Source organism: Micromonospora reichwaldensis, assembly GCF_031845925.1.
GTDB lineage: Bacteria > Actinomycetota > Actinomycetes > Mycobacteriales > Micromonosporaceae > Micromonospora > Micromonospora reichwaldensis.
The window spans coordinates 1-57671 of record NZ_JAVRFL010000015.1; the positions used below are offsets into that span (position 1 = coordinate 1).

The following is a 57671-nucleotide window of genomic DNA, read 5'->3' on the forward strand; positions in this document are numbered from 1 at the left end:
CGGGGTGGGGCGGGCGGGGTGGGGTGGGGCTTGGCTTGGTTAGCCGAGGACCAGGCCCGGGTCCGGGGTGGGGTCGGGGGCCGGGGCGGGGATCTTGTACTCCTCGGTCAGCGTGGTGACCGGGCCGGGCCAGGTTGCCTGGGCGACCTCGATCGGCTTGCGGTGGCCGTCGTAGGCCACGTGCAGCAGGTGCAGCACGGGGGTGTCGGGGCGGATCTGGAGGATCTCGGCCTCCTCCCGGCTGGGCTGGCGGGCGCTGATGGTGTCGGTGGCGGAGACGTACCGCCGGCCGGTTGCCTCCTCGGCCTCCTGGTAGAGCGGCCGGCCGAACGCCTCGGCGCGCTCCAGCGAGGTGCCGGCGGTGTCGGCGGGCAGGAACCACGAGGCGCCCACCTCGACGGGGGAGTCCTCGGTGCGCACGAGGTGGCGGCGGCAGAGCAGGTCGGTGCCGTCGGCGACGCCGAACGCGTCGGCCACCTCCGGCGGGGCGGGGGCCCTGCCGACGGAGACGAGCTGCTGCCGGTACCGCGCGGCCAGGTCGGTGTGGTAGCCGCGGAACCCGCCGTAGCGGCCCCGGGAGAGCCGGTTGAGCCGCCGCCGGGTGCCTCGGACGTACGTCCCGGAGCCGGGCTTGGTGATCAGGATGCCCTCGACCCGCAGCTGGTCGACGGCGCGCTGCACGGTCTGCTTCGCCACGCCGAACATCTCGGCGATGGCCGGGATGGACGGCAGCCGCTCGCCCGGTGCCCAGTCGCCGCGGCGGATCTGGGCCTTGAGCTGCGCGGCGATCTGCCGGTGCGGGAACTCGGCCGCCCCCGGGTTGATCTGCATGCCCGCCTCCTCAATGACAGCTAGGTTCCTAGGATGCCTTAGGGGTGGTGACCGCGCCACCCCAGACACGCAAAAGACCGGCCCCGGACGACACGCGTCCGGGGCCGGTGTGGCAGGGGAGAGCGCTACCAGGAGCCGGCCGTGGGGCCGGCGGAGCCGCCGCGGCGGCGCAGGTACTTTTCGAACTCCTGGGCGATCTCGTCACCCGTCAGCGGGGTGATGCCCGCGTCGCCGACGCGTTCCTCCAGCTCGCGCACGTACTCGCCGAGCTCGGCGTCCTGCTCGGCGGCGCTGCGCACCCGCTGCTCCCACTCGGCGGCCTCCTCGGCCAGGTCGGCCATGGGCACCGGCAGGTCGAGCACCTCCTCGACCCGGTGCAGCAGGGCGAGGGTGGCCTTCGGGCAGGGCGGGTTGTTGGCGTAGTGCGGCACGTGCACCCAGAACGAGACCGCGTCGACCTCGGCCTTGTTGCAGGCGTCGTGCAGCACGCCGACGATCCCGGTCGGCCCGTCGTAGCGGGTGGGGGTGAGCTGGTAGCGCTGGGCGGCCTCCGCGTCGGAGGCGCTGCCGCTGATCGGCAGCGGCCGGGTGTACGGCACGTCGGCCAGCAGCGCGCCGAGCACGACGACCCGCTCGACCTCCAGGCTGTGGCAGATCTCCAGCACCTGCTCGCAGAAGGTGCGCCACCGCATGCTCGGCTCGATGCCCCGGATCAGTACGACGTCCCGTTCGGTGCCCTCGGGGCTGGCCACCATGAAGCGCGTCGTCGGCCACTCCACCCGGCGGGTCTCGCCCTCGGCCATGGTGATCGTGGGGCGGCTGACCTGGAAGTCGTAGAAGTCCTCCGGGTCCAGCTCCGTGACCTGCCGGGCCTGCCACACCTGCTCCAGGTGCTCGACGGCGGCGGTGGAGGCGTCGGCGGCGTCGTTCCAGCCCTCGAACGCGGCGATCGCCACGGGGGACCGCAGCACCGGCAGTCCGTCGAACTCGGTCACGCCGTCACCTCACCCTGCTCGTCGGGGGCGGCGCCGGGACCGGACCCGGTCGTCCGCCCGCCGGGCGTGGTGCTGTCGCTGTTGTCCTTCACGTCCGTCAGCCTACGTGTCGGGGCGGGATGCGGCCCGTCGGCCGCGCCGGTCGAGCCCAGCGACGGCCGGCCATACCACGATGAACCGGACAGCGTGATCCCGCTGACACAATGTGGGAAGGCACGTGCGGGGGAATCCATCGGCCGGCGACGGCACTAACCTGATCCTGTGCGTACCTCATTGCTCGACGTACTGGCAGACCGGATTCTCATCGCCGACGGCGCGATGGGCACGATGCTGCAGGCGGCCGACCTCACCCTGGACGACTTCGAGGGCTACGAGGGCTGCAACGAGGTCCTCAACGCCACCCGACCCGACGTCGTGCGCGGGGTGCACGAGGCGTACCTGGCCGCTGGCGCGGACTGCGTCGAGACCAACACCTTCGGAGCCAACCTGGCCAACCTGGGTGAGTACGACATCCAGCACCGCATCCGCGAGCTCTCCGAGGCCGGGGCCCGCCTCGCCCGGGAGGCCGCCGACGCGTACGCCACCCCCGAGCGGCCCCGCTTCGTGCTGGGCTCGATCGGCCCGGGCACCAAGCTGCCCACCCTCGGGCACGCCGACTACGCGATCCTGCGCGACGCGTACCAGGAGAATGCCGAGGGTCTGATCGAGGGCGGGTCGGACGCGCTGATCGTGGAGACCTGCCAGGACCTGCTCCAGGTCAAGGCCGCCGTCGTCGGCTCGAAGCGGGCCATGGCCCGGCTCGGCCGGACGGTGCCGATCATCTGCCACGTCGCCGTGGAGACCACCGGCACCATGCTGGTGGGCAGCGAGATCGGGGCGGCGCTGGCGGCCATCGAGCCGTTGGGCGTCGACCTGATCGGGCTGAACTGCTCGACCGGGCCGGCCGAGATGGGCGAGCACCTGCGCTACCTGTCCCGGCACTCCCGGATTCCGCTGTCGGTGATGCCGAACGCGGGCCTGCCGGTGCTGACCGCCGACGGGGCGTACTTCCCGCTGACCCCCGTGGAGCTGGCCGACGCGTTGGAGCGGTTCGTCACCGAGTACGGCGTCTCGCTGGTGGGCGGCTGCTGCGGCACCACACCCGAGCACATCCGGGTCCTCTCGGAGCGCCTGCACGGCACGCGCCCGGCACCCCGCGAGCCGCGGCACGAGGCCGGCGTCTCGTCGGTCTACCACCCGGTGCCGTTCGCCCAGGACGCCTCCCTGCTGATGGTGGGGGAGCGCACCAACGCCAACGGCTCCAAGGCGTTCCGCGAGGCCATGCTCGCCGGCGACTGGCGGGCCTGCGTGGAGATCGCCCGTAGTCAGGCCCGCGACGGCTCGCACCTGCTGGACCTGTGCGTCGACTACGTCGGCCGCGACGGCACCCAGGACATGCGGGAGCTGGCCGGCCGCTTCGCCACCGCCTCCACCCTGCCGATCATGCTCGACTCGACCGAGCCGCAGGTGGTCGAGGCGGGCCTGGAGATGCTCGGCGGCCGGTGCGTGGTCAACTCGGTCAACTTCGAGGACGGCGACGGGCCGGAGTCCCGCTACGCCCGGGTGATGCCCATCGTCAAGGAGCACGGCGCCGCCGTGGTGGCGCTGCTCATCGACGAGGAGGGGCAGGCGCGTACCGCCGACTGGAAGGTGCGGGTCGCGGGGCGGCTCATCGACGACCTCACCGGGCGGTGGGGGATGGACCGCGCGGACATCCTGATCGACGCGCTGACCTTCCCGATCGCCACCGGCCAGGAGGAGACCCGGCGCGACGGCATCGAGACCATCGAGGCGATCCGCGAGATCGCCCGCCGCTGGCCGGGCGTCAACTTCACCCTCGGCATCTCCAACGTCTCGTTCGGGCTCAACCCGGCGGCCCGGCAGGTGCTCAACTCGGTCTTCCTGCACGAGTGCCGCGAGGCCGGCCTGACCAGCGCCATCGTGCACGCCAGCAAGATCCTGCCGTTCAACAAGATCCCCGACGAGCAGCGGGAGGCGGCGCTGGACCTCGTCTACGACCGCCGCCGCGAGGGCTACGACCCGGTGCAGAGGTTCATCGAGATCTTCGAGGGCGTGGACGCGGCGTCGGCGCGGGCCGGGCGGGCGGAGGAGTTGGCCGCCCTGCCGCTGGAGGAGCGGCTCAAGCGGCGGATCATCGACGGCGAGCGCAACGGCCTGGAGGCCGACCTGGACGCGGCGATGGCGCAGGGGCGCAGCCCGCTGTCCATCATCAACGACATCCTGCTCGACGGCATGAAGGTCGTCGGCGAGCTGTTCGGCTCCGGTCAGATGCAGCTGCCGTTCGTGCTCCAGTCCGCCGAGGTGATGAAGACCGCCGTGGCGTACCTGGAGCCGCACATGGAGACCGCTGAGGACGGCGGCAAGGGCCGCATCGTGCTGGCCACGGTGCGCGGCGACGTGCACGACATCGGCAAGAACCTGGTGGACATCATCCTGTCCAACAACGGCTACGAGGTCGTCAACATCGGCATCAAGCAGCCGATCAACGCGATCCTGGAGGCCGCCGAGCAGCACCGGGCCGACGCGATCGGCATGTCCGGGCTGCTGGTCAAGAGCACGGTGATCATGAAGGAGAACCTCGCCGAGATGGCGTCGCGCGGGGTCGCGGAGCGCTGGCCGGTGCTGCTGGGCGGGGCGGCGCTGACCCGGGCGTACGTCGAGGATGACCTGCGGGCGATGTTCCCCGGCCAGGTGCACTACGCCCGGGACGCCTTCGAGGGACTGTCGCTGATGGACCGGGTGATGACGGCCAAGCGCGGCGGGGCGCCCGTGATCGACGCGGAGCGGGAGGCGGCCCTGGCGGCCCGGCGGGCGCGCCGCGAGCGGCAGCGCGCGATCGTCAGCGAGTCGTTGCCGGAGCTGGACGACGCCTCGGTGCGCTCCGACGTGGCCACCGACGTGGAGGTGCCCGCCCCGCCGTTCCTGGGCACCCGGGTGGTCAAGGGCGTGCCGCTGGCCGACTACGCGGCGCTGCTCGACGAGCGGGCCACCTTCCTCGGGCAGTGGGGCCTGCGGGGCGCCCGCAGCGGGCAGGGACCGTCCTACGAGGAACTGGTGGAGACGGAGGGCCGGCCCCGGCTGCGCTACTGGCTGGACCGGCTGATCGCCGACCAGGTGCTGGAGGCGGCCGTGGTGTACGGCTACTTCCCGGCGTACGCCGAGGGCAACGACCTGGTGGTGCTGGACGAGAACGGGCACTCCGAGCGGGCGCGGTTCTCCTTCCCCCGGCAGCGGCAGGAGCGGCGGCTCTGCCTGGCCGACTTCTTCCGCCCGCGCGGCGACGAGCTGGACGTGGTGGCGTTGCAGCTGGTCACCGTGGGGCAGCCGATCAGCGAGTACACGGCGAAGATGTTCGCCCGCAACGAGTACCGCGACTACCTGGAGGTGCACGGGCTGTCCGTGCAGCTCACCGAGGCCCTCGCGGAGTACTGGCACCGGCGGATCCGCGCCGAGCTGACCCTGCCGGGCGGCCGTACGGTGGCCGACGACGACCCGGCGGACCTGGCGGGTCTGCTGCGCACCGACTACCGGGGCTGCCGGTACGCGTTCGGCTACCCGGCCTGCCCGGACCTGGAGGACCGGGCGAAGATCGTGGAGCTGCTGGGCGCGGAGCGGATCGGTGTGCAGTTGTCGGAGGAGTTCCAGCTGATGCCGGAGCAGGCGACGGACGCGATCGTGGTGCACCACCCGGAGGCGAGCTACTTCAACGCCAAGTGACGGGCGTCGGCGCCCTGAGCCGCGGCACCGTAGATCACTTCTCGTCATTGGGCGAGTGCGGGGGCATGAGGCCGGGTGAGTGCCTCGTCGACACCCGCCTCGTCGGTCCTCATCGTCCGGTCCGTGGGGTGGGCCCGGGGTCTACGCGGCCGGCGGCGGCGGTGCGCGGAGACGTATGGTCGGTCGCGTGTCCACCGACGAGGATCGTGAACGTCTCGCCGCGCAACTGGTAGCGCTGCCGGTTCGTGAACTCGTTGATGTCCTGCGGCGTGTGCTGCCGCACTTCACCGAGGACCGGTACGGCCTACGCACCACGCTGACCCTGGCCGCTGTCACCGACTACGAGGACGAGCCGGGTCTCGACATGGAACTGGTCGCCTGGCCCGACCGTGACTACTACGACGGTGGACTCGGGATCGATCAGGGGCTGTGGGAGAACGGCCGTTGTGCACGGTGCGACGTCGAGGTGACGTCGAACGCCAAGCGCGCGTTCTGCCCGTACTGCGGGTCCGGCTGTGCCCTGACCTGAGCGCGTCCGACGACGGCGTGGACCCTCGATCGCCGGTGGTGACGGCGCGGCGACCCTAGAGGGAGGAAACCTTCGGAGTTCGGATCAGTTGGCGTAGACATCTTTCATCGGGGATCGATCTGCCACTATATTGCGGGCACTGTCGATCTCTCCCGATGACGAGGTGCACATGTTCGACAACCGGACGCTGCGGCGGCGTACCCTCCTTGCGGCCGTCGCCGGTGCCGCGGCCGTCCCCATGGTCGCCGGCCCCGCGTGGGCGGCGCTGCCGAAGGTCTACATCGACCCGGGCCACGGCGGCACCGACCCCGGCGCGGTCGGCAACGGGCTGCAGGAGAAGGCCCTGACGCTCGACATCTCCCTGCAACTGCGCAGCATCCTGCTGGCCAACTGGGCCGTGGACGTCCGGATGTCCCGCACGACCGACATCACCCGCAGCCTGGCGTACCGCACCGACGACGCCAACGCGTGGGGCGCGAACCTGCTGGTGAGCGTGCACATCAACTCCGGTGGTGGCACCGGCTTCGAGAGCTACCGGTACCCGACGTCAGACGCCGCCACCGTCAATCTGCACAACGCCCTGCACCCGAGGGTGATCGGCGGCATGCGGACGATCGGTGGGGTCACCGATCGGGGGCTCAAGACCGCGAACTTCCACATGCTGCGCGAGTCGGCCATGCCCGCGGTGCTGACCGAGAACCTCTTCATCGACTCCGTCGCCGACTCGAACCTGCTCAAGCGCGCCGACTTCATCACCGCCACCGCCCGTGGCCACGCCGAGGGCATCGCCGCCTACCTCGGCCTGAGCGCGCCCAACCCGCCCACGTTCAGCACCATCGTGGACAACACCACGGCGGGGCGGTTCACGGCGAGCACCAACTGGGGCACCTCCTCGTACTCCGCCCAGCGCTACGGGGCCGACTACCGCTTCGCCAACCCCACGCTGGCCAGCGACTCCGCCTGGTTCAAGGTGAACATCCCGGCGGCCGGCAACTACCGCGTCGAGGTGCGGCACCCGGCCGACCCCGGCTACAACAGCTCGGCCCCGCACGTCGTCGTCACCGCCTCGGGCAACCGCACGGTCAACGTGGACCAGCGCTCCAGCGGCGGCGTCTGGCGCTCGCTGGGCACCTTCGGGCTGGCCGCCGGCGACCGGAACCTGGTCGCGGTCAGCCGCTGGACCAGCACCACCGGCTACGTGGTGGCCGACGCCGTCCGGGTCACCCGGGTCTAGGAACACTGCCAGAGCTGCGGTCGGGCTGAGGCCGGGCGTTCGGCAGGCGTCGCCGCGCCACGCCTCGCGGCCCTCCTCCACCGCCACCAGCGCGCCGACAGACCCACCCGGAACGTGATCAGGACGCCATGGACGTGACCCGGCGGCTTTAGGGTCCATGGCGTCCTGATCACCGTTTGTGGGGCGCCGTGGCAAAGCGGCACTGCGGCACCGTGTCGCAGCGCTAGCCCATGGTCGGTGCATCGATGCGGGCTTCTGGCCGGCGATCGACGGGCGTGCCCCGCGCCGCCGACGACACGCCCGAGACCGACATGTGGGGTGTGACAACGGCGCCAACCCTATATATGGTGTCGGCGCAGCTGGTTCGGCCGCTCATCCGGAGTGGTCGAGGCAAGAGGGAACCCGGTGGGAATCCGGGACTGCCCCGCAGCGGTGAGTGGGAACGACCGCCGTCATCAGCACTGGGCCGCCAGCGGCCTGGGAAGCGACGGCCAGTAGGAGACCGGCGAGTCCGGTCGCGCCCGCGAGTCCGAAGACCTGCCAGTGCGCCGTACGCCCGCTTCCGGGTGTGTGGCGGTCCGAGGCCGCGTGGGACGGCCGACGCCATCCCGACGCGTTGCCCTGCGGCGCGTCGTCGTCGGTGTCCGCTCCCCGCGTGCCCAGGAAATCCGTCTGGGATCAAGGCTCGCGAGGAGTGAGTGGTGACAGTCACCGAGGTTTTTCCGGCCGACGATGCGGCCGTGGTGGGCCAGCGGCGGCCGCAGATGCGGGTCCGCAAGCGCGACGGCGGCACCGAGGCGGTCGACGTCAACCGGATCGTCCGCGCGGTCGAGCGGTGGGCCGACGACCTCGCCGACGTCGACCCGCTGCGGGTGGCGACCCGGACGATCAGCGGCCTGTACGACGGGGCGACGACCGCCGAACTGGACCGGCTGTCCATCCAGACCGCCGCGGAGATGATCGGTGAGGAGCCGCAGTACTCGCGGCTGGCCGCCCGCCTGCTGGCCGGGTACGTCGACAAGGAGGTCCGCCGGCAGGGCATCGGCTCCTTCAGCGAGGCGATCCGGCACGGCCACGCCGAGGGCCTGATCGGCGACGACACCGCGGCCTTCGTCGCCGCCCACGCCGGCGCCCTCGACGCCGCCGTCGACCCGCGCGGCGACCTGCGGTTCGAGTACTTCGGGCTGCGTACGGTCTACGACCGGTACCTGCTGCGCCACCCGACGAGCCGGCTGGTGCTGGAGACGCCGCAGTACTGGCTGCTGCGCGTGTCCTGCGGCCTGTCGCAGGCACCGGACGAGGCGATCGAGTTCTACCGGTTGATGTCGAGCCTGGCGTACCTGCCGAGTTCGCCGACGCTGTTCAACTCCGGCACCCGGCACACCCAGATGTCCTCCTGCTACCTGGTCGACTCGCCGCGCGACGAACTCGACTCGATCTACCAGCGGTACGCGCAGGTGGCGAACCTGTCGAAGTTCGCCGGGGGCATCGGCATCGCGTTCTCCCGGGTGCGCTCCCGGGGCGCGCTGATCAGGGGCACCAACGGGCAGTCCAACGGGATCGTGCCGTGGCTGCGGACGCTGGACGCCTCGGTGGCGGCGGTCAACCAGGGCGGCCGGCGCAAGGGCGCGGCCTGCGTCTACCTGGAGCCGTGGCACCCGGACGTCGAGGAGTTCCTCCAGCTGCGCGACAACACCGGTGAGGACGCCCGGCGTACCCACAACCTCAACCTGGCCAACTGGATCCCGGACGAGTTCATGCGGCGGGTGGAGGCCGACGGGGTGTGGTCGCTGTTCGACCCGGACGTGGTGCCGGAACTGCCGGACCTGTGGGGCGAGGAGTTCGACGCGGCGTACCGGGCCGCCGAGGAGCAGGGCCGCTACGTGCGGCAGGTCCCGGCGCGGGAGCTGTACGGGCGGATGATGCGCACCCTCGCCCAGACCGGCAACGGGTGGATGACGTTCAAGGACGCCGCGAACCGGCTGTGCAACCAGACCGCCGAGCCGGGCAACGTGGTGCACCTGTCCAACCTGTGCACCGAGATCGTCGAGGTCTCCAGCGACGCCGAGACCGCCGTGTGCAACCTCGGCTCGGTCAACCTCGCCGCCCACCTGGGCGCGGACGGCATCGACTGGGAGCGGCTGCGCGCCACCGTCCGCACCGCCGTGACGTACCTCGACCGGGTCATCGACATCAACTACTACCCGACGGCGCAGGCGGCGGCGAGCAATCCCCGCTGGCGGCCCGTCGGGCTCGGGCTGATGGGCCTTCAGGACGTGTTCTTCGCGCTGCGGCTGCCGTTCGACTCGCCGGCCGCCCGGGAGCTGTCCACCCGGATCAGCGAGGAGCTGTACCTGACGGCCCTGGAGACCTCCGCCGACCTGGCGCGACGCGCGGGCGCCCACCCGGCGTACGGGCAGACCCGGGCGGCGCGCGGGCAGCTGCAACCCGACCTGTGGGGCGTCACGGGAACCCAGACGGCGCGGTGGAGCGCGCTGCGGGAGCGCGTCGTCGCGCACGGGCTGCGCAACTCGCTGCTCGTGGCGATCGCGCCGACCGCCACGATCGCCTCGATCGCCGGCTGTTACGAGTGCATCGAGCCGCAGGTGTCCAACCTGTTCAAGCGCGAGACCCTGTCGGGGGAGTTCCTCCAGGTCAACACCGCCCTCGTACGCGAGCTGAAGGCCCGGGGCCTGTGGACGGAGCGGATCCGTTCGGCGATCAAGCGCGCCGAGGGCTCCGTGCAGGACGTCGCGGAACTGCCGGCCGAGGTGCGGGAGCTGTTCCGTACCGCGTGGGAGCTGCCGCAGCGGGCGTTGATCGACCTGGCCGCGGCCCGCGCCCCGTACATCGACCAGTCGCAGTCGCTGAACCTGTTCCTGGCCGCGCCGACGATCGGCAAGCTCTCCTCGATGTACCTGTACGCCTGGAAGGCCGGGTTGAAGACGACGTACTACCTGCGTTCGCGGCCGGCCACCCGGATCCAGCAGGCCACCGTCGCGCCCGTCGGGCCGGCCCGTGCCGCCGGCGTCGTCGCGCCGGTGGCGACCGTGGACGAGGCGCTGGCCTGCTCCCTGGAGAACCCCGAGTCGTGCGAGGCCTGCCAGTGACCGCCCCGAGCACCCCGACCACCAGCGAACCGAGGACCGTCCATATGCTGCTCGACCCGGGGATGGATCTCACCCTGCGCCCGATGCGTTACCCGCACTTCTTCGACCGCTTCCGCGACGCCATCCGTAACACGTGGACGGTGGAGGAGGTGGACCTGCACGCCGACCTCGCCGACCTCGACCGGCTCTCCCCGGCCGAGCGGCACCTGGTCAGCCGCCTCGTCGCGTTCTTCGCCACCGGCGACACCATCGTCGCCAACAACCTCGTGCTCAACCTGTACCAGCACGTCAACTCGCCGGAGGGCCGGCTCTACCTGTCCCGGCAGCTGTTCGAGGAGGCCGTGCACGTCCAGTTCTACCTCAACCTGCTCGACACGTACGTGCCCGACGAGGCCGAACGCTTCGCCGCGTTCGCCGCCATCGAGAACATCCCGTCGATCCGGCGCAAGGCCGAGTTCTGCTTCCGCTGGATCGACTCGCTGGGCGAGCTGCGCCAGCTGCGTACCCGGGAGGACCGGCGCGCCTTCCTGCTCAACCTGATCTGCTTCGCCGCCTGCATCGAGGGGCTGTTCTTCTACGGCGCCTTCGCCTACGTCTACTTCCTGCGCTCCCGGGGGCTGCTGCACGGCCTGGCGTCCGGCACCAACTGGGTGTTCCGCGACGAGTCCATGCACATGGCCTTCGCCTTCGACGTGGTGGAGACGGTCCGGGGGGAGGAGCCGGACCTGTTCGACGACGAGCTGGCCGCTCAGGTGCGGCAGATGCTCGCCGAGGCCGTCGAGTGCGAGGTCCAGTTCGCCGAGGACCTGCTCGGCCAGGGCGTGCCCGGGCTGTCCCTGACCGACATGCGCGAGTACCTGCAACACGTCGCCGACCGGCGGCTCGCGCAGCTCGGCATCCCCGCCCACTACGGGTCGACCAACCCGTTCGCGTTCATGGAGTTGCAGGACGTCCAGGAGCTGTCGAACTTCTTCGAACGGCGCGTGTCGGCGTACCAGGTCGGGGTGAGTGGCACGGTGGCCTTCGACGACGACTTCTGAGCACGGGGGCCGCGCGGGCCGTGGGGCCGTCGCGCCGGGACCGGACGGCCTGCCCGCCCCCCGTTCGCGGCCCCGGGGCCGCGAACGGGCGGCGGGCCCGATCTATGCTCCTGGTGCCTCGCCGCCGTCGGTGGCGCGGCCTGGGCGGGGGGACGGGTCACGTGGGTGTACCGACGCTGCTGGTCTCGCTGAGCAGGGCGAACGCCTACCGGGACATCGGGGCGGCGGTGGCGGCGGCACCGCACGGCGCGGTGGTCCTGGTGGAGCCGGGCCGCTACGACGGGGAGATCGTCGTGCGGTCGAAGGCCGTCACGATCCGGGCGGCGGTGCCGGGCGGGCCGCCGGTGCTGGTGGAGAGCGGCGCCGCCGCGCCCGTCGTGTACGGCGAGGACGCGCAGGTCGTGCTCCAGGGGCTGACGCTGCGGACGTGGAGCGCGGACGCGCCGGCGACGGTGTCGGCGCTCCGCGCCGCCCTGACGGTCGAGTCCTGCGTCGTCACCGGGCAGGCCTTCAACGCCGTGCTCTGCGAGCGGAGCACCGCGCACGTGCGGATGTGCGACGTCAGCGGGATGCGTCGGGGCGTGGCGTTCGTCGACGGCAGCGGGGTCGTCGAGAACTGCCGGCTGTGGGACCTCGACGAGTACGCCGTGCTGTCCAAACGGGACAGCCGACCCACGGTGCGGCACTGCCACGTCCGGGACACCGACCGGGGCTTCGATGCCTTCGAGGGCGGTGGCGGCACCGTCGAGGACTGTCACTTCACGGGCGTACGCGTCGGGGCCGTCACGGCGGGCGGGCGCTCCCGGCCGACGGTGCGGCGGTGCCGGGTCTCCGGTGGACGCGGCAGCGGGCTGGTGTTCAGCGGGTCCGCCGGCGGGCTGGTCGAGGAGTGTGAGCTGACGGACCTGGAGGGCTGCGGCGTCGAGGTCTCCGGCGGCGCCGAGCCCGACGTGCGCCGCTGCCGGATCGAGGGCGTCGGCCGCAACGGCATCTACGTCAGCGGTGCGCGTGGCACGTTCACCGACTGCGACGTGACGGCCAGCCGGCTGCCCGCGATCGCCGTGGTCGACGGGGCGGCGCCGCAGGTGCGCGGCGGCGTCCTGCGCCGGTCGCGGGAGGACGCGCTGCTGGTCCGGGCCGCCGCCGGCCGGTACACCGGCGTGCGGATCGAGGCTCCGGGCCGCTACGGGGTGATCGTGCAGGGCGGCGACCCCACCCTGACGGACCTGACGGTCGACGGCGGCGAGGCGGGAGTGGTGCTCGACGGCACCGTCGAGGCCGACGTCCGCCTCGACGGCGCCACCATCCGGGGCGCGACGGGCAGCGGGATCGCCGCCGGGGGACCGGGCCGGCTCACCGGCACGAACGTCCGGGTCGAGAACGCCCCGGTGGGGCTGGTCGGCACCGACGCGATCGCGGTCACCCTCACCGACGCGGTGTTCTCCGGCGGCACCGTCGGTGTGACCGGGGCGGGCGAGGCCGCCCTGCACCTCACCGGCAGCACGGTCACCGGGACCACCGGTTCCGGGGTGCTGCTGCGGGAGCAGTCCCGGCTGACCCTGCGGGCCAGCACGCTGCGCGCCTGCGGCGGTGACGGCGTGCAGGTGGAGACCGACGCCCCGGTGCTGGTCGACCGGTGCGAGTTCGTCGACGTGGCCGGCGAGTCCGTCCGGGGCGCCGACCGCGCGCGGGTGTCGGTGACCGCCCCGGACCAGCCGGCCGCCCCGGTCGTGCCGGCTCCCGGGGACCGGGCCGGCTCCGCCGGCGAGGCGGGCATGCCCGCCCGTCCGGCGTCGGGCGGCGTCGACGTCGACGCCGTGCTGGCGGAGTTGGACGGCATGGTCGGCCTGGCCGCGGTCAAGCGGGACGTGCGGACGCTGATCCAGCTCATCCGCGTCGGCGAACAGCGCCGCAGGGCCAACCTGCCGGTGCCGCCGGTGAGCCGGCACCTCGTCTTCGCCGGGTCACCCGGCACCGGGAAGACGACCGTCGCGCGGATCTACGGGCGGCTGCTCGCGCAGCTCGGCGTCCTCACCAAGGGGCAGGTCGTCGAGGTGGCGCGGGTCGACCTGGTGGGCGAGTACCTGGGCAGCACCTCGCTGAAGACCGCCGCGGCCTTCGAGCGGGCCCTCGGCGGGGTGCTCTTCGTCGACGAGGCGTACGCGCTGGCCCGCACGTTCGGCACCAACTCGGACTTCGGGCTGGAGGCGATCGACACGCTGGTGAAGCTGATGGAGGACCACCGGGACGAGACGGTCGTCATCGTCGCCGGCTACTCCGACGAGATGGTGCAGTTCCTGGCCACCAACCCCGGCCTCGCGTCCCGGTTCACCAAGACCATCGAGTTCGTCGACTACGCCCCCGACGAGCTGCTCGCCATCATCTCCGGGCTGGCCGGGCAGCACGGCTACGACCTGACCGCGCCGACGGCCGATGCCCTGCTGGCCCGGCTCGTCGAGGCCGTCCGCGACCCGGTGTTCGGTAACGGCCGGGGCGCGCGGAAGCTGTTCAACGCCATGATCGAACGGCAGGCGGGACGGCTGGCGGACGTGGCGGCGCCGACCGCCGGGCAACTGCGTACGCTGCTGCCGCAGGACATCCCCGCCGCCGACGACTGACCGCGCCCGCCGCTGCCCCGCCCCATCGGTGCCGTCCGGCGAGGATCACGCCTGCATCGAGATGTCGAAGGCGGCGTCGCGGACGTCGGCGACCGGGTGTCCGCGCAGCAGGTGGAGCACGTCGCGCCAGGGAGCGGACCAGCCGAACGCCCTGCCGCCGCCGGCCAGTGCCACCGCGAACAGGCCGGTGGTGGCCTCGCCCCGGGCGGCGAGGGCGCGGGCCGTGTCGAGTGTCGGCTCGGCGTCCAGGGCCGTCGGGGAGTCGGTGCGCTGGGCGAGGAGGTGGGCGAGCCGGGCGGCGAGCGCCGGCCGACCCGCCACCAGCTCCGCGATCGTGAGGATCTCGGCGGTGAGCTGCGCCGACGTCGTGTCCCTCAGCGGCAGCGCGCTGGTCAGCAGGGTGCCCGCCTGGGCCACGTATGCGCGGTGCCGGCCCAACTCCGCCGCCGCCCGCCGGACCGGCGCGGGGTCGGCCAGTGGCCCGGGCGTCCAGGCCGCCGTGGCCACGATGTCGTCGATCCGCCGACGGGCGGGGCGGTCCCCGGCGGGGCCACCGAGGTCCGCGTCGGCGCCGTCGATCCGGACGAGGGCGTCCAGCGCGGCGACGGGCACCTCCCGTTCGGGGCGGTCCGGGTGACGGAGCACCGCGGTCAGCATCGGGCGCACCGACTGCCAGTCGTACTGCCCGCCCAGGTCGGTGAGCGCCGCCGTGAGCAGGTGGGTGAGGTCGGGCGCCCAGGGCAGCCAGTGCACGAGCCGGGGCCAGGCCAGCCGGCTGAGCTCCCGGTCGGGGCTCGCGCAGGCCCGGGCGACGAGGGCGGCGTAGCGGGGGCGATCCGGTGCGGCGATTCCGCCGGGCGGGGTCGCCAGTGCGGCCAGCGACTCCTCCCGGCTCCCGACGATCGCCTCCTCGAGGATCGGCCAGCTCTCCGGCGCGTGCAGCCGCTGCCGGGCGGCGTCGACGATCGCGGCCCGTACGTCGCGGTGCTGGCCGGGCTGGCGCCACGCCGACACCAGTACCGCCATCGCCTCCGGGGGACCGAAGCGGCCGAGCAGCCGGACCGCCTGCTTACGGCTGGTCACCTTGCCCCGCCCGAGGGCGACGCCGGACAGCGGGGCCACCAGCTCGGCCGGGCGGGTGAAGCGGACGGCGCGGGTGGCGGCGTACAGGGCGACCCTGGCCCGATCGTCGTCGGCGTGCGACAGCAGCAGCGGCAGCGCCTCGGCGGGCCGGTCGGTCCACGGCAGCGACTCCAGGGCCGCCTCGGCCAGGGTGACGTTCGGCGAGCCGACGTGGCGCAGCACCAGCTCCCGCCCGGCGTCGGGCACCCGCGCGGCGGCCCGTACGGCGGCGGCCCGGTGGTGCAGCGGGGTGCCGGCGTCAGCGGCGAGGCGCGCCTGCAGCCGCACGAACGCCTCCTGCTGGCGGGGCAGCCACCGCTCGACGTGCACCGGCCGGCCCGGGATCCAGCGGGTGCCGGCGGTGAGGAAGGCCCCCTTCGGCGGGTGACGCAGCACCCGGTCGAGCAGGTCGGTACGTCGGGCGCTGACGGTCCGCCACACCGTGGGGAGTGTGACGGTGGAGCTGTCGGAGTCCAGCACGTACGCCACCCGCTGCGCCCGGGTCCTCGGGTCGGCCAGCCACAGCTCGACGGCCTCCCGCACGACGGCGGCCACGGTGCCGGGGGCCGTCGCGCGGCGCAGCAGTTCCTGGAGTTCGGGCAGCTGCCAGGCCCGCCGCCCGAGGGCCCGGGTCACCGCGAACAACGCGGTGAACTGCCCCCGGGCCATACCGGCCTCGATCCAGCCGCGCAGCCGGGCGAAGACCAGCGTCTCCTGGCCGCGGCGCAGCGTCTCGTCGAAGCGCCCGAGCGGCGGCAGCCGGTGCCCGCCGAAGAGCCGGTCGAGCGTGTCCAGCGCCCACCGCAGCAGGGCCGGCTCGTCGACGTGCCGACCCAGCACCCGGGCGGCGAGGGTGCCGAGCGCGGCGAGGGTGCGCGTCGAGGCGTCGCGGGTGGTCGTGGCGTCGACGGTGATCCGGGTCAGCGCCTCGACGGCGTCCGCGCGCAGCAACGGGGCCAGGTTCGCCAGCTCCGTCAGCGCCACGGCCCGGACCGGGTCCTGCTCGTTGCGCAGCCGATCCAGCCTGGTCAGGGCCTCGGCCGCCGCCGCGGGGTCGCGGCTGCGCCGGGCGGCGGCCAGGAGCAGTTCGTACGCGACGGCCCGGTCGTGCGCGTCGGCGGCGCGCAGGGCGGGGCTGAGGACCGCCGACGCCGCCGGCCAGGGCAGCAGGGCGCTCCACGACCGCACCTGCGCCTCGTCGTGGCGGACGTCGTCGAGGGCGAGCACCCGGCGCGCCTCCCGCTCCCGCCAGGCGTGCGGCAGCACCTCCAACAGCGACGCGTCGGGGATCAGGGTAGCCGTCTCGACGTCGGCGAACACGGCGTCGTACAGGCCGCCCCGCCGGGACGGGGGTAGCGCCCCCAACAGCCGGTCCAGGGCGTTGTTGTGGCCGCGTACCCGCCGGCCCAGCGCGACCAGGTCCGCCTGCGGCAGCCGGGCGAGCCGACGCAGCAGCGCCGGGGGCAGCCACTGGTAAGCCACCCAGTCCGCGCGGGACGGCGCGGTCAGCAGGGCCAGCATCCGTCGCGGCGCCGTCGCGGCGAGCGGCCCGTAGTACGCGAGGTCGCCGGGGAGGTGCCCGGTGGGCGCGTACCGTTCGAGCAGCGTCAACGCGCGCTCCGGTCGGCGCCGGCCGGCGACCAGGACCCTCTTGCCGTGCACCGTCCACCAGCGGTCCCGCTCGGCGGGCTGGAGGCGGGGCAGCGCCGACTCGGCGTGGTCGAGCACCACGTCGCCGTGGCGACGGGCCAGGCAGACCGAGCCCGGCAACGCGTGTTCGACGACCGGCAGCAGCCGGCGGACGGTGTCCGTCCCGCAGGCGGGCAGCAGGGCGACCGCCTCGACGGCCCCGAAGCGCCCCAGCACGCCGTCGACCAGGTCGTCGGCGACCGCCGGCCGGTGCAGGTGCCGCAGCGACCGGTAGACCAGGTGCCGCAGGTCGGCCGGCGCGTCCCGGACGAGCGCGCGCAGGTCGTCGCCGGCGAGCCAGCCGGCGCGCAGGCCCGCCTTCACGGCGACCGCCCGGATCGTGCCGTGCGGGTCGCCGAGCGCCGCCCGCACCGCCGCGTGGTCGCCGACGATCCCGGCGGCGGTGACGGCCAGGAACCGGTGGTACGACGACGCCTCGCCGCGCAGCTCCGCGAGGATCTCCGGCAGCTCGCCCCTGCCGGCCGCCTCGCGGGTCCGGCGGGCGAGCGTCGCCATCCGCTCCCGGTGGGCGAGCGCGTCCAGGTCGCCGAGCAGCCGTCGTGTTGATCTCCGCACGTCGCTCATTGTGTCGGTCGGGGGGCCGTTCCGCCGACCCGTTTCCCCCCGGTACCTGCCGGCGGCGGCGTGACGGCGCGCAGCGAGGTGGTCGTGGCGACCGCGACGCCGACCGCCGCGAGCAGCACCAGCGATGCGAGGCTGGGCAGTGCGGCGGTCGCCGGAGCGGCGAGCGCCACCACCAGCAGTCCGAGCATCCGACGCCGGCAGAACCGGCCCGTCGCGCGTCGCCAGATCAGTTGGTCGCCGGCGAGGAAGACGAACACGCCGCCGTGCAGGGCGGCGTGTCCCAGCGACGCCAGCGGCGCGCCCGGCCGCTGCGCCACCTGTGCCAGCGTCGTGGTCAGGCCGAGGGCGACCAGGATCAGACCGGCGACGGTCAGCAGGTGCAGGTAGGTGTAGGCGTCCCGGGCCAGCGCCGCCCCGCTCGGGCCGGTCGACACCTGCGACAGCCGCCGGTCGAGGACGCGGTCGGTGCCGACGTACGTCCACCACAGGGCGGCGAGCAGGGTGACGATCAACGCGACGGTGACCAGGGACGCCGCCGAGATCGACGTGTCGGCCAGTGCGACGCCGGTGGAGATGAATCCCTCCCCGAGGGCGACGAGCACGACGAGGTTGTACCGGTGCGTCCACTGCTCGATGGAGCGGATCCCCCAGTCCCGGGCGCCGGTCAGGTAGCCGCCCGCCAGGTCCACCACCACTGCGGCCGTCCAGCACGCCGCGCTGAGCGGCGAGATGGGCTGGCCGATCGGGGGGAAGGTCAGCGTCGCGCCCACCAGCAGCGCCAGCGCCGCGGCGGTGGGTACGGCGGCCCGGGTCGCCTGGGCCCGCAGCGCCGGATCGCCCCTCGCGACCCGGAAGAACGAGGCGAGGTGCAGCACCCGCAGCGCCACGTAGCAGGTCACCACGATCAGTGGGCCGGGTAGTCCACCGGGTACGCGGCTGAACGCCTGCGGGATGGCGACGCCGAGCACGAAGGTCGACGCGCCCGCCGCCAGCACCGTCACCCGCACCAGGGAGGTGGTGAAACGGGGCGCCACGCTCTCCAGCCAGGCGTACAGGCACCAGGACCACCAGAGCAGGGCCAGGACACCGAGGCCCTGCGCCAGCCCCGCCGGCGACGGTTGGCGGGTCACCAGGACGGTGATCTGGATGAACGCGTACACGACGATCAGGTCGAGGAACAGCTGGTGCGGGCGGACCACCGCCACCCGGCGCACCGTGCCGGCGATCGCCTCGTGCAGCCGGCGGTGCCGACGCGCGAAGACGGTACGGTCGGCGATCATGGCGGTGCCCAGGCAGGCGGCGAGCACCGCCAGCGATCCCAGCGCCGCCGCGTGCAGGGCCACCGGTGCGGCGGCGAGCAGCAGCCCGATGCCGAGCACCACGCTGCGCCCCACCAGGTTGAACCCGCGCTTCTCGAAGGCCAGCAGCCCGAGCAGGTAGAGCAGGGCCCCGCCGTGCAGGGCGAGCACGCTGCCCGTGCCCCAGCGGCCCGCGGTGCTCACCTCCGTCGCGCTCAGAGCGTGTTTGAGGCCGAGTGCGAGCAGGATCAGGCCGCCGACCATCGGCAGGTGCAGCAGCGCGTAGGCGTCGCGGCCCACCAACGACGTGACGCCGCCGGGCAGACGCCGCAGCGACTGTTCGGCGGCGAACCGGGCGAGGTCGAAGTAGGTCCACCACAGCACGATCACCACGACGACGCCGAGGGCCGATCCCGCGAGCACCGACCAGGTGATCGGCGAATCGCCCACCAGTCCCCGGCTGGTGCCGATCGAGATGATCGTCTCGCCCAGGGCGACGAGCACGATCAGGCTGTGCCGTTCCGCCCAGTGCCCGACGGACCCGAGCCGCCAGTCGCGCGAGCCGAGCCCCGCCAGGCCGGCGTAGTCGACAGCGGTGGCCACGGTGAACAGCACCACCTGCGCGAGGTGCACCGGCGGCCAGTCCGGCAGCAGTGCCGGCAGGGACGCGGCGGCGAGCAGCAGCGGCGAGGTGACGCACAGCGGCAACCACGCGCGTCGGGCGAACAGGGGCCGGTCGCCGGTGTTCAGCCCGGCGAGGGTGGTGACCGCCACCGGCACGAGGCGCACCAGGACGAACGCGACGGCGAAGACGAGGGGACCCCACAGGCCGCCCGGCCGGTCCGCGAACGCCACCGGCAGGGCGACACCGACCACGAAGATGCCGGCCGCCGCCCCGAAGACGACCAACGGCATGATCCCCCGGTCGAAGCGCACCGTGTTGCCGAACCAGGCGTACGACGCCCAGCACCGCCACAGCAGCGCGACCACCAGGAACCCCTCGAACAGCCCGACGGGGTGGAAGTTCGCCGACATCAGCTCGGTGACGTTGAAGAACGCGTAGACGAAGACCAGGTCGAGGAACAGTTCCAGGCGGGTCACCCCGCCCGGACCGGGCTGGATCCGCCCGGACACCGCGGCGCGGATCCGCCCCGTTCCCGACGCTCTCATCGCCACCCGACCACTCTCCCAACCGGCAGGCAGGCGCCACACGGGATCGCCGAAGCCGCGCCGGGTGCGTCGGGGGGGCCGTCGGGCGTGCAGGTCGTCGACCGGCGCGTCGGTCCGCCGTACCGTCGAAGGGCCCGCAGGTGCCGCCCGCCGCCCGGGGAGGGGCGCCTTGCCGGCGTCTGCCATGCTCGGGCCGGTGACGACCGGTCGCCCCACCACCCCCCGCACCCACCGCCGCGTCCGCAGCCGCCGCACCCGGATCGTGCTCGTCTCCGGCGCGGTCGCGGTGGTCCTCGCCGTCGCCGTTTTTGTCGTCGCGGTGGTGGTGCCGCTGGTACGGCCGGCGGGTCCGCGCCCGCTGTTCCAGCTTCCCGTCGCGTGCGGGGAGACGTGGCAACTGGGCACCTATCCCGGTCACGACGACTACGACGTGGACCTGTTCCCGACCGAGGGCAGGGCGTGGGGGCGGCCGGTGCTCGCGTCCTACGCGGGGGAGGTCACCGTGGCGGGGATCAACGGATCGCTCGGTGGCCGTACGCCCGACGACCCGGACGGGCCGCGTGGCCGCGGCGGCGGCTACTGGGTGAAGATCGACCACGGCGGCAAGTGGGAGACGCAGTACCTGCACCTGCTCGAACCGCCGCTGGTCCGGGTCGGTCAGCGGGTCGCCCAGGGCGAGCAGATCGGGCGGGTCGGCAGCACCGGCAACTCCGGGGCGCCGCACCTGCACTACGAGCAGCGCCGGGGCTGGGAGAAGGTCGAGGCGTACTTCGACGGGGCGCCGTCGGGCATCACCCACGACGACACCGAGTACACGGTCAGGCGCAAGAGCAACAACTGCGTACCCGAATGACGGACGCCGCCGGTCGGCGGCGGGTGGTCAGTGGCTGTGGCTGCCGGCCGCGTCCGTGTCGTAGGTGTCGTGGTGGGGGAACTCGTTGACGTAGCGCTGCCGGCCCAGCGGCGTGAGGTCGAGGTAGTTGTACGTGTTCAGCAGCGGGTCGAGGCCGCGGCCGTACACGGAGTAGGTGTGCAGGATCCGGTCGCCGTCGCGGACGAAGACGCTCAGGCCGTGGGCCTCGCCCTGCAGGTGGTGGGTGAGGCCCTGGGCGGCCAGGGTCTCGGCGTCCTTGTAGTTGTATTCCACCGGGGCGACGGCCGGGTCCATGGTGACGTGGAAGTCGTAGTTGAAGTCGCTGCCGTGCGAGGAGTACCAGGGAAAGCGCCAGCCCATCCGGCTCTTGAATGCCGCGAGGGTCGTGAACGGCGCGCGGGAGACCACCGCGAGTGTCGTGTCACTGGCGTGCAGGTGCGTGAGGTGCCCGAAGTTGTCGACCAGCAGCGAGCAGCTCGTGCATCCCTCGGCCCATTCCGGGTCGAACATGAAATGGTAGACGATCAACTGTCGTCGTCCCTCGAACATGTCGGCCAGCCGGACGGCGCCGGCGGGGCCGGTGAAGGAGTAGTCCTTCTCGACGGCGACTGCCGGCAGTTCGCGCCGGAGCGCGGTGACCCTGTCCCGCAGGCGGGTGATCTCCTTTTCGCGGTCGAGCAGTTCCTTGCGGGCGTCGACCCACTCGTCCCGGGACACGACCTTCGGCTCAATCATGGACGACACGCCTTTCCGCTGGAGCGCCTGACCCATTCTTGTCGGTCGTTATGAGATCGCACCAGCCTCCGCCCCTTGTCGTGGGATTCCCATTTCCGCATACCGTTCCGGCGATCGCGCCGGCGGGTGGAGCAATTGCGCAGGTCGGCCGGTTCGCCCTCGACGCCCGGCCGGTCCGCGTGCCGCGAAAAGGAGCGGGCGTGGGCCGGCGAAGTGCGCATCATCGAAGAAGCCCCGCGCCGCCCTCGGCGCCCGGGTTCGACAGTCGGCGCCGCCCCGCCGGACCATCACGGGGGCCGCACTAGTCTTGCCCGACGGGGCTCGGGTCGAAGGGGGCAGGCACGATGGGGGAGCGGTCGATGCGGGAGGCCGCAGCGCTGTTGGCGCAGGCGCGCCGCGTCGTGATCTTCACCGGCGCGGGGGTCTCCGCGGAGAGCGGTGTGCCGACCTTCCGCGACGCCCTCACCGGCCTGTGGCGCAGCTTCGACGCGCAGCGGCTCGCCACGCCGGAGGCGTTCCGCGAGGATCCCGCGCTGGTCTGGGGCTGGTACGAGTGGCGACGCGCCACCGTGCGGCGGGCCCGCCCGAACGCCGGTCACGTGGCCGTGGCCGCGATCGAGGCACGCGTGCCCGGCGCGATCGTCGTCACGCAGAACGTCGACGACCTGCACGAGCGCGCCGGCTCAATCGCGCCGATCCACCTGCACGGCAGCCTCTTCGCACCGCGCTGCTCGGCCTGCGCCCGTCCGGCGACGACGTCGGACGAGGCCGCCGAGGAACCGGACGACGGCCGGCGCGTGCCTCCGCCCCGGTGCGCGCACTGCGCGGGCCTCGTCCGGCCCGGGGTGGTGTGGTTCGGGGAGGCGTTGCCGACCGCCGCGTTGGAGGCCGCCGTGGAGGCGGCGTCCACGTGCGACCTGCTGGTGACCGTGGGCACCTCGGGGCTGGTGTATCCCGCCGCCGAGATCCCCCAGGTGGCTGCCCGTTTCGGCGCCACCGTGGTGCAGGTCAACCCGCAGGAGACGCCCCTGGACGCCGTGTCCGACGTGAACCTGCGCGGTCCGGCCGCCCAGGTGCTTCCCGCCCTGGTGCACGCCGCCTGGGGTGCCGACCCGGCGTGACGACGCGCGGGAGCGTCCGGTGCGGGGCCCGTGGCGGGCCGGCCCGGGCCGTGTCGCTGGCCTGCGCCCCGGTCGCCGGCTCAGCCGCACCGGGGCCGACGGTACCGCTGACGTAGACTGTCGGCGGTCCAGCCCCGGCCAACCGACACGCGCCGGCTGGCGGCGGCGAGGGTGTTTCCGTGTCACGAAGGCGCTCCGTCGAGGTCGGACGTGGTGCAGTCGCCGGACGGGGCGGGAGAGGTGAGGTGGCCGTGCGCGGTCCTGCGATGACGGACGTGGCTCGCCTCGCAGGCGTCTCCCACCAGACGGTGTCCCGGGTCCTCAACGGGCATCCGAACGTGCGCGAGCAGACCCGGCTGCGCGTCCAGGCGGCCATCGCCGAACTCGGCTACCGGCCCAACCGCGCGGCCCGGGCACTGGTCACCGGCCGGTCCCAGGTGATCGGCGTGGTCGCGCAGAACACCACTCTCTACGGCCCGGCCTCGCTGCTGGCGGCCCTGGACCAGGCGGCCGCCGAGGCGGGTTTCGCGGTCAGCGTCGGCAGCGTCAGCGACCTCGACGACCAGTCGATCTCGGCGGCGGTGGAGCGGCACCTGGCGCACCGGGTCGCCGGCATCGTGGTGATCGCGCCGGTCGAGTCGGCGGGGGAGGCCCTCGAACGGCTCCCCAAGGACGTTCCGTTGGTCACCGTCGACGGCGACCCGCGCCGTCCGGTGCCCCTGGTCACGGTCGACCAGGTCGCCGGGGCCCGGGCCGCCACGCAGCACCTCCTCGACGCCGGGCACCGGACGGTCTGGCACGTCTCCGGCCCCCCGGACTGGTTCGACAGCGCCGGGCGGATCGACGGATGGCGGGAGACGTTGCAGGCGGCGGGCGCCGAGTTGCCGCCGCTGCTGCCGGCGGACTGGTCGGCGGCAGCGGGGTACCGGTGCGGACAGATGTTGGCCCGGATGCCCGAGGTCACGGCGGTGTTCACCGCCAACGACCACCTGGCGCTGGGCGTGCTGCGGGCGTTGCACGAGCACGGCCGGCGGGTGCCGGACGACATCAGCCTGGTGGGCTTCGACGACGTGCCCGAGGCGGCGTACTTCATCCCGCCGCTGACCACCGTGCGGCCCGACTTCGCCGCCGTCGCCCGGGCGAGCCTGGACCTGCTGCTGGCGCAGATGGAATCCGACGTCGCCGGCCCGCTGCGGCAGACGGTCGCGCCCTCCCTGGTCTCCCGTCGCAGCGTCGCCGCCCCGCCACGGCGCTGATCACGCCGGTCGTCCCGGCGGTGCGGTTCGGCCGACGTGAGCCGACCGGAAGCCCTTGACACTCATCAATGTTAACGCCAACACTGCTGTTGCTGCCCCGTGACGCGAAACGCCACCGTCACGTATTCCGGTTCATCCTGCTCCTTGCCGGCGGGACGAGCCCGCACGGCCCACGAGCGGCGCGTCGTCGCGCCGGTGCCGCGACCTGCTCGTCCGGCGTCGGTCCGGAAGCCAACGGAGGAAGTCGATGAAGCTGACAGACGAGGTGCCACGGACGGGCGGTGGGTGGTGGTTGTCCGCTGCCGTGGTGGCGGTGGCGGTGTTGCTGGGTTCTGGTGTGGTGGTGGGTTCGTCGGCGTGGGCGGCGGCGGTGGACACCGGGGCGACGTACGTGTTCGTGAACCGGCACAGCGGGAAGGCGATGGATGTCTTCGACTGGTCGACGGCTGACGACGCGCCGGTGAATCAGTGGGCGCGTAACGATCTGGCGGTGCAGCAGTGGCAGTTCGTGGACGTGGGTGATGGTTTCTACAAGGTACGTTCGCGGCACAGTGGAAAGGTGTTGGATCTGCCGGGGGCGGCGGACGGGACGCGGTTGGTGCAGCGGGCTGACACCGGGGTGGCGACGCAGCAGTTCCGGTTGCAGGATTCCGTGGGCGGGTACGTGCGGTTCGTCAACCGGTCGAGCGGCAAGGCCGTCGATGGGTGGGACTGGTCGACGGCGGATGGTGGGATGTTGGCCGCCTACCGGAATCTCGACGGGGCCAACCAGCAGTGGCAACTGGTCCGCCTCGGCGGCGCCCCGCCCACCACGACACCGCCGCCCACGGGCACCCCGCCGACGTCCTACCCGCAGCCCGGCAGGGTCACCGGCGACATCGGCGTGCACGATCCGACCGTGGTGAGGCGCCCCGACGGCGGTTACCTCGTCGCCCACACCGGCAACGACGTCGCACTGAAGACCTCCACCGACCGGGTCACGTTCCGCAACGCCGGCTCGGTCTTTCCCGGCGGTGCGCCGTGGACCTCCACCTACACCGGCGGCGCGCGTAACCTCTGGGCACCGGATCTGTCGTACCGCGACGGCCGCTACCACCTGTACTACTCGGCCTCGACCTTCGGCTCGAACCGGTCGGCGATCTTCCTCGCCACCAGCACCACCGGCGCGTCGGGCAGCTGGACCAACGAGGGCCTGGTTGTCGAGTCACGCACCACGGACGCCTTCAACGCCATCGACCCGAACCTCGTCGTCGACGACCAGGGCCGCTGGTGGCTGAGCTTCGGCTCGTTCTGGTCCGGCATCAAGCTGATCCAGATCGACCCGGCAACCGGGCGCCGGCTGGGCACGGCGATGCACAGTCTGGCCACCTACGGGCCGGGCATCGAGGCGCCCGTCATCGTCAAGCGTGGCGCCTGGTACTACCTGTACGTCTCGTTCGACCGCTGCTGCCAGGGCGCCAGCAGCACCTACCGGGTAATGGTCGGCCGCGCCGCCGTCCCGACCGGGCCGTTCGTCGACCGTGCCGGCCGCGACATGCTCTCCGGCGGCGGCACGCAGGTCCTGGCCTCGCACGGCGGCATCCACGGCCCCGGCCACCAGGCCGTGCTCGTCGACACCGACGGCGACCACCTCTTCTACCACTACTACGCCGACAACGGGGCGTCGCTGCTCGGCGTCAACAGGATCGGGTACGACGCGGCCGGTTGGCCCTACCTCTACTGATCGACGGCCGCCGCAACCCCGTGGAGGACAGATGCAGCCAACCCGTCCACCCCACCCCTGCGGCGGGGTCGTCCACCGGGCCGCCGGTACGCAGCGCGCCGGCCGCCGTACCGTGCCGCGTCTGCGGTCGGCCCTGGCCGCGATGGTGCTGGCCCTCGCCATGCCGCTCGGCCTGCCCATGGCCGGGCCGGCGCACGCCGCACCGGCGGTGAACCACACCAACCCGCTGGCGGAGCAGCGGGCCGACCCGCACATCGTCAGGCACACCGACGGCTACTACTACATGACCGCGACGGTGCCGCAGTACGACCGGATCGTGCTGCGCCGGGCCAGCACGTTGCAGGGGCTGGCGACGGCGGCGGAGACGACGATCTGGTACCGGCACGCCAACGGGGAGATGGGCGCCCACATCTGGGCGCCGGAGATCCACTTCATCAACGGCAGGTGGTACGTCTACTTCGCCGCGGGCCGGACCGACGACGTGTGGCGGATCCGGATGTACGTGCTGGAGAACGCGAGCCCGGACCCACGGACCGGCTCGTGGACCGAACGCGGCCGGATCACGACCCCGTGGGACACCTTCAGCCTGGACGCCTCGACCTTCGTGGCCAACGGGGTGCGCTATCTGACCTGGGCACAGCAGGAGCCGGGCGTCTCCACCAATTCCAACGTCTACCTCGCCCGGATGGGTGGCAACCCGTGGCAGATCACCGGCACGGTGACCCGGCTCGTCGTGCCGACGTACGACTGGGAGACCCGCGGGTTCCGGGTGGCCGAGGGACCCGCCGTCATCCAGCGCAACGGCCGCCTCTTCCTGACCTACTCTGCCAGCGCCACGGACGCCAACTACTGCCTCGGGATGCTGAGTGCCTCCGTCACCGCGAACCTGCTCGACGCCGCCTCCTGGAGCAGGAGCCCGACCCCGGTGTTCGCCAGCAACCCGGCCACCGGCCAGTACGGCCCCGGCCACAACTCGTTCACCGTCTCGGAGGACGGGCAGAGCGACATCCTGGTCTACCACGACCGCAACTACCGGGACATCATTGGTGACCCCCTGGACGATCCGAACCGGCGAACCAGGATCCAGAAGCTGTACTGGAACGCTGACGGCACCCCGAACTTCGGCATCCCGGTGCCCGACGGGGCCACGCCCGTCCGGCTGCGTTCGCACGACCTGACCACCAGCTACGTCCGACACTACGACTACCGGGCCCGCGTCGAGCCGAACGTGACGAGCCTGGCCGACTCGCAGTTCCGTGTCGTCGCCGGCCTCGCCGGCGCCGGATCGGTGTCGCTGGAGTCGACCAACCTCCCGGGCCACTACCTGCGCCACCGCGATTTCGCCCTGTACGTCGAGCGCGACGACGGCTCTACGCTCTTCCGTGGCGACGCGAGCTTCCACCGGCGGTCCGGCCTGGCCGCCGGGGCCGGGCTCTCCCTTGAGTCGCAGAACTTTCCGGGCCGGTACGTGCGCCACCGGGCCGGACTGCTCCAACTGGAGGCGGTGAGTTCGAGCGCCGACCGAGCCTCCGCCACCTTCCACCTGGAGTAGGCGGGCCACGAGCCGGCGCGCGGGTCGCATTGGCCTGTGTCTATTGACAGGAGAGCCGCCTCGGGCCGACGCTGAGAGAGCGCTCTCTCAGCGTCGCCCGCCACCCCGAGGAGGACCTTTCGTGAAGCTTCGAAGAAGGCTGCTCGCCGCCGTGTCCGCGCTGGTCGCCGCCGTCCCGGTGACCCTCGCCGCAGCCCCCGCCCACGCCGTCGGCCCCGCGCTGCTGCCCGTCACGGTCACCAACAGCACCGGCCGGGGCGACGCCGTCCACCTGTACGTGATCGGCGTGCAGCTCTCCAGCGGCCGCCTCGGCTACGTCAACCAGGGCGGCACCTTCGTTCCGTGGTCGGGCGGGCAGCTCCCGCCGTCGCCCGCGCCGGACGCGTCGATCCCGGGGCCCGGAAACGGCGGCAGCACGACCATCCGGTTCCCGCGCGGGTTCTCCGGCCGCGTCTACTTCTCGTTCGGGGAGAAGCTCAAGTTCTTCCTCACCCCGGACGGCCTCGTGCAACCCGCCCCGTGGGCGGCCGGCGACGCCAACCGCGACATCCTGTTCGACTGGAGCGAGTTCACCTACAACGACGCCGGACTGTGGCTCAACAGCTCACAGGTCGACATGTTCGCGGTGCCGCACGCGGTCACGGTGACCGGTGCCACCGGCGTCACCAAGCGCACCGGCGACGTCGTCTCGGGGGGCCGCAACGCGATCATCGAGGGCATCCGGTCCCAGTCGGGCTGGGCCAACACGGTCCACACCCGCTCCGACGGCACCGTGTTGCGGGTTCTCGCGCCCGGCAAGGCGGCCGGCGCCGGCCTGTTCAGCGCCACCTACCTGGACTCCTACATCGCGTCGGCCTGGAACGCGTACACGACCAGGACGCTGACCGTGGTGCCGTTCGCCGACCAGCCGAACACCCGCTACTTCGGGCGGACCTCGGGCAACGTCATGACGTTCACCAACAGCGTCGGCCAGCGGGTCGCCTCCTTCAACCGGCCCTCCTCGGCGAGCGTCTGGGGCTGCGACGGGGACCTGCCCGCACCCAACGACCCGGTCGTCGGCCCGATCTCCCGGACGCTCTGCGCCGCGCTGAACCGGGGCACGCTCGGCACCATCGACACGCAGCCCAGCACCGACGCCGCCCAGTTCTACCGCAACAACCCGACGAACCACTACGCACGCGTCATCCACGCCAACATGACCGACGGCAGGGCGTACGCCTTCGCCTTCGACGACGTCGGCGCGTTCGAGTCCCTGGTCCACGACGGCGACCCCCGCGCGGCCGGACTCGTCCTGAGCCCGTTCGGCGCCGGGAGCGGCGGACCGGGGAACCCCGGCACCGGGGTGCCCGTGCTGAGTAACTGGAACAACAAGTGCATCGACGTGCCGAACTCGAACTTCGTCGACCGCGCGCAGTTGCAGATGTGGAACTGCAACGGCACCGACGCGCAGAAGTGGACGTTCACCGGCGACACCCTGCGCAGCCAGAACAACAAGTGCATGGACGTCGACGGCGGCGCGACCGGCAACGGCGCTGTCGTCCAGCTCTACACGTGCAACGGCACCGGCGCGCAACGGTTCACCCTGACCGCGGCCGGTGACCTGGTCAACATCCAGGCCGGCAGGTGCGTCGACATCCGGGAGTGGAACAGCGCCGACGGCGCGAAGCTCCAGCTCTGGGACTGCGCGGGCACCGCCAACCAGAGGTGGCGCAAGGGCTGACCCGCTCGGCGGGTGGCGGCGACCCGTCGCCATCCGCCCCGGCCCGGACCGTCGGGGCGACCGACGTCCGTCGCGCCCGCTGTGCCATCGTGGTCCTGCCGTCGCAGCGCCGGACGTCGGCACCCGGCAGGTGCTACGACGCCGCCGCGCCGGCCGTGGCGTCGACGGGAGGGGGAACGGCGATGGGGGAGCAAGGGTCCGGGCCGCTCAGCGGCATCCTCGTGGCCGACTTCTCCCGGATCCTCGCCGGACCGTACGCGACCATGCTCCTCGCCGACCTCGGCGCCGAGGTGGTCAAGGTCGAGGGGCCCGGCGGGGACGACACCCGGACCTGGCTGCCGCCCGTGCGGGAGGGCACCTCCACCTACTACCTCGGCGTCAACCGCAACAAGCGGTCCATCGCCCTCGACCTCGCCGACCCCGACGACCTGGCCGTGGCCCGGGAACTGGCCCGCCGCGCCGACGTCATGATCCAGAACTTCCGGCCCGGCGGACTGGGGCGCTTCGGCCTCGACTACGACAGCGTCGCCGCCGTCAACGAGCGGATCGTCTACGCCTCGATCAGCGGGTTCGGCGCCGGTGCCGGCGCCAACCTGCCCGGCTACGACCTCGTGGTCCAGGCCGCGTCCGGCCTGATGAGCCTCACCGGCGAGCCGGACGGCCCGCCCTACAAGGCCGGGGTCGCCGTGTTCGACGTGATCGCGGGCCTGCACGCCGCCGTCGGCATCCTCGCCGCCCTGCACCACCGCGACCGCCGCGGCACCGGCCAGCACGTCGAGGTGGACCTGCTCTCCTCCGCGCTGTCCGGTCTGGTCAACCAGACCAGCGGCCACGTCGCCGGCGGCGCGACGCCGTTCCGGATGGGCAACGGGCACCCGAGCCTCTTCCCGTACGAACCGCTGCCCACCGCCGACGGCGACCTCGTCGTCATCGCCGGCAACGACGGCCAGTTCCGCAAGCTGTGCCAGGTCCTCGGCCTGCCCGAACTGCCCGACGACCCCCGGTTCGGGCGCAACCAGGACCGCACGGTCAACCGGGAGGACCTGCGGCCGATCCTGGTCGCGCGACTGGTCCTGCGCAGCCGCGACGAGTGGTTCCGGGACCTGCGCGCGGCGGGCGTGCCGTGCGCCCCGATCAACACGGTCGCCGGGGGCGTCGACCTGGCGCGGGAACTGGGGCTGGACCCGGTCGTCACCACCGGGGGCGTGCCTGGCATCCGCCACCCGATCGGCCTGAGCGCCACCCCGGCGCGCTACGACCTGCCGCCGCCGGGCCTCGACGAGCACGGCGACGAGATCCGGAACTGGCTGGCCGGCTGACGCCCGCCCGAGCGACTCACGCCTGCTCGCCCGGCTGACGCCCGGCCGCCTGGCTGACGCCCGCTTGCCCGGCTGACGCCCGCCCGCCTGGCTGACGCCCGCTTGCCCGGCTGACGCCCGCCCGCCTGGCTGACGCCCATCTCCGTCCGACCGGCTGTCGGACCTCGCCCGGCTGCCGCGTCCCGTCCGCGTGTTCCGGCGGAGGGGGTGCCGGTGAGCGGCGTCACCGCCGCAACCCGGCCGCGTGAAGAACGCGTCAAGAAACGCGCCGCCGCCGTCATGATCGCGTGATGACCCCTGTCCCTCGCGCGGGCACGGAGTTTCGATTGCCCGGCACGGCCGGAAGGCGGTCGTGACGAGCGGTTCCGGCAGAGGAGTCAGTGTGTCCGACGTGGTGTTCGTCCTGGTGACGGTGGGGCTGTTCGCCGCACTCGCCCTCGTGGTGAGGGGCGTGGAGAAGCTGTGAACATCGTCGATGCCGTCGGCCTGGTGCTGGCGTTGGGCCTGGGTGTGTTCATGGTGGTCGCGCTGCTGTTCCCGGAGCGCTTCTGATGTCCGCCACGACAGCCGGCGCCCTCTTCGTCCTGTCCCTGGTGGCGGCCCTGGTCGTCGTCCACCGCCCGTTCGGCGACCACCTGCACCGGGTGGTCGCCGGAACCCGGCACTCGCGCGTCGAGCGGGGGATCTACCGCCTGGTCGGGGTCGACCCGGCCGCCGGCCAGACCTGGGGCGTGTACGCCCGCGCCGTACTGGCCTTCTCCGCCGTGTCGATTCTGTTCCTGTACGCGTTCCAACGCTGGCAGGACCACCTGTGGCTGTCGCTCGGCCTCGACCCGGTCGTCGCCCATGGCGCCTGGAACACCGCCGTGTCGTTCGTGACCAACACGAACTGGCAGTGGTACTCGGGCGAGTCGACCATGGGCCACCTGGTGCAGATGGCCGGCCTGGCGGTGCAGAACTTCGTCTCCGCCGCCGTCGGCATCGCCGTGGCGGTGGCCCTGGTCCGCGGCTTCGCCCGCAGCCGTACCGGTGAGCTGGGCAACTTCTGGGTCGACCTGACCCGGATCACGCTGCGCGTCCTGCTGCCCGTCGCCGTCCTCGGCGCGCTGGTGCTGATGGCCGGCGGGGTGGTGCAGAACCTCTCCGGCGGCACCGAGGTCGCCACCCTGACCGGCGGGACCCAGACGGTCACCGGCGGGCCCGTGGCCAGCCAGGAAGTGATCAAGGAACTCGGCACCAACGGCGGCGGCTTCTACAACGCCAACAGCGCGCACCCCTTCGAGAACCCGAGCCCCTGGACGAACTGGATCGAGATCTTCCTGATCCTGCTGATCCCGTTCAGCCTGCCGCGCGTGTTCGGCCGGATGGTCGGCCAGACCCGGCAGGGCCACGCGATCGTCGCGGTCATGGCCGTCCTCGCGCTCGCGAGCGTCACGCTGACCAACGTCTTCGAGCTCGCGGCCGGCGGCACCGTCCCGCAGGCCGTCGGCGCCGCCATGGAGGGCAAGGAGGTGCGCTTCGACGTGTCGAACTCGGCCACCTTCGCCGCCGCGACGACGCTGACGTCGACCGGGGCGGTGAACTCCTTCCACGACTCGTACACCGCGCTGGGCGGCATGATGACGCTGGGCAACATGATGCTCGGCGAGGTCGCGCCGGGCGGCGTCGGCGCCGGCCTCTACGGGATGCTGGTGCTCGCCGTGATCACGGTGTTCGTGGCCGGGCTGATGGTCGGCCGCAGCCCCGAGTACGTGGGCAAGCGGATCGGCTCCCGCGAGATCCGCTTCGCCTCGCTGTACTTCCTGGTCACCCCCGCCCTCGTGCTGATCGGCACCGCCACCGCCTTCGCCACCGGCAACCACGCGACCGCGCTGAACGTCGGCCCGCACGCCCTCACCGAGGTGCTGTACGCGTTCACCTCCGCCAGCAACAACAACGGCTCGGCCTTCGCCGGCATCACCGTGAGCACGCCCTGGTGGAACACCGCGCTGGGCCTGTGCATGCTGCTCGGCCGGTTCCTGCCGATCATCTTCGTGCTCGCCCTGGCCGGGTCGCTGGCCCGCCAGCGACCCGTACCCGCCTCCGAGGGCACCCTGCCGACCCACCGGCCCCTGTTCGTCGCGATGGTCGCCGGCGTCACGGTGATCCTCGTGGCGCTGACCTTCCTGCCCGCGCTCGCCCTGGGCCCGCTGGCCGAAGGGCTGTGACCCCGATGAGGAAAGAGACCATGACCGTCGACACGCGGGCACCCGAGGCCCGGGCCGACGCGGGGACCTCCGCCGTACGCGGTGGCCGGGGCGGCGGCCTGCTGGACGCGCGGCAGCTGCTGCGGTCGCTGCCCGACGCGCTGCGCAAGCTCGACCCCCGCACCCTGTGGCGCAACCCCGTGATGCTGATCGTCGAGATCGGCGCGGCCTGCACCACCGTGCTCGCGCTGGCCGACCCGTCGGCGTTCGCGTTCGCCGTCGCGGCCTGGCTGTGGCTGACCGTGCTCTTCGCCAACCTCGCCGAGGCCGTGGCCGAGGGCCGCGGCAAGGCACAGGCCGCCAGCCTGCGCCACGCCAGGAAGGACACGGTGGCCACCCGCCTGCGCGGCTGGACGCCGGGTGCCGCGGCCGGCACGTACCGCGACGAGGCGGTGCCCGCCCCGGAGCTCGCGCAGGGCGACGTCGTCCTGGTGGCGGCCGGGGAGCTGATCCCGGGTGACGGCGACGTGGTGGAGGGCATCGCCAGCGTCGACGAGTCGGCCATCACCGGCGAGTCCGCCCCGGTGATCAGGGAGTCCGGTGGCGACCGCAGCGCGGTCACCGGCGGCACCCGGGTGCTCTCCGACCGGATCGTCGTACGGATCACCCAGCGGCCGGGGGAGAGCTTCGTCGACCGGATGATCGCGCTGGTCGAGGGCGCCAACCGGCAGAAGACGCCGAACGAGATCGCGCTGAACGTCCTGCTCGCCGCGCTCACCGTCGTCTTCCTGCTGGTGGTGGCGACCCTCCAGCCGCTGGCCGTCTTCGCCAAGGGCCACCAGGCGGCGGCGCCCGACAACGGCGCGATCACCGACGCCGGCGTGACGGGTGTGGTGCTGGTGTCGCTGCTGGTCTGCCTCATCCCCACCACCATCGGCGCGCTGCTGTCGGCCATCGGCATCGCCGGCATGGACCGCCTGGTCCAGCGCAACGTCCTGGCCATGAGCGGCCGGGCCGTGGAGGCCGCCGGCGACGTCGACACCCTGCTGCTGGACAAGACCGGCACCATCACCCTCGGCAACCGGCAGGCCGCCGGGTTCCTGCCCGTCGACGGCGTCGACGCGAGCCTCGTCGCCGATGCGGCGCAGCTGGCCAGCCTCGCCGACGAGACCCCCGAGGGCCGCTCGGTGGTCGTCCTGGCCAAGCAGGCGTTCGGGCTGCGCGAGCGTGAGCCCGGCCTGCTCCCGCACGCCACGTTCGTGCCGTTCACCGCGCAGACCCGGATGAGCGGCGTCGACCTCGACCCCGACGGGAGCGCGCTCCGGCCGGCCCGGCGGATCCGCAAGGGCGCCGCCTCCGCCGTCACCGGGTGGGTCCGCGAGCACGGCGGCGAACCCACCGGGCAGCTCGGGCGGATCGTCGACGAGATCAGCGGCGCGGGCGGCACCCCCCTGGTGGTCGCCGAGCACGTCGACGGCGAGCCGGCCCGCGCCCTGGGGGTGATCCACCTCAAGGACGTGGTCAAGGCCGGCATGCGGGAGCGCTTCGACGAGATGCGCCGGATGGGCATCCGCACCGTGATGGTCACCGGCGACAACCCGCGTACGGCCGCGGCGATCGCCGCCGAGGCGGGCGTCGACGACTTCCTCGCCGAGGCCACCCCCGAGGACAAGCTCGCCCTGATCCGGCGCGAGCAGCAGGGCGGCCGGCTGGTCGCGATGACCGGCGACGGCACCAACGACGCCCCCGCCCTCGCCCAGGCCGACGTCGGCGTCGCGATGAACACCGGCACGTCGGCCGCGAAGGAGGCCGGCAACATGGTCGACCTGGACTCCGACCCGACCAAGCTGATCGAGATCGTGGAGATCGGCAAGCAACTGCTGATCACCCGGGGCGCGCTGACCACCTTCTCGATCGCCAACGACGTGGCGAAGTACTTCGCGATCGTCCCCGCAATGTTCGCCGGCATCCACCCGGGCCTCGACGCGTTGAACGTCATGCGGCTGGCCAGCCCCGAGTCGGCCATCCTCGCCGCCGTCGTCTTCAACGCCGTGGTCATCGTCGCCCTGATCCCGCTGGCCCTGCGCGGCGTGCGCTACCGGCCGGCGTCGGCGTCGCGGCTGCTGCGCCGCAACCTGCTGGTCTACGGCCTCGGCGGCATCGTCGTGCCGTTCGTCGGCATCAAGCTCGTCGACCTGCTCCTGCAATTCCTCCCGGGGGTCTCCTGATGCGCCTGCCCACCTGGCTCTCCGCACACGTGGCCGCGCTGCGCGCGCTGCTGGTCTTCACGGTGCTGCTCGGCCTGGCCTACCCGCTGGCCCTGGTCGGCGCCGGTCGGCTGCCCGGCCTGCGCGACAGGGCGGACGGGTCCCTGCTCACCGCCGACGGCCGGCCGGTCGGCAGCGCCCTGATCGGCCAGGCGTTCACCGCCGCCGACGGCGCGCCCGTGCCCCGGTACTTCCAGTCCCGGCCGTCGGCCGCCGGCGACGGCTACGACCCGACGGCCACCGCGGCGTCCAACCTCGGCCCGGAGAGCGTGGTCGACACGCTCGCCGTGGACCCGCGCGCGTCGAGCCGGAGCCTGCTCAGCCAGGTCTGCGCCCGCAGTCGCGCCGTCGGCGAACTCGACGGCGTCGACGGCCGGCGTCCCTACTGCACCCCCGACGGCGTGGGGGCGGTGCTGGCGGTGTTCCGCGCCGACGGGCTGACCGGCACCGTCACCCGGGTCGTCAGCGTCAACCAGAGCGCGCCGGCCACCCCGTTCCTCGCCGCGTACGAGGGGGTGGCCGTGGAGCTGGCCCGGCCCGGCGAGGACCTCGTGGCCGCCGGCGGTCTGATCGTGCCGGTGCGGGGCGACGCGCCACAGAACCCCGCCGTGCCCGCCGACGCGGTCACCGCCAGCGGCAGCGGCCTCGACCCGCACATCAGTCCGGCGTACGCAGACATCCAGGTGGCGCGGGTGGCCCGTGAGCGGGGCGCGGACCCGGCGGCGGTCCGGCGCCTCGTCGCCGAGCACACCCGGGGCCGGGTGCTCGGGTTCATGGGCGCCCCCGCCGTCGACGTGCTCGCCCTCAACCTCGCCCTCGACGAGGCGCTGCCCGTCGCGTGAGGGTCGGCGTGGGGCGGGGCCGGGTGCTCCGCCCCACCCGTGGTCCGTGGTCCGACGACCGGCCGTGCCGGTGATCAGGGAGGATGGCTGCGTGCCCAGGGGAGAACTGCGCATCTACCTCGGGGCCGCGCCCGGCGTCGGCAAGACGTACGCGATGCTGGAGGAGGCCCGGCGGCGCGCCGAGCGCGGCACCGACGTGGTGGTCGGCCTGGTCGAGACCCACGGTCGCGCCCAGACCGCCGCGATGGTCGGCGACCTGGAGGTGCTGCCGCGTCGGGTGGTGACCCACCGCGGCGCCGCGTTCACCGAGATGGACCTCGACGCGGTGCTGGCCCGGCGGCCCGAGGTCGCCGTGGTCGACGAGCTGGCCCACACCAACGTGCCCGGCTCGCGTCACGAGAAGCGCTGGCAGGACGTGCAGGAGCTGCTCGACGCCGGCATCACCGTCCTGTCGACCGTCAACGTCCAGCACCTCGAATCGGTCAACGACGTCGTCGCGCGCATCACCGGTACGACCCAGCGCGAGACGGTGCCCGACGCGGTGGTCCGTGCCGCCGGTCAGGTCGAGCTGGTCGACATGACCCCGGAGGCGCTGCGCCGCCGGATGGCCCACGGCAACATCTACCGGCCGGACCGGATCGACGCGGCCCTGGGCAACTACTTCCGCGTCGGCAACCTCACGGCCCTGCGCGAGCTGGCCCTGCTGTGGCTGGCCGACAAGGTCGACGAGCAGCTCGGCGCCTACCGCGCCCAGCAGGGCATCTCCGAGACCTGGGAGGCCCGCGAGCGGGTGGTGGTGGCGCTCACGGGCGGGCCGGAGGGCGCCACGCTCATCCGCCGCGCCGCGCGGGTCGCGGCCCGCAGCAAGGGCGCGGACCTGCTGGCCGTGCACGTCGCCCGCAGCGACGGGCTGGCCGGCGCCGATCCGGCGCAGCTCGCCCGGCAGCGCGTGCTGGTGGAGAGCCTCGGCGGCACGTACCACCAGGTGCTCGGCGCCGACATCCCGGCGGCGCTGCTCGACTTCGCCCGGGGCGTGAACGCCACCCAGCTGGTGCTCGGCGCGAGCCGGCGCGGCCGGTTCGCGCAGCTCTTCTCCCGTGGCGTGGGGGTGACCACCACGGCGCTGTCCGGGCCGATCGACGTGCACCTGGTCACCCACCCGGAGATGGGCCGGGGGCGGCGCGGCGCGGGCGTGCCGGCCGCGCTGTCGCGGCGGCGCCGGCTGCTCGGCTTCGGCCTCGCCGGGCTCGGCATGCCGCTGCTGACGGTGCTGCTGCGGGCCCTGCCGGACCTCAGCCTCACCAACGACATCCTGCTCTTCCTCACCGGCGTCGTCGGGGTCGCGCTCGTCGGCGGGCTGTGGCCGGCGCTGGTCGCCGCGCTGGGCGGTTCCCTGCTGCTCAACTGGTTCTTCACGCCCCCGTTCCGCACGCTGACCATCGCCGAGGCCGACAACCTGCTCGCCCTGGGCGTCTTCGTCGCCGTCGCCGTGGCCGTCAGCGGGGTCGTCGACGTCGCGGCGCGGCGCACCAGAGAGGCGGCGCGCGCCTCCGCCGACGCGCAGACGCTGGCCACGGTGGCCGGTGGCGTCCTGCGCGGCGAGCGTCCGCTGCCGGCGCTGCTGGACCGGCTGCGCGAGACGTTCGGGCTGCGCGCGGTCAGCGTCCTCGAACTCGTCGCCGACGCCGGGGGACGGCCCGGGCACGCCAGCGAGGACGGGGCGTGGCGGATCGTGGCCAGCGTCGGCGAGGACCCGGCGGGCAACCCGGGCGCGGGCGAGACGGCCGTGCCGGTGGACGACGGGCTCACCGTGGTGCTCTCCGGACGGCGGCTGGAGGCGGCGGACCGGCGCGTCGTGGAGGCGTTCGCCGCGCAGGCCGCGGTCGCGCTGCGGCAGGAACGCCTCGCCGAGGAGGCGGCCAGCGCCCGGCCGCTCGCCGAGGCCGACCGGATGCGTACGGCGCTGCTCGCCGCGGTCAGCCACGACCTGCGTACGCCGCTGGCCTCGGCGAAGGCCGCGGTGAGCAGCCTGCGCAGCCACGACGTCGAGTTCGACGCGGACGACCGGGACGAGCTGCTGGCCACCGCCGACGAGTCCCTGGACCGGCTCGGGCGGCTCGTGGCGAACCTGCTGGACATGAGCCGCCTGCAGGCCGGTGCCCTCGGCGTGACCCGCGTGCCGATCGGGCTGGAGGACGCGGTGCCGAGGGCCCTGGACGAGCTGGGTCCGCAGGCCGCCGACGTCGGCACCGACATCCCCGCCGACCTGCCCGCCGCCGTCGCCGACCCGGGGCTGCTGGAGCGGGTGCTGGTCAACATCGTCGCCAACGCCCTGCGGCACAGCCCGCCCGGGCGGCCCCCGGCCATCACCGCCAGCGCCCACGCCGGCCAGGTGGAGCTGCGCGTCATCGATGTCGGTCCCGGCATCCCGCAGGACCAGTGGGAGCACGTCTTCCTGCCGTTCCAGCGCCTGGGCGACCGGGACAACGCCACCGGCGTCGGTCTCGGCCTGGCCCTCTCCCGCGGCCTCGCCGAGGCGATGGGTGGCAGCATCACTCCCGAGACCACCCCCGGGGGCGGCCTCACCATGGTGCTGCGGTTGCCCGCCGCCACCTCGAGCGCCGCAGAGGGGCAGCAGGAATGACCCGCATCCTGGTCGTCGACGACGAGCCGCAGATCGTCCGTGCCCTGCGGATCAACCTGCGGGTCCGGGGCTACGAGGTGCAGGCCGTCGCGACCGGCACGGCGGCGCTCAAGGCAGCCGCCAGCGACCCGCCCGACCTGGTGGTGCTCGACCTCGGCCTGCCCGACATCGACGGGGTGGAGGTCATCCGGGGCCTGCGGGGCTGGACGCACGTGCCGATCATCGTGCTCTCCGGCCGCGCCGGCAGCCAGGACAAGGTCGCGGCCCTGGACGCCGGCGCCGACGACTACGTCACCAAGCCCTTCGGCATCGACGAACTCCTCGCCCGGATCCGCGCCGTGACCCGGCGACTGCACGTCAGCGCCGACGCGACCACCGCCACGCTGCGCGTCGGCCGGCACACCGTCGACCTCGCCGCCCGTACGGTCACCCGGGACGACGGCGCCGACGTCCGGCTCACCCCCACCCAGTGGGGGGTGCTCGAACAGCTGCTGCGTCACCCGGGCAAGCTCGTCAGCCAGCGCCAGCTCCTGCACGACGTCTGGGGTCCCGAGTACCAGAACGAGACCAACTACCTGCGCCAGTACATGGCCCAGCTGCGCCGCAAGCTGGAGGACGATCCGGCCCGCCCGCGCCACCTCATCACCGAGCCGGGCATGGGCTACCGGTTCCGGCCCTGAACGCGACGGAGGCGCCGCGCGTTCCGGGTGCCCGCCGCCGACCGCCGGCCGCGGGGGTGCGGCCGCGCGGTCGGCGGACGGGGCGCGCGTTGGCTCAGCGGCCCTGGAGGGCCCGCACGTTGTCGCCGAAGGTCCAGCCCTTCGACCCGTCCCAGTTCAGCGACCAGGTCATCAGGCCCTTCAGACCGCCCCGGTAGGTGTTCCACGCCTGGGCCACCGTCGCCGGGGCCATGTGGCCGCCGCCGGCGCCGGGCTGCGCCGGCAGCCCGGGGACCTGCTTGTCGTACGGGACCCGGATGGTGGTGCCCTGCACGACCAGCCCGGCGTTGAGGCAGTCGGTCTGGGCGGTGAAGCCCTGCACGGTGCCGGCCGGGTAGGAGTCGCCGGAGCAGCCGTACATGCTGCCGTTGTAGTACTGCATGTTCAGCCACCAGAGCCGGCCGTTGTCGGCGTACCGCTTGATGATCGGCAGGTACGCGCCCCAGATGGAGCCGTAGGTGACGCTGCCGCCGGTGACGTACGCGGTCTCGGGCGCCATGGTGAGGCCGAAGCCGGCGGGCATCCGCGCGAGCACCCCGTCGATGATGCGGATCAGGTTCGCCTGCGACGGGGAGAGCTGGGAGATGTTCCCGCTGCCGGTGAGCCCGGTCTCGATGTCGATGTCGATGCCGTCGAAGTTGTACCGCTGGAGGATCGGTACGACGGTCGCGACGAACCGGTCGGCGACCGCGGCCGAGCTGAGGTCGATTCCGGCGGTCGCGCCACCGATCGACAGGAGGATGGTCAGGCCGGCCGCCTTGGCGCGGCACATCTCGGCGGGAGTGGGCACCTTGACGGTGGCGTCCATGCCGTCCTCCCAGAGCACGGTGCCGTCGGCGCGGATGACGGGGAACGCCGCGTTGATCACGTTGTACCCGTGCGCGGGGATCCGGGCGTCGGTGATCGGGATCCAGCCCAGCGGCGGGTGGACGCCGTTGGCCGCGCCGTCCCAGTTCTCCCAGTAGCCCTGGAGCACCTTGCCGGCCGGCTTCGGCTTGCCGGCGCAGGTGCCTGGGCCGGGCGGGGTGGGCGACGCGGTGGGCGTCGGCGTCGGGGTCGGGGAGGGCCCCGACGTGGCGGTCGGGGTGGGTGCGGGCGTGCCACCGCCGTCGCAGGCGCCGAGGTCGGTCCAGAGCGAGGGCGTCGCGGCGGGGTTCCAGCCGGCGCCCGGCGGGGGCGTGTGCGTCACCAGCGCCTGGTAGGAGCGCCCGGCGTAGCTGACCCGGCTGCCGGCGGCGTACGTGGTCCCCTCGGCCCAGGCCGGCGCGGTGCAGGCCGCGACGGCGACGTCGGGGGCGGTCTCCGCGGCGGCGCGGCCGTGCACGGCGGGCATGGCCGCCAGGGTGGCGGTGAGCGCCGCGCCGGCCAGCAGCGCGGGCATCGTACGTCGAAGTCGCATGGCATTCCTCCTCGTCGATGGCGGGAGGCTATCAATTAACTTTGTTAAATGTAAGCGCCGGGGCGGAGGCGGCGCGTCGACGAGGCCGTCGCGGGCGGCCGGCGACTGCCGGAGAGGCGCCGGTAAAACTTTTCGCCAATGTCGATGATGCCCGTGGAGCTAATCTCCGGAACGGGATACCCTCCGGTGGACACCTGCCGTCCATCGTGGAGGAGATCGAGCATGCGTAAGTTGATGTCGGCGGTCGGAGCCGGAGCGATGCTGACCGTGGGGCTGCTCGCCGGCGCGAGCCCGGCGCAGGCGGCGAGCTGCACGCTCGTGCAGTCCGAGATCTACAACGGGGCCAACATCATCGCCTGGTCGCAGGGGCTGCAGGGCTGCTCCGGCGACGTCTACTGGGAGATCCAGTCGGGCGACGCCGGCGGCTGGCAGGTCGCGCAGAGCGGCACCACGCACTACGCCAACGAGGTGCAGAGCTACTACGGCGACGTCGAGCTGCCGTGTTACCTGCGGGTCTACGCGAAGTTCGGCACCCAGGAGAAGCTCACCCAGCCCGCGCGCAACAACAACTGCGCCGGCTGACGACCGGGTCGGACGGGGCGGGGTGCGCGCCCCGTCCGACCCGGTCTCCCGCAGCGGTTACGCGGCGGGATACCGCGTGACGTAGACGGGCTCGCCGACCCGCGTCGTGTCGGCCGCCGCGCCCACGCCGTTGACCACGTGGTCGATCGTGCCGGCGCTCAGGTTCACGGTCATGACGTGGTGCAGCCTGACGCCCGGGGCGACGGGGACCTCGAAGCCGTTCTCCGTGCGGATCGACGGGTTGTTCTGGTTGAACACGTACACCCCGCCGCCGTGCAGCGTGTGGTGCCGCACGCGGTCGCCGACCTTGTAGCCGGCCCAGCCCTCGACGGCGCCGTTCATCCAGTCGGCCTGCGTCGGCGGGTCGTACGGCAGCTCGTTCTGGTAGAGGATCGTCGTGCCGTGCTCACCGTTCCAGACCGTGTTGTACCGCTGGAAGTGCTCGACGAACAGGCCGGTGGCCGTCACGTGGTCGCCGTTGATGACGGCGCCGTAGCGACCGGTGTTGGTCCGCCAGCGGTCGGTGTCGCCGTTGACGCCCTCGGTGAAGCCCTCGACGCCGTGGTCCCCGCGCCACACCCAGGTGTGGTCGATCAGGACGTGGTCGGCATTGACCTCCAGCGCGGTGTGCGTCCTGCCGATGTGCGGCCCGCCGACGCGGAAGTACACGTCGGAGAGCGTGATCGGGTTGCGCGGGGTGCTGGCGTTGCGGCCGTGCTCGCGCCCGACGCGCAGCAGCACCGGCGACTCGGTCAGGCCGGCGTCGATGGTCACTCCGGCGACGACGACGCCGGGCACGCCGGCGACGTCCAGCGGTACGGCGCCGTTCACGGCGGTGAGCGTGGCGTGGCCGATGCCGAGTACCACGGTGTCAGGCCGCCGGACCTCGATGCTGCGGGCGATGTCGTACACGCCGGGGGTGAGCAGCAGGTGCCTGCCGCGGGCGAGCTGGGCGTTGATGACGTGCACCGGATCGGACGGCTTGGCGATGAAGAAGTCCCGGATGCCGATGGTGCGCCCCGGCGTCATGCCGTCGCCCCAGGAGATGCCCCGGCTGTCACGGCGGACGGCGGGGACGCGGACCTGGTAGCGGCCCCGGTCGTCGACGTACAGGTACGGCTTCTCCCTGCTCAGGGGCGTGGTGTCCAGCGTGGTGTACGGCGGGTCGGGGAAGTCGGCGTCGTCGGGGGCGCCCACGGTGCCCGCGAAGACCTGGTTCCACACCGCGTTGGACCAGCTCTCGACCTCGCTGTTGCGGGTGAGCCACTGCTGCTGGGAGCCGTTGGTGGTGGCGGGCAGCCGGGAGTCGGCGATGAAGCCGCCGCTGGCGTACTGCGGGCCGGCGGTGCAGTAGTCCATCAGCGACAGGCCGCCGCCGCTGATGTCGAGGCGGCGCATGGACACCGCCTGGGAGACCGCCCAGAAGTTCGCCGAGGAGCGGCAGCCGTCCTGGCCGGTGGCGTTGACGGACAGCGACAGGTTGGACAGGGTGCGCCAGAAGTTGACCAGGGCGATGCAGTTGCCGGTCCCGCCGCCTTCGAGGCAGCGGTTGTAGGCCTCGATCTTGCCATTGACCGTGACGTCGGTGGGGGAGGCGCCCAGGCCGGAGACCTCGGTGTAGTAGCCGACCTTCACGTGCAGGGGCTGCGTGTCCGTACCGTAGCTGCCGGGCTTGAAGAGGTACGCGTGCCGCGCGGTGCCCATCTCGGCGTCGACCTGCCGGGCGTGCGCCGCGTCGAGGGTCGCCTGGATCTCGGCGACCGGTGTGTCGGGATCGAAGATCGTCACGTTGGGCCCGAAGTCCGGGGCGCCGTGCCGGGCCCGCCCGGCGGCGGCGGCCGTGCCGGTGGTGCTGGCGACGGCCGTCAGCACCAGGCCGAGGGCGAGCGTCCGGCGGAGCCGCCGTCGCGCGTCGGGGGACTGCATTCTCATCGTTCGTCCTCTCCGCCGGCCGGGGCGGGTGCCGGGCTCGGCGACGTGGTGGGGGAGGTGTTCCGGCGCGGCGCGGGGTGGCGCGCCGGTGGCCGGGTCGCGGTCGTCGTCGACCTGCCTCATGGGGCGGCGGCGGGGGACGACGCTCTTGTGAGAGCGCTCTCTCGCCATCGCGACTTCTATCGCGCCGTGAAAGAAGGGTTGGGATGTTTCTACCCTGTCGATCCGCCCCGCGCTACTGCTGCGCCGCCGCGATCAGGGCGGGTTCTCGCGGAGGCACCGCGCCGGCCGCGCTGTTCGTGGTGTGGGCCGGTCACCCGTTGACGACCAGCCGGACCGTCACCGTGTCTCCCACCGCCAGCCCCTCGGCCCGTCGCACAGCCGCCTTCACCGGCACGATGTAGCGCCCGTCCTTGGGAAACAGCGACGTGCTCCAGCCGGTCTTCCCGATCCGGGCCGAGACCGGGATCATGCCCCAGCCGTAGCTCACGCCCGCCGATCGCGCGGCCAATTCCTGGCAGCCGTCCTCGGGGACGGTGACGAAGTGCCACGGTGCCGGGCCCCGCCAGAACCACAGCTCACCACCGAACTCCAGGTCCATCGGCTCAGCATAGGAGCGGGGGCCGACTTCCTCGGGGCGGGCGGAGTTCGCCGGCCGGTCCCGCGCCGGCCCGGGGGCGCTCGCGTCGTCAGCGCCGATGGGGCAGCATGCACCCGTGCTCCTGATCGTCGCCTCGGACCCGCTACGACCGCGCCACCCGGACGCCCACTTCGCGCCGGAGGCCCGCGCCGCCCGGGAGGCCGGCGTCGAGGTCGCCGTCGTCGACCACGACGCGTTGACCCGTGGCGACGTGTCGCGGGCGGTGTCACGGATGACGACCGAGGGCGTCGCGGTCTACCGCGGCTGGATGCTGCGCAGCGAGCAGTACGCCGCCTTCGCGGACGCGTTGGCCCGACGGGGCGTCAGCCTGCGGACGAGCGGCGAGCAGTACCGGCGCGCCCACGAGCTGCCGGGCTGGTACCCGGACCTGGCCGAGCTGACGCCACGCTCGGCGTGGACGGTCGGCACCGAGCGTGCCGAATTCGACCGGGCGAGGCGCGCGCTCGGCGGCGGGGCGGCGGTGCTGCGCGACTTCACCAAGTCGATGAAGCACCACTGGCACGAGGCGGCGTTCATCCCGGATCTCGACGACGGCGATGCCGCCTGGCGGGTCGCCAGTCGCTTCCTGGACCTGCGCGGCGACGACCTCGTCGGTGGCCTGGTCCTGCGCCGGTTCGAGCGGTTCACCACCGCCGAGGTCCGCACGTGGTGGGTCGACGGCGTCTGCGTCCTCGTCGGCGCCCATCCCGACAGTCCGCACGACACGCCGCCGGAGGCGTTCGACGCGGGCCCGGTGAGCGGTGCGGTGGCGGCGCTGGGGCTGCCGTTCGTGACCGTGGACCTGGCCCTGCGCGCCGACGGCGTCTGGCGGATCGTCGAACTCGGTGACGGGCAGGTCAGCGACCGACCGTCCACCATCGACCCGGCCGCTCTGGTCGACGTCCTGCGTCGCGGGTCCTGACCACCGAAACTTCCGGCTCTTCGGTCGCTGCCGGTCCGGCTCGCAGGCAGGGTGTGAGCCCGGCCGGAGCGTCGATGCGGCGCGCACTTATCGAAATAATCCGATAACCGGGCGTTGAGGTTCCGGACATGTTCCGATACGGTCCGATGGAAGGGCTTCGATCAACTCACGGTGTCGAGGATGCTGACGGCGGCGTGGTCTCCGGGCGACCACTCCACCGGCCCCACGCCGTGGCGGGCGGTTGCCGAGGCGGCCTTCTCATCCAATCGGCTCATCGAAAGGCTCTGCCATGGACAACATGCTCGCCCGTGCCAGCGGGCGCCCGGTGACCCGCCGGCGGTCACGCGTCGCGCTGGCGTCGGCCGTGGTCGGTCTCGCCGTCGCCGCCGCGACGGTCGCGGTGGCGTCCGGCGCCAGCGCCGGCACGACCCTGGGGGCGTCCGCCGCCGAGAAGGGGCGCTACTTCGGCGCCGCGGTCGCCGCCCACAAGCTCTCCGACGCCACGTACGTCGGGATCCTCAACCGGGAGTTCAACTCGGTCACCCCGGAGAACGAGATGAAGTGGGACGCCACCGAGCCGTCCCAGGGCCAGTTCACCTTCGCCAACGCCGACCGCATCGTCAACCACGCCCGCGCCAACGGGATGCAGGTGCGTGGCCACGCCCTGGCCTGGCACTCCCAGCAGCCGGGGTGGGCGCAGAACCTCAGCGGCAGCGCGCTGCGCCAGGCGATGGTCAACCACGTCACCCAGGTGGCGACCTACTACCGTGGCAAGATCCACTCCTGGGACGTGGTGAACGAGGCGTTCGCCGACGGCGGCAGCGGGGCCCGCCGCGACTCGAACCTGCAACGCACCGGCAACGACTGGATCGAGGTGGCGTTCCGCGCCGCGCGCGCCGCCGACCCGACCGCCAAGCTGTGCTACAACGACTACAACACCGACGACTGGTCGCACGCGAAGACCCAGGCCGTCTACAACATGGTCCGCGACTTCAAGGCCCGGGGCGTGCCGATCGACTGCGTGGGCCTCCAGTCGCACTTCAACAGCGCCTCGCCCTACCCGGGCAACTACCGCACCACGCTGTCCAGCTTCGCCGCACTCGGCGTCGACGTGCAGATCACCGAGCTGGACATCGAGGGCTCCGGCGACAGCCAGGCCACCGCGTACCGCAATGTGGCCAACGACTGCCTCGCCGTGGCCCGCTGCACCGGCATCACCGTGTGGGGCATTCGGGACACGGACTCCTGGCGGGCCAGCGGCACCCCGCTGCTCTTCGACGGCAGCGGCAACAAGAAGCCGGCGTACACCGCCACCCTCGACGCCCTCAACGGCGGCACCACTCCGCCGCCCACCACGGCGCCCCCGACCACCGCGCCGCCCACCACCCCGCCGCCGTCCGGCGACTGCGCCGCGACGGTGTCGCTGAACTCGTGGAACGGCGGCTTCGTCGCCACGGTACGCGTCACCGCAGGCGCCGCGGCCATCAACGGCTGGGCGGTCGCCCTCACCCTGCCTGGCGGCGCGACGGTCACCAACACGTGGAGCGCGCGCGCCACCGGGACCAGCGGCGCCGTGACGTTCCGCAACGTCGACTACAACGGCCGGCTCTCCGCCGGAGCCACCACCGAGTTCGGCTTCCAGGGCACCGGGACCGGCCCGACCAGCACGCCCACCTGCACCGCGAGCTGACCCGTCCGACGGCCCGGCGCGGTGGGCTCCGCGCCGGGCCGCCGACGCCGTACGCACGGGTTCTGCGGTGTCCGCCTTGGACGGTCGTCGGGGCTGGCGGACTCCCAGCCGGCCATTGTGGGCCGGCGCCATGCCGGCACTTGCCCTCAAGTCCACTTCAACTTCTACCGTCGACACGGCAGGTTCGGTCGAGCGGGTCAGGGCGTGGTTGGTGTGAGCGTGCAGCGGACGGTACTGGTGACCGGGGGGACCGGGCGAGTGGGCGGGCAGGTCGTCGCCCGGCTCGTCGAGGCCGAGGGCGTGCGGGTGCGCGTGCTGTCCCGCGATCCGGCGAGGGCATCGGGGGCACTGGGGCCGCAGGTGGAGGTGGTCGGCGGTGATCTCACCGCGCGCGACAGCCTGAGCGCCGCGCTGGACGGTGTGGACGGGCTGTTCCTCGTCTTCCCGTCGGTCACCGCCGACCATGCGGCAGGTCGGTTGGTGGCGACGCTGGCCGAGCGGGTCAGGCGCATCGTCTATCTGTCCACGCACGGCGTGCCGGACGACCCCGACCACGCCGCTGAGCCGGACGGGACCATCCTGGGCTCCCACGCCCATCTGGAGGGCCTGCTCGCGGGATCGGCGGCCGAGTACGCCTTCCTGCGCTCCAGCGGCTTCGCCGCGAACACCCTGGCGTGGGCGCCGCAGATCCAGCAGTCGGACGTACTGCGGTGGTTCGTTCCCCAGGCCAGACGGGCCCTGGTGCACGAGGCGGACCTCGGGGCGGTGGCGGCGCGGCTGCTGACGGACGACCGGCACCAGCGCGCGGCCCACCACCTGACCGGCCCCGAGCAACTGACGCAGGTCGAGCAGCTCGCGGCGATCGGTGCCGCGCTCGGCCGGACACTGCGTTACGAGGAGATGGACTCCGCAGAGGCCGCCGCCGAGCTCTTCCCCGAGATGCCGGCGGGCGTAGCCGCCGCGATCATCGCCGGCCATGCGGCGATGATCACGCAACCCGAGCCGGTCACCGACACCGTCCGGCATCTGCTGGGCCGGCCCGCACTGACGTTCGCGCAGTGGGCTCGCGACCACGTCGAGGACTTCACCGGCCGGCAGTAGGGGTCGCCCTGCCGCTCGCGACTGGCATGCCCGCTACTTCGACCCGCGGCTGGCCGGCAGCCAGGTGACCAGCACGGGCGCGATCATCGCGACCTACGTCGCCACGAACCCGAGTCGACCTGGTGACGGCAGGTCGCCGAACTCGCCCAGTGCGAGCGGACGGCGACAGTGCTGGCTGCACCGGGTCCCTACCCGAACTCGCCGTCCCCGGCGCAGGCCTGTTTCCGCGCTTGTGGGGACCAGATCTGGGTCTATGACTTCGACACGTCCTATGCGGCCCTCGGAATGTGGGAGAACCAGTTCAGTTCCGGCTGCCGGGTCGCCGGACCCTAGACGGCCTCCGCTGGGTCTGGACGGGTTCGCTCGCCCCACCGGACGACTGCCGGGGCGGCGAGCCCGACCGCGACGAAGATGCCGCCCATCAGCAGCCAGCCGGGGGCGCCCCAGGCGATGCAGAGCAGGCCCAGTATGGAAGGGGCGGCGACGTTGGCCAGGCCCGTGCCGAGTCCGGAGATTCCCGTGTACTGCCCCTGCGCGTGTGCAGGCGCGAGTCGGAACTGCAGCTCGAGCGAGCCCGCCGCGTGCCAGAGCTCCCCGACGGTGTGCGCGGCGACCCCCAGCGTCATCACCGTGACGGCGAGCCATCCGGGCATCGCCGATGTGGCGGCGATCAGGGCCATCCCGATCAGGAACGCCATCCCGGAGCGGCGCATGGCTCGACCTGCCGCTGGACTGGTGTCGATGCCCCGGCTCGCTCTGACCTGGAGCGCCGCGACGAGGGCGGTGTTGACCAGCACGGCCACCCCGACGAACCAATGCGGCGCGTGGGTCTGCGAGATGATCCACACCGGCAGTGCGAAAATCAGTACCTGGCCGTGGATTCCCATGATGGCATCGAGCATGGTGACTGCCAGGTAGGGCTTGTCTTTCAGTGCGGTCCAACGCCCGGTCATGGAGGGTGCCGGGATCGGCGGCAGTGAGGGCAGCCGGGTGATGATGGCGGCGCACGCCACGAAGGTGGTGGCGTTGCCGACGATCAGGGCCAGGTAGGCGGCGCGGGTGTCCAGCTGCACTGCGGCGCCGACGGCGAGGGCACCGCAGCATCCGGCGAGGTTGGCGACCGCACGAAGATAGGCACGGTACTGGGCCGGGTTCGTGCCGCCGAAGCCGCGCACCAGTGGGCCGCGAGACGCCCCGCCGGCTGATTGAGCGAGCTGGGTCAGGCAGACCAGGATGACGAACGGCCAGAACGTGTGGACGAAGGCCAGAGCAGCCATGGTGGCGGCTCGGATGACCAGAGTCAGCAGATAGATCTCGCGCGGGCCCCGTCGATCGGCGAGATGCCCCATCGGGGTCCCGGCGAGCATCCCGACGAGTGCGGCGATGCCCATGCCCAGGGCGACCTGCGTGAGGGGGAGCCCGACGGAGCGGGTGAAGAAGAGCACGGCGCTGGCCATGAAGATGCCACTTCCGAGCATGTTGACGAAGGTCGCGACGGCCAGGACGCGCCGAGGGCCGTGGTCGGGGATGAGTCCTCGGTCAACGAGCCATGATCTGTTCGGCGGTGGGATGGGAATGGACGTTGTCGCTGTCTGCAAATGACAGACCTCTCGTCGACGGTCGTGGACCCGTGGCAGGGCTGCGCCCTGCCGGGCGCCGCTACTCGAGGCTGGCCAACTCCTCGGGAGACAGGCGCAGCGCCCCGGCGGCCACGTTCTCGACCAGATGATCGGGGTTGCCGGTGCCGGGGATGGCCAGCAGGTGCGGCCCACGGCTGAGGGTCCAGGCGATCCGCACCTGCGCCGGCGTCACGCCGTGCGTGCGTGCGATGGCATGCACCGCTGCGTTGGCGGCCACACCGCCGGCCTCACGTCCGTCGCCGGCGATCGCGAAGAACGGCACGAAGGCCACACCCTGTTCGCCGCAGGTGCGCACGAACTGGTCGTGCATGCGTCGGGTGTCGACGCCGTACGGGTTCTGCACGCATACCACCGGGGCGATCGCCTGCGCCTGCGCGAGGTGCTGCGGGCGGATGTTCGACAGGCCGAGATGCCGGATGAGTCCGGCGTCGCGCAGGTCGGCCAGCGCGCCGAAGTGCTCCGCGACCGAGTCCAGCCCGTGCTGGCGCAGGTTCACGACATCCAGGTGGTCGCGGCCGAGCTGGCGCAGGTTCTCCTCGACCTGTCCGCGCAGCTGCTCCGGCCGGGCCAGCGGCAGCCACTCCCCGGAGGGGTCGCGCCCCGGTCCGACCTTCGTGGTGATGACCAGGTCATCGGCATACGGCGACAACGCAGTGTTGATCAACTCGTTTGCCGACCGCAGCGGCGAGAAATAGAACGCCGCGGTGTCGATGTGGTTCACCCCGAGCTCGACCGCCCGGCGCAGCACGCCGACGACCCGGTCGCGGTCGCTCGGCGCACTGCTGGTGCCCGTCAGACGCATCGCGCCGAATCCGATTCGGTTGACAGTAAGGTCGCCAATCGTCCAGGTTCCTGCGGACGCCGCAGTGATTACGGTGTTGGGCATTGGGCGAATCTAGCCACCCCCGCTGACCTGCGCAGTCGGTCGTCTGCCGGATACCGCGCGCGCAAGATCGCTGCTAGTTTATTTATCGTGGGAAGCGCTCCGCCGCGGCAGCAGCGACAGCCCGAAGTCCATTCCGGTCCTGACCGCATCCGCGTCCGCCTGTGACGGCCGGCCGTCCGATGACGAGGCCCGACGGGGCCCTGGCCGATGAGGCGTACACGATCTCTCAGCCGGCGCCGAAGCAGACGAAGGCGGCGGCGGTGGCATGGGCGGCACCACCACCGGCGGTGTCGAACGCGCGCTGGGCCTCGGCGAGCGCCACCGCCGGCGGAGCACCGGCACGCATCCGCCGGTGCAGGTCCAGCATCAGCGCGGTGGTCAGGTCGGCCGGGACCGGCAACACGGTGGCGATCAAACTGCGGGTGCCCAGGGCCAGCAACACGGCGGTGAAGCCCATCACCTCGTCGCCCGGCCGGACGCCGGAGAGGCCGGAGTCACAGGCGGAGAGCACCACGCAGCCCGGTGGGCGGGTCAGCCGCTCCAACTCGTACGCGGTCAACGGCCCGTCGGCCAGTTCGAGGGTGGAGAAGAGCGGGTTGTCGGCGCGGAAGGCGCCGTGCGCCGCGATGTGCGCCAGCCCGGCCCCGTTCAGCGCGTCGGTGACCGCGTCGGCGGTGGCGGCGCTGCCGGTGAGGGGGCGGGAGCCGGGCAGGGCCGCGCCGAGCTGACGTACCTCGGTCTCGGCGGCGGGCAGCCGGGGCCCGGCCACCAGCACCGGTGGGCCGGCCGGGACGATCCGCCCGACGGCGCCCAGCCAGACCGTCGCCGAGGGGGCCACCGTCACCGGCCGGCCGGCGCAGGTCGGCAGGCCCGACCAGGGCACGGCGTGCAGCGCGGCGATCGGGACGATCACCAGTGGCCGGTCGCGCAGCAGCCGGCGTACCGGGTCGAAGAGCTGCTGGTCCAGCGCGGTGGTGGCGAACTCGACCCCGGCCCGGGCGCTGGCCGAGTCGCCGGTGGTGACCAGCCGGCGCAGGCCGAACCGGTGCAGGCGGGCCCGGCCCAGCGCCTCGTCGAGCGGGCCGAGGTCGTGCAGGCTGGTCCGGCCGTCGCGGACCAGTACCGCCCGCAGCCGTGGCCCGTGCGCCACCAGCTCCAGCAGCACGGCGTCACCGAGCGCGGCGGCGAGGGCGCCAACGGTGGGCGGTGCCACCAGGTCGCCGCCGTCCGCTCCCCGGGCCCCGCCGTGCGCGCCCCGGGCCAGTTCGCGGATGCGCTGTTCGAGCCGGCCCTGGCTGCGCCGCAGCGCGTACCCGGGGTGCCCGGCGAGCAACGCGTCCTCCAGGGCGGTGCTGACCATCCGTAGCTCGGCCAGGGCGGCGGCCAGCTCGGGGTCCTGCGGCGGCTGCACCGCGCGCATCCGCAGGGCGTTGGCCCGCCAGCGTTCCGCCCAGGCCAGCACCTGGGCGGGCGTGCCGGTGCGCACGGCGATGTCCAGTCCCTCGGCGGCGAGTTCGTGCCCGTACGCCCCGCTGTGCGCGCGTAGCTCGGTGGCGCCCAGGGAGGCCCGGTGGCCGTCGAGCACCCCCAGCCCCCGGCGCAGGGCCCGGGCGGCCCCGCGCAGGTCACCGTCGAGCCGGCGCCGCAGCGCGAGCGCGTACCAGCCCTGGGCCCGGTGGGGCGCGGTGCCCCGGCGGTGCGCGCGGGCCGCCACCGCCAGCAGTTCGGCCGCCCGGGCGGGCCGGCCCATCGTCTCGGCCAGCCGGGCGGCCTCGATCCGGGTGGTCAGTGCCGGCGAGGGCCAGCCGGTGGCGTCGAGCTGCCCGGCGGTGCGCACCATGGCGGTGAGCAGGGTCGTCGACCGGGTGCCCCGGGCGAACTCGGCGCGCAGTTCGACGTGTCGGGCGAAGGCGGCCCAGATGCGGCGTCCCTGGCGGCGGAACCGGGCCCGGGCCGAGGCGGCGGCGGTCGCGGCGGTGTCCAGGTCACCGGCGAGCAGCGCCGCCCGGGCCCGCGCCAGCAGCGCCTCGGCGAGATCCGAGGCCATGCCGCGCCGCCGCAGCTCCGTCACGGCGGACGTGGCGACCTCGACCGCCTCGTCGACCAGCGGTACGGAGAGCAGCAGTTCGAAGCGGTCCAACAGCAGCGCCGGCCGGGGCACCGACAACCGACGGTACTCGTCGCCGACGGTGGCGAAGCTGCGCAGCGCGCCCGCGACGTCGCCGCGCTGGCCGGCGGCGATGCCGATGTTCCAGCGGGCGTCGGCAGCGGCCAGGTCGAGCCCGAGCCGGCTGAAGATGGCCGCGGAGCGGAACAGGTCGTCGTCGGCGTCCCGGCTGGTGCCCCGGTGGGCGTTGAGCAGCCCACGGTTGTTGCGCGCCCGCGCCTCCAGCAGCAGGTCGCCCTCGCGCTGGGCGATCTCCACCGCGATGCCGTAGTCCCGGACCGCCTCGTCGAACCGTCCCCGGTAGTGCAGCACGACGCCCCGCTGCATCCGGGCCCGGCCGGCGTCGGCACCGGTCAGCCGGGGCAGTGCCAGGGTCACCGCGCGAAGCGCCGCGCCGGTGCGCCCGGCGTTGGCCAGGACGTACCCGAGGCTCATCCGGGCCAGCGCCCGCGCCCGGGGCGAGTCGGTGACCCGCACCGCCCGGCGCAGGTGCCGCATGGCGCCCGGCAGGTCGTTGAGTTCCCGCAGGGCCAGCCCGATGGCGCGTTCGGCGGTGGACCGCTCGTCGGCGTCGGGGTGGCCGGCGGCGAGGACCTGCCGGGCGATCGCGATCGCCTCGTGGGGGTAGCGCTGGACGGCGTCGAGCGCGGCCTGGGCCTGGACGGCACCGGGAGCGGCGCTGTCGGCCATGCCAAGAAGAATCCCGCAGTCGCGCTCCCCGGTCAATCGCCCCGAGGCGGGTCGGGCATCAGTCACCTGACCGACGCTCAATTGACACTCGACTATCCTTTGAAATAATCGTCCGGTGCCTCGGAGAGCGCTTCCGTGGCTGCCCGGCCCGCCGCCGACCATGCATCTTCGACCGCCTGGAGGACCGGTGCCGCCTGACGACTCCTTCGCGTCGCGCCCGCCCGCCGGGCTGTCCCGCCGGCAGGTCATGGCCTGGTCCACCCTGGTCGCCGCGGCGGCGCCGCTCGGTCTCGTCGGGTGGGGCAGCCCGGCCGCCGCCGGCGAGTCGCCCGACGAGACCTACCAGCGGGTCTTCCTGGAGGCCCTGGCGGCCGACCCCGACCTGCGCCGCCACGCCGTCAAGGGCCGGGAGTTCCTCTACCGGCCCCGGCAGTTGCTGGTGGCCCACCCGGACGTGCAGCGGGTCGTGGGTCGGCTGCGCAGCTACGGCCACCCGGTCACCGAGGGCGTCGGCTTCGGCGGGGTCGCCCGACTCCTCTTCGCCACCGAGACCGACATCCCGTCGGTGGTGACCAGGCTCCGCGACCCGCAGCAGTGGCCCGGGCAGCCGGCGCCCCTGGTCCAGCCGCACCACGCCCTGCTCGGCTTCGGCAACATCATGGGCAACCCGGGCGGTCCGCCCCGGGTCGCCGCTGCCCTGCCGGCACCGGATCCGGCACGCGCGGGTGAGGGGGCGGGGGTGACGGTGGGGATCTGCGACACCGGCATCTGGCGGCTGGCCGGTTCCCGCCATCCGCAGTGGTTGGCCGGCAGCTACCTTCCCGAGTCCGACGACGAGGATGCCCTCTACGTCGGCGCTGACGTGCTCGCACTCCAGGGCGGCCACGGCACCTTCGTCGCCGGAGTGGTCCGGCAGGCCGCGCCGGGCGTACGTCTCGATCCCGAGGCCGCGCTGAACGCCACCGGCGTCGGCGACGAGGAGATGCTGGTCGCCGCCCTCGGTCGGCTCGGCCCGCAGGTGTCGGTCGTCAACCTCTCGTTGGGCTACTTCACCCAGGACGATCAGCCTCCGTTGCCGCTGGTCAACGCCCTGGCCGGGCTGCCCGGCCGGGCGGTGGTGGCGTCGGCGGGCAATGCCGCCACCAGCCGGCGGGCCTGGCCGGCCGCACTGGACCGGGTCCTGGCGGTGGGCGCGGTGAGTGCCGGCGCCACCGGCCCGGTGCCGGCGCCGTACAGCAGCTACGGGTCCTGGGTGGACGCCTGTGCCATGGGGGACCGGACCAGCACCTACGTCAGGGGTCGGCTGCAGTTGCCGGGCCAGCCGATGCGGTACTTCGACGGCTTCGCGGCCTGGACCGGCACCTCGTTCGCCACCGGCCACGTCGCCGGCCGGCTGGCCGCGCTGATGACCAGTGCCGGGCTCGACGCGGAGGCGGCCCGGGCCGCGCTGGTCGCCGGCTCCCGCTGGCATCCCGACTACGGCGTACTCGTCGCGTGAGGTCGCCGGCACCGGCGCGCGGGGCGTCGTACCGGTGAGCGAGCGCAGCACCGTCGGGCTGGTCGCCGCCGCCTCCCGCGGTGACGAGCGGGCGTGGGGCGAGTTGGTGCGCCGGTACACCCCACTGGTGCTCTCGGTGATCCGGTCCCACGGGCTCGACCAGGTCGACGCGGCGGACGTGAACCAGACCGTCTGGCTCCGCGCGGTGGAGCACCTGGGACGGCTGCGGGAGTCGAACGCCCTGCCCGCCTGGCTGGTCACCACCACGAGACGCGAGTGTTACCGGCTGCTTCGCCTCGGTCGGCGGACCCAGCCGTTCGACCCGTACGACGACTCGGTCGACCGGCACGTCGGCGCCCATCTGCTGGTGGACCCGGTCACCCCGGACGAGGACCTGTTGCGCGCCGAGCGGCAGCAGGCGCTGCGGGAGGCGTTCGCGCAGTTGCCGCCGCGCTGCCGGGACCTGCTGGCCCTGCTGCTGGCCGACCCGCCGGTCAGCTACCGCGAGATCGGCGCGCGGCTGGGCATGCCGGTGGGTAGCGTCGGTCCGAGCCAGGCCCGGTGCCTGCACAAGCTGCGGAACTGTCCGGCACTCGCCCCTTTCCTCAGGGCGCGCCCGGGTGACGAGGGGAGCGGAGGTGACCGGGATGGAGCCGTGGCCGCCAGCCGCTGACGACGCCCTGCTGGCCGAGTTGAGGGCCGCCCTGCGGGACTCCGGCCCGGTGCCGGAGGAGTTCCTGGCCGCAGCGCTCGCCGCGTTCAGTTGGCGGACCGTCGACGCCGAGCTGGCCCTCGCCGAGCTGACCTTCGACTCGGTCTGCGACCCGGAACCGGCCGGCCCCACCCGCTCCGCCGGCTCGGCCCGCACGCTGACGTTCCGCACCGGTGTGGTGGTGGTCGAGATCGAGCTGACCCCGACCGGCATCGTCGGGCAGCTCTCACCGGCCCGGGGCGGGCGGGTCGCCGCCCGGACCGCCGTCGGCCCGTACGAGGAGGTGCCGGTGGACGCGGTCGGCTACTTCTCGATGGGGATGCCGCCCGCCGGTCCGGTCCAGTTCTGCGCCCGCACCGCCGGGTACGCGGTGGCGACCGCCTGGGTCACCCTGCGCTGAGCGGACACCGAGCCGGCCGCCGAGGAGCTCGGAGGGCCGGGACGGCGGACCGGTCCGACAGGCGGATGCCGTACGCCTCGGGCGTCCTCGCCGGCCGGGGGCGCCGCCGCCGGGCCCGGGCGAGGCGGGTCCGCCCGGGACACCGGCCGGACGGGTGGAACGGAGGTCGCGGGCCCCGTCCGCGACCTCCGTCCCTGCCCCTCGAGGGCGTTACTTGGCCCGCTGGGCCACCGTGATGTCGTACCGCACGCCGCCGAGGTCGGCCCGTGCGGCGCCGGTGGTGTCCGGGCCGATCTGGGTTACGTTGACGGCGATCTGCTCCCGGGTCGGCACGGCCGCCGTGAAGTTCAGCGAGAAGGCGAGCCGCTCACCGGGGTTGAGCTCCAGGTTGTCCAGGCTGGCCTGGCCGATGTCGACGATCTCGACCTGGTTGCGGCCCACCTCGCGGACACCCTTGCCGGCCTTGCCGCCCTTGGTCCAGCGCTCGAACAGGGTCGGTCCGAGGTCGGCGACGAGCCGGCCACCGGCGGCCTGGAACGGTGCCCCGGTCTGGCTGAAGACCACGCTGCTGCGGGCCGGCCGGGTCAGCGTGTTGCCGATGGCGAACGGCCGGATCTGCGCCAGGCCGCCGGCGATCACCGCCACCGAGTCCACGTTGCGCCAGGCGATGTTGTTGTTGTTGCGGGTGTTGACGCCGATGTCCGGTCCCTCGAAGGTCATCGGGTCGTTGGCGGAGACCCAGCGGGCCAGCAGGCAGAAGTGACCCGGGCCGGGCACGTTGTCCCACGGGATGGTGACCGTGGTGACGCCCGGGTAGACCGGCACCGCCATCGCCCCGATCTGCGTCCACGCGCCCGGCCAGCCCGCCCCGCCGCCGGGCGTGGTCCGGTAGACCCAGATCGTGCCCTCCTCCATGACGCTGTCGCCGTACGGGCCGGGGTTGCGCAACTTGATGAAGATGTAGTTCCGCTGGCCGACGATCGGGTTCTGGCTGGTCGCGCACTCGATGGCGGTGTGGCAGACCTTGATGTCCGGGCTCTGCCAGAGCGGGTTCAGCGCGTGCGGTTCGAGGCCCACGTCGGCGGCGGTGTCCTTCATGTACACGTCGACCGCGGCGGCCGTGGCGGGGCCGTCCGCCGGGCCGGACAGTGGTGCGGCACCGGCCGCGGTGACGGACAACAGCGTCGCCAGTGCCGCGCCGGTGAGCAGGGCGAGCGTCGAACGGCGCGCTCTTCCCGCGAGTCTGATAGACACATTTCCTCCCGATGATGGGGGATCGCCGTTCGCCCCGAGGTGGTGGCGTGGGCGGGTGGACATCCTTACGGAGTCCGATCGACGCGAGTAGATACATCTGGTGCCGGCGGGCGATGTCAGATGGCGCGAGTTGCCGTCAAGCCGGCGAAAGTCGCACAGCGCTCGGATGTGCGCTCAACTACGTCGGTTGATGACCGCGAAGGCGGTCGCCCCGACCAGGACCTCCGCCAGGATCAGCAGCGCCAGCATCATCTCGACCGCGGCACCGAGCCCGATCGCGATCCCCGTCGCGCCGGTCAGCGGTAGCGCGAGCAGTCCGAGTACGGCCAGGGCGCGGGTGAGGACGGCGTCGTCCCGTTCGTCACCCGACTGGGACCACGCCCGCTCGAAGACCGTCGTGCGTTCCGGTCGCCTGCCGAGCCGCCACGCCATCACCGCGACACCGATCAGTCCACCCGCCGCGCCCAGGAGGAAGCCCACTCCCATGTTCCCGGGCGCGTGCTCGCGTAGCAGCAGGCCCACGGCGACCAGCAGCGCCATGATCGCCAGGCCGACGCCGAGGGCCAGGGCCCTGCGCTTGTCCGTGTGTCGATCAGTCGACATGGAAGATCTCCTCGACGGTGCGGTGGAAGTGGCGCGCGATGGCGATGGCCAACGGCAGGGAGGGGTCGTAGCGGCCGTTCTCGATCGAGTTGATCGTCTGTCGCGAGACGCCCAGCGCCTGGGCCAGCTCGCGCTGGGACAGCCCGGTGGCCAGCCGGAGCGCGCAGAGGTCGTTCTTCATGAACACCCCCTGATGTCAAGTGACCTTGTCACGACAAGCGTGCTTGACGCTCTCCGGAATTGTCAAGCACGCTTGTCTCCGGCGAGGGGCTCGCCGGCCCGACCGGCGCCCGGTGCCCGGCGTCGCGGCCGGGGCGCGAGTGACGGCCCACTCACTGTCCGATGACCGACGCGCTACTGACTGCCACGGCCTTCCGGGTGCTACCTCTCTGCGGGCGTTCGGCCGACCGGGCCGGGCCGGCAGAGCGAAGGAGCCCCTCCACATGTTCCCGTTTCCCGACGAAGCGACCAGGAAGGCACTCGATCTCGGCCGGCGCGAGGTGTTCCAGACCTACCGGGTGCTGATGGCCTGCGAACTCCAGCGGTTGCGCCCCGTCGTCGGGGCACTGCCGGCAGGGCTGCGCCGCGACCAGTTGACC

Annotated in this window: 41 protein-coding genes and 1 riboswitch (1 of these 42 running past the window's edge); of the genes, 27 read left to right on the forward strand and 14 right to left on the reverse strand. The window is 73.0% G+C overall.

From position 1 onward, the window contains the following. Positions 1–39 precede the first annotated feature (39 nt). Entirely contained in the window at positions 40–831 is a 792-nt protein-coding gene (locus RM555_RS14615) for a GntR family transcriptional regulator (RefSeq protein ID WP_311412242.1), read from the reverse strand. A gap of 125 nt (positions 832–956) precedes the next feature. Continuing rightward, positions 957–1826, reverse strand: coding sequence for a PAC2 family protein (locus tag RM555_RS14620; protein ID WP_101409578.1), 870 nt, complete (start codon positions 1824–1826; stop codon positions 957–959). A 261-nt stretch (positions 1827–2087) separates the two neighbouring features. Here RM555_RS14620 and metH point away from each other — a divergent pair, with 261 nt between their 5' ends. From metH to RM555_RS14650, 6 genes are all read left to right on the forward strand, one after another. Continuing rightward, entirely contained in the window at positions 2088–5603 is a 3516-nt protein-coding gene (gene metH / locus RM555_RS14625) for a methionine synthase (protein ID WP_311412243.1), read from the forward strand. Positions 5604–5790: 187 nt separating this feature from the next. Next, complete coding sequence (locus tag RM555_RS14630) at positions 5791–6132, forward strand: hypothetical protein (protein WP_311412244.1); 342 nt, start codon at positions 5791–5793, stop codon at positions 6130–6132. A gap of 169 nt (positions 6133–6301) precedes the next feature. Continuing rightward, positions 6302–7366 carry a golvesin C-terminal-like domain-containing protein gene (locus tag RM555_RS14635; protein ID WP_311412245.1) on the forward strand — a complete coding sequence of 355 codons (1065 nt, stop codon included), beginning with the start codon at positions 6302–6304 and terminating at the stop codon, positions 7364–7366. Between the two features lie 343 nt (positions 7367–7709). Beyond that, positions 7710–7924, forward strand: a riboswitch (cobalamin riboswitch). A 206-nt stretch (positions 7925–8130) separates the two neighbouring features. Beyond that, the gene (locus RM555_RS14640; protein WP_311412353.1) at positions 8131–10476 is read left to right on the forward strand and encodes a ribonucleoside-diphosphate reductase subunit alpha; all 2346 of its coding nucleotides are present in this window, start codon (positions 8131–8133) and stop codon (positions 10474–10476) included. Positions 10477–10520: 44 nt separating this feature from the next. Further along, on the forward strand, positions 10521–11516 hold the full coding sequence (locus tag RM555_RS14645) for a ribonucleotide-diphosphate reductase subunit beta (protein WP_311412246.1): 996 nt from the start codon (positions 10521–10523) through the stop codon (positions 11514–11516). A gap of 161 nt (positions 11517–11677) precedes the next feature. Then, positions 11678–14134 carry a right-handed parallel beta-helix repeat-containing protein gene (locus RM555_RS14650; protein ID WP_311412247.1) on the forward strand — a complete coding sequence of 819 codons (2457 nt, stop codon included), beginning with the start codon at positions 11678–11680 and terminating at the stop codon, positions 14132–14134. Between the two features lie 45 nt (positions 14135–14179). Here RM555_RS14650 and RM555_RS14655 read toward each other — a convergent pair whose 3' ends face one another. Both RM555_RS14655 and RM555_RS14660 read right to left on the reverse strand, forming a co-directional pair. Then, complete coding sequence (locus RM555_RS14655) at positions 14180–17521, reverse strand: hypothetical protein (RefSeq protein ID WP_449560144.1); 3342 nt, start codon at positions 17519–17521, stop codon at positions 14180–14182. Positions 17522–17526: 5 nt separating this feature from the next. Beyond that, the gene (locus RM555_RS14660) at positions 17527–19998 is read right to left on the reverse strand and encodes a low temperature requirement protein A (RefSeq protein WP_311412354.1); all 2472 of its coding nucleotides are present in this window, start codon (positions 19996–19998) and stop codon (positions 17527–17529) included. Between the two features lie 184 nt (positions 19999–20182). Here RM555_RS14660 and RM555_RS14665 point away from each other — a divergent pair, with 184 nt between their 5' ends. Continuing rightward, a complete protein-coding gene (locus RM555_RS14665; protein ID WP_311412355.1) occupies positions 20183–20851 on the forward strand; it encodes a M23 family metallopeptidase in 669 nt (222 codons plus the stop codon). Positions 20852–20878: 27 nt separating this feature from the next. Here RM555_RS14665 and RM555_RS14670 read toward each other — a convergent pair whose 3' ends face one another. Next, the gene (locus RM555_RS14670) at positions 20879–21607 is read right to left on the reverse strand and encodes a DUF899 domain-containing protein (RefSeq protein ID WP_311412249.1); all 729 of its coding nucleotides are present in this window, start codon (positions 21605–21607) and stop codon (positions 20879–20881) included. A 359-nt stretch (positions 21608–21966) separates the two neighbouring features. On the opposite strand from RM555_RS14670, the gene RM555_RS14675 reads away from it, so the two are divergent. The 12 genes from RM555_RS14675 to RM555_RS14730 all read left to right on the forward strand — a co-directional run bounded on the left by RM555_RS14675 (position 21967) and on the right by RM555_RS14730 (position 38917). After that, positions 21967–22728: an SIR2 family NAD-dependent protein deacylase gene (locus tag RM555_RS14675; protein ID WP_311412250.1), complete on the forward strand. Its 762-nt coding sequence runs from the start codon at positions 21967–21969 to the stop codon at positions 22726–22728. Between the two features lie 266 nt (positions 22729–22994). Then, the gene (locus tag RM555_RS14680) at positions 22995–23984 is read left to right on the forward strand and encodes a LacI family DNA-binding transcriptional regulator (protein WP_311412251.1); all 990 of its coding nucleotides are present in this window, start codon (positions 22995–22997) and stop codon (positions 23982–23984) included. 247 nt (positions 23985–24231) lie between these two features. Next, complete coding sequence (locus tag RM555_RS14685; RefSeq protein WP_311412252.1) at positions 24232–25707, forward strand: family 43 glycosylhydrolase; 1476 nt, start codon at positions 24232–24234, stop codon at positions 25705–25707. Between the two features lie 31 nt (positions 25708–25738). Beyond that, the gene (locus RM555_RS14690; RefSeq protein WP_311412253.1) at positions 25739–27259 is read left to right on the forward strand and encodes a family 43 glycosylhydrolase; all 1521 of its coding nucleotides are present in this window, start codon (positions 25739–25741) and stop codon (positions 27257–27259) included. Between the two features lie 121 nt (positions 27260–27380). Then, positions 27381–28979, forward strand: a complete 1599-nt coding sequence (locus RM555_RS14695) for a beta-1,3-glucanase family protein (protein ID WP_311412254.1) — start codon at positions 27381–27383, stop codon at positions 28977–28979. A gap of 182 nt (positions 28980–29161) precedes the next feature. Further along, entirely contained in the window at positions 29162–30298 is a 1137-nt protein-coding gene (locus tag RM555_RS14700) for a CaiB/BaiF CoA transferase family protein (protein ID WP_311412255.1), read from the forward strand. Between the two features lie 462 nt (positions 30299–30760). Beyond that, entirely contained in the window at positions 30761–30850 is a 90-nt protein-coding gene (gene kdpF, locus RM555_RS14705; protein WP_311412256.1) for a K(+)-transporting ATPase subunit F, read from the forward strand. Next, the gene (gene kdpA, locus RM555_RS14710; RefSeq protein ID WP_311412257.1) at positions 30850–32505 is read left to right on the forward strand and encodes a potassium-transporting ATPase subunit KdpA; all 1656 of its coding nucleotides are present in this window, start codon (positions 30850–30852) and stop codon (positions 32503–32505) included. Before kdpF ends, kdpA begins: the two co-directional genes overlap by 1 nt. Before the next feature lie 20 nt (positions 32506–32525). Beyond that, positions 32526–34712, forward strand: a complete 2187-nt coding sequence (kdpB, locus tag RM555_RS14715) for a potassium-transporting ATPase subunit KdpB (RefSeq protein ID WP_311412258.1) — start codon at positions 32526–32528, stop codon at positions 34710–34712. After that, entirely contained in the window at positions 34712–35593 is an 882-nt protein-coding gene (locus RM555_RS14720) for a potassium-transporting ATPase subunit C (RefSeq protein WP_311412259.1), read from the forward strand. Before kdpB ends, RM555_RS14720 begins: the two co-directional genes overlap by 1 nt. Positions 35594–35684: 91 nt before the next feature. Then, positions 35685–38237, forward strand: coding sequence for a sensor histidine kinase (locus tag RM555_RS14725; protein ID WP_311412260.1), 2553 nt, complete (start codon positions 35685–35687; stop codon positions 38235–38237). After that, positions 38234–38917: a response regulator gene (locus RM555_RS14730; RefSeq protein ID WP_151452738.1), complete on the forward strand. Its 684-nt coding sequence runs from the start codon at positions 38234–38236 to the stop codon at positions 38915–38917. Before RM555_RS14725 ends, RM555_RS14730 begins: the two co-directional genes overlap by 4 nt. Positions 38918–39011: 94 nt before the next feature. Here the strand turns inward: RM555_RS14730 and RM555_RS14735 are convergent, their stop codons facing one another. Next, complete coding sequence (locus tag RM555_RS14735; protein WP_311412261.1) at positions 39012–40355, reverse strand: carbohydrate-binding protein; 1344 nt, start codon at positions 40353–40355, stop codon at positions 39012–39014. 222 nt (positions 40356–40577) lie between these two features. Between RM555_RS14735 and RM555_RS14740 the strand changes: the two genes are divergently transcribed. Beyond that, complete coding sequence (locus RM555_RS14740) at positions 40578–40937, forward strand: hypothetical protein (RefSeq protein ID WP_311412262.1); 360 nt, start codon at positions 40578–40580, stop codon at positions 40935–40937. Positions 40938–40994: 57 nt separating this feature from the next. Here RM555_RS14740 and RM555_RS14745 read toward each other — a convergent pair whose 3' ends face one another. Beyond that, positions 40995–42863, reverse strand: a complete 1869-nt coding sequence (locus RM555_RS14745; protein ID WP_311412356.1) for an adenylyl cyclase — start codon at positions 42861–42863, stop codon at positions 40995–40997. Between the two features lie 319 nt (positions 42864–43182). Next, complete coding sequence (locus RM555_RS14750; protein ID WP_311412263.1) at positions 43183–43470, reverse strand: DUF1905 domain-containing protein; 288 nt, start codon at positions 43468–43470, stop codon at positions 43183–43185. 115 nt (positions 43471–43585) lie between these two features. Here RM555_RS14750 and RM555_RS14755 point away from each other — a divergent pair, with 115 nt between their 5' ends. From RM555_RS14755 to RM555_RS14765, 3 genes are all read left to right on the forward strand, one after another. Continuing rightward, on the forward strand, positions 43586–44431 hold the full coding sequence (locus tag RM555_RS14755) for an ATP-grasp domain-containing protein (RefSeq protein ID WP_311412264.1): 846 nt from the start codon (positions 43586–43588) through the stop codon (positions 44429–44431). 289 nt (positions 44432–44720) lie between these two features. Further along, positions 44721–46121 carry an endo-1,4-beta-xylanase gene (locus RM555_RS14760; protein WP_311412265.1) on the forward strand — a complete coding sequence of 467 codons (1401 nt, stop codon included), beginning with the start codon at positions 44721–44723 and terminating at the stop codon, positions 46119–46121. Positions 46122–46340: 219 nt separating this feature from the next. Next, positions 46341–47222: an SDR family oxidoreductase gene (locus tag RM555_RS14765; protein ID WP_311412266.1), complete on the forward strand. Its 882-nt coding sequence runs from the start codon at positions 46341–46343 to the stop codon at positions 47220–47222. Between the two features lie 329 nt (positions 47223–47551). On the opposite strand, the gene RM555_RS14770 is transcribed toward RM555_RS14765, so the two are convergent. The 3 genes from RM555_RS14770 to RM555_RS14780 form a co-directional block, all read right to left on the reverse strand. Next, complete coding sequence (locus RM555_RS14770; protein WP_311412267.1) at positions 47552–48820, reverse strand: MFS transporter; 1269 nt, start codon at positions 48818–48820, stop codon at positions 47552–47554. Between the two features lie 61 nt (positions 48821–48881). After that, positions 48882–49748 (reverse strand): aldo/keto reductase, encoded by an 867-nt coding sequence (locus RM555_RS14775; protein WP_311412268.1) that lies wholly within the window; start codon positions 49746–49748, stop codon positions 48882–48884. Between the two features lie 226 nt (positions 49749–49974). Next, entirely contained in the window at positions 49975–52605 is a 2631-nt protein-coding gene (locus RM555_RS14780) for a CHAT domain-containing protein (protein ID WP_311412269.1), read from the reverse strand. Positions 52606–52792: 187 nt separating this feature from the next. On the opposite strand from RM555_RS14780, the gene RM555_RS14785 reads away from it, so the two are divergent. Genes RM555_RS14785 through RM555_RS14795 form a run of 3 tightly spaced genes read left to right on the forward strand, consistent with a single transcriptional unit; the run spans position 52793 to position 55215 of the window. Then, the gene (locus RM555_RS14785; RefSeq protein WP_311412270.1) at positions 52793–54103 is read left to right on the forward strand and encodes a S8 family peptidase; all 1311 of its coding nucleotides are present in this window, start codon (positions 52793–52795) and stop codon (positions 54101–54103) included. Positions 54104–54137: 34 nt separating this feature from the next. Next, positions 54138–54776: an RNA polymerase sigma factor gene (locus RM555_RS14790; RefSeq protein ID WP_311412271.1), complete on the forward strand. Its 639-nt coding sequence runs from the start codon at positions 54138–54140 to the stop codon at positions 54774–54776. Next, the gene (locus tag RM555_RS14795) at positions 54751–55215 is read left to right on the forward strand and encodes a hypothetical protein (protein WP_311412357.1); all 465 of its coding nucleotides are present in this window, start codon (positions 54751–54753) and stop codon (positions 55213–55215) included. Before RM555_RS14790 ends, RM555_RS14795 begins: the two co-directional genes overlap by 26 nt. Positions 55216–55425: 210 nt before the next feature. On the opposite strand, the gene RM555_RS14800 is transcribed toward RM555_RS14795, so the two are convergent. The 3 genes from RM555_RS14800 to RM555_RS14810 form a co-directional block, all read right to left on the reverse strand. Continuing rightward, complete coding sequence (locus RM555_RS14800) at positions 55426–56469, reverse strand: hypothetical protein (RefSeq protein WP_311412272.1); 1044 nt, start codon at positions 56467–56469, stop codon at positions 55426–55428. A 174-nt stretch (positions 56470–56643) separates the two neighbouring features. Then, positions 56644–57072, reverse strand: coding sequence for a hypothetical protein (locus RM555_RS14805; protein WP_311412273.1), 429 nt, complete (start codon positions 57070–57072; stop codon positions 56644–56646). After that, a complete protein-coding gene (locus tag RM555_RS14810; RefSeq protein WP_121399264.1) occupies positions 57062–57253 on the reverse strand; it encodes a helix-turn-helix transcriptional regulator in 192 nt (63 codons plus the stop codon). Before RM555_RS14810 ends, RM555_RS14805 begins: the two co-directional genes overlap by 11 nt. A 262-nt stretch (positions 57254–57515) precedes the next feature. On the opposite strand from RM555_RS14810, the gene RM555_RS14815 reads away from it, so the two are divergent. Beyond that, a protein-coding gene (locus RM555_RS14815) for a hypothetical protein (protein WP_311412274.1) crosses the window boundary here: on the forward strand, positions 57516–57671 show its start. It continues 1179 nt past the right edge of the window; only the first 156 of its 1335 coding nucleotides appear in the window; it begins with the start codon at positions 57516–57518; its stop codon lies off the right edge, out of view.

Excerpts from the sequence above, each read along its gene's own strand:
- RM555_RS14675 (WP_311412250.1), top strand. The coding sequence starts at position 21,967 with ATGCGGGAGGCCGCAGCGCTGTTGGCGCAGGCGCGCCGCGTCGTGATC.
- kdpA (WP_311412257.1), top strand. The coding sequence starts at position 30,850 with ATGTCCGCCACGACAGCCGGCGCCCTCTTCGTCCTGTCCCTGGTGGCG.
- RM555_RS14645 (WP_311412246.1), top strand. The coding sequence starts at position 10,521 with ATGCTGCTCGACCCGGGGATGGATCTCACCCTGCGCCCGATGCGTTAC.
- RM555_RS14640 (WP_311412353.1), top strand. The coding sequence starts at position 8,131 with ATGCGGGTCCGCAAGCGCGACGGCGGCACCGAGGCGGTCGACGTCAAC.
- RM555_RS14670 (WP_311412249.1), bottom strand. The coding sequence starts at position 21,607 with ATGATTGAGCCGAAGGTCGTGTCCCGGGACGAGTGGGTCGACGCCCGC.
- RM555_RS14745 (WP_311412356.1), bottom strand. The coding sequence starts at position 42,863 with ATGCAGTCCCCCGACGCGCGACGGCGGCTCCGCCGGACGCTCGCCCTC.
- RM555_RS14635 (WP_311412245.1), top strand. The coding sequence starts at position 6,302 with ATGTTCGACAACCGGACGCTGCGGCGGCGTACCCTCCTTGCGGCCGTC.
- RM555_RS14805 (WP_311412273.1), bottom strand. The coding sequence starts at position 57,072 with ATGTCGACTGATCGACACACGGACAAGCGCAGGGCCCTGGCCCTCGGC.
- RM555_RS14740 (WP_311412262.1), top strand. The coding sequence starts at position 40,578 with ATGCGTAAGTTGATGTCGGCGGTCGGAGCCGGAGCGATGCTGACCGTG.
- RM555_RS14780 (WP_311412269.1), bottom strand. The coding sequence starts at position 52,605 with ATGGCCGACAGCGCCGCTCCCGGTGCCGTCCAGGCCCAGGCCGCGCTC.
- RM555_RS14775 (WP_311412268.1), bottom strand. The coding sequence starts at position 49,748 with ATGCCCAACACCGTAATCACTGCGGCGTCCGCAGGAACCTGGACGATT.
- RM555_RS14760 (WP_311412265.1), top strand. The coding sequence starts at position 44,721 with ATGGACAACATGCTCGCCCGTGCCAGCGGGCGCCCGGTGACCCGCCGG.
- kdpB (WP_311412258.1), top strand. The coding sequence starts at position 32,526 with ATGACCGTCGACACGCGGGCACCCGAGGCCCGGGCCGACGCGGGGACC.
- RM555_RS14810 (WP_121399264.1), bottom strand. The coding sequence starts at position 57,253 with ATGAAGAACGACCTCTGCGCGCTCCGGCTGGCCACCGGGCTGTCCCAG.
- RM555_RS14685 (WP_311412252.1), top strand. The coding sequence starts at position 24,232 with ATGAAGCTGACAGACGAGGTGCCACGGACGGGCGGTGGGTGGTGGTTG.
- RM555_RS14690 (WP_311412253.1), top strand. The coding sequence starts at position 25,739 with ATGCAGCCAACCCGTCCACCCCACCCCTGCGGCGGGGTCGTCCACCGG.
- RM555_RS14700 (WP_311412255.1), top strand. The coding sequence starts at position 29,162 with ATGGGGGAGCAAGGGTCCGGGCCGCTCAGCGGCATCCTCGTGGCCGAC.
- RM555_RS14660 (WP_311412354.1), bottom strand. The coding sequence starts at position 19,998 with ATGAGAGCGTCGGGAACGGGGCGGATCCGCGCCGCGGTGTCCGGGCGG.
- RM555_RS14665 (WP_311412355.1), top strand. The coding sequence starts at position 20,183 with ATGCTCGGGCCGGTGACGACCGGTCGCCCCACCACCCCCCGCACCCAC.
- RM555_RS14750 (WP_311412263.1), bottom strand. The coding sequence starts at position 43,470 with ATGGACCTGGAGTTCGGTGGTGAGCTGTGGTTCTGGCGGGGCCCGGCA.
- RM555_RS14735 (WP_311412261.1), bottom strand. The coding sequence starts at position 40,355 with ATGCGACTTCGACGTACGATGCCCGCGCTGCTGGCCGGCGCGGCGCTC.
- RM555_RS14795 (WP_311412357.1), top strand. The coding sequence starts at position 54,751 with ATGGAGCCGTGGCCGCCAGCCGCTGACGACGCCCTGCTGGCCGAGTTG.
- RM555_RS14615 (WP_311412242.1), bottom strand. The coding sequence starts at position 831 with ATGCAGATCAACCCGGGGGCGGCCGAGTTCCCGCACCGGCAGATCGCC.
- RM555_RS14730 (WP_151452738.1), top strand. The coding sequence starts at position 38,234 with ATGACCCGCATCCTGGTCGTCGACGACGAGCCGCAGATCGTCCGTGCC.
- RM555_RS14680 (WP_311412251.1), top strand. The coding sequence starts at position 22,995 with ATGACGGACGTGGCTCGCCTCGCAGGCGTCTCCCACCAGACGGTGTCC.
- RM555_RS14720 (WP_311412259.1), top strand. The coding sequence starts at position 34,712 with ATGCGCCTGCCCACCTGGCTCTCCGCACACGTGGCCGCGCTGCGCGCG.